The sequence below is a fragment of the Sphingomonas yunnanensis genome, assembly GCF_019898765.1.
Lineage (GTDB): Bacteria > Pseudomonadota > Alphaproteobacteria > Sphingomonadales > Sphingomonadaceae > Sphingomonas > Sphingomonas yunnanensis.
In genome coordinates, this window is record NZ_JAIOKB010000012.1 from 1 (window position 1) to 46,775 (window position 46,775).

The 46,775-nt window shown below is 67.3% G+C and carries 39 protein-coding genes, 1 tRNA gene and 1 pseudogene; 20 read left to right on the forward strand and 21 right to left on the reverse strand.

Annotated features, from left to right (window positions below):
• Together K7957_RS19745 and K7957_RS19750 are read left to right on the forward strand one after the other, a co-directional pair.
• Positions 1-686 (forward strand): MFS transporter (locus tag K7957_RS19745; RefSeq protein ID WP_223014575.1); only part of this gene is annotated, 686 nt, incomplete at its 5' end.
• A 135-nt stretch (positions 687-821) separates the two neighbouring features.
• Positions 822-1,052, forward strand: a pseudogene (locus K7957_RS19750) (alpha-glucuronidase); the annotation flags it as partial.
• A 126-nt stretch (positions 1,053-1,178) separates the two neighbouring features.
• On the opposite strand, the gene K7957_RS19755 reads toward K7957_RS19750, so the two are convergent.
• Positions 1,179-2,012 (reverse strand): GDSL-type esterase/lipase family protein, encoded by an 834-nt coding sequence (locus K7957_RS19755; RefSeq protein ID WP_223014577.1) that lies wholly within the window; start codon positions 2,010-2,012, stop codon positions 1,179-1,181.
• A gap of 183 nt (positions 2,013-2,195) precedes the next feature.
• Between K7957_RS19755 and K7957_RS19760 the strand changes: the two genes are divergently transcribed.
• Both K7957_RS19760 and K7957_RS19765 read left to right on the forward strand, forming a co-directional pair.
• Positions 2,196-5,096: a TonB-dependent receptor gene (locus K7957_RS19760; protein WP_223014579.1), complete on the forward strand. Its 2,901-nt coding sequence runs from the start codon at positions 2,196-2,198 to the stop codon at positions 5,094-5,096.
• A 446-nt stretch (positions 5,097-5,542) separates the two neighbouring features.
• On the forward strand, positions 5,543-6,292 hold the full coding sequence (locus tag K7957_RS19765; RefSeq protein ID WP_223014581.1) for a sulfite exporter TauE/SafE family protein: 750 nt from the start codon (positions 5,543-5,545) through the stop codon (positions 6,290-6,292).
• A gap of 147 nt (positions 6,293-6,439) precedes the next feature.
• On the opposite strand, the gene K7957_RS19770 is transcribed toward K7957_RS19765, so the two are convergent.
• Entirely contained in the window at positions 6,440-8,590 is a 2,151-nt protein-coding gene (locus K7957_RS19770) for an outer membrane protein assembly factor BamB family protein (protein WP_223014583.1), read from the reverse strand.
• A 269-nt stretch (positions 8,591-8,859) separates the two neighbouring features.
• Between K7957_RS19770 and K7957_RS19775 the strand changes: the two genes are divergently transcribed.
• Positions 8,860-9,591, forward strand: a complete 732-nt coding sequence (locus K7957_RS19775) for a GntR family transcriptional regulator (RefSeq protein ID WP_223014585.1) — start codon at positions 8,860-8,862, stop codon at positions 9,589-9,591.
• Positions 9,592-9,609: 18 nt separating this feature from the next.
• On the opposite strand, the gene K7957_RS19780 is transcribed toward K7957_RS19775, so the two are convergent.
• From K7957_RS19780 to K7957_RS19815, 8 genes are all read right to left on the reverse strand, one after another.
• Positions 9,610-10,929, reverse strand: a complete 1,320-nt coding sequence (locus tag K7957_RS19780; protein ID WP_223014587.1) for an MFS transporter — start codon at positions 10,927-10,929, stop codon at positions 9,610-9,612.
• On the reverse strand, positions 10,926-12,260 hold the full coding sequence (locus K7957_RS19785; RefSeq protein WP_223014590.1) for an amidohydrolase family protein: 1,335 nt from the start codon (positions 12,258-12,260) through the stop codon (positions 10,926-10,928). Before K7957_RS19785 ends, K7957_RS19780 begins: the two co-directional genes overlap by 4 nt.
• Positions 12,261-12,302: 42 nt before the next feature.
• Positions 12,303-13,448, reverse strand: coding sequence for an L-lactate dehydrogenase (locus K7957_RS19790; RefSeq protein ID WP_223014592.1), 1,146 nt, complete (start codon positions 13,446-13,448; stop codon positions 12,303-12,305).
• Between the two features lie 7 nt (positions 13,449-13,455).
• Positions 13,456-14,232: an enoyl-CoA hydratase gene (locus tag K7957_RS19795; RefSeq protein WP_223014593.1), complete on the reverse strand. Its 777-nt coding sequence runs from the start codon at positions 14,230-14,232 to the stop codon at positions 13,456-13,458.
• Complete coding sequence (locus K7957_RS19800; RefSeq protein ID WP_223014595.1) at positions 14,229-15,413, reverse strand: CaiB/BaiF CoA transferase family protein; 1,185 nt, start codon at positions 15,411-15,413, stop codon at positions 14,229-14,231. The genes K7957_RS19795 and K7957_RS19800 overlap by 4 nt, the downstream gene beginning before the upstream one ends.
• A 91-nt stretch (positions 15,414-15,504) precedes the next feature.
• The gene (locus tag K7957_RS19805; protein ID WP_223014598.1) at positions 15,505-15,942 is read right to left on the reverse strand and encodes a c-type cytochrome; all 438 of its coding nucleotides are present in this window, start codon (positions 15,940-15,942) and stop codon (positions 15,505-15,507) included.
• A gap of 23 nt (positions 15,943-15,965) precedes the next feature.
• Positions 15,966-17,969 carry an outer membrane protein assembly factor BamB family protein gene (locus tag K7957_RS19810; RefSeq protein ID WP_223014600.1) on the reverse strand — a complete coding sequence of 668 codons (2,004 nt, stop codon included), beginning with the start codon at positions 17,967-17,969 and terminating at the stop codon, positions 15,966-15,968.
• 23 nt (positions 17,970-17,992) lie between these two features.
• The gene (locus tag K7957_RS19815) at positions 17,993-18,949 is read right to left on the reverse strand and encodes a cupin domain-containing protein (protein ID WP_223014602.1); all 957 of its coding nucleotides are present in this window, start codon (positions 18,947-18,949) and stop codon (positions 17,993-17,995) included.
• Between the two features lie 140 nt (positions 18,950-19,089).
• Here K7957_RS19815 and K7957_RS19820 point away from each other — a divergent pair, with 140 nt between their 5' ends.
• From K7957_RS19820 to K7957_RS19830, 3 genes are all read left to right on the forward strand, one after another.
• Positions 19,090-19,602, forward strand: coding sequence for a CHRD domain-containing protein (locus K7957_RS19820; RefSeq protein WP_223014604.1), 513 nt, complete (start codon positions 19,090-19,092; stop codon positions 19,600-19,602).
• Positions 19,603-19,604: 2 nt separating this feature from the next.
• A complete protein-coding gene (locus K7957_RS19825; protein WP_223014605.1) occupies positions 19,605-21,893 on the forward strand; it encodes an outer membrane protein assembly factor BamB family protein in 2,289 nt (762 codons plus the stop codon).
• Between the two features lie 430 nt (positions 21,894-22,323).
• Positions 22,324-25,452: a TonB-dependent receptor plug domain-containing protein gene (locus tag K7957_RS19830; RefSeq protein WP_246617322.1), complete on the forward strand. Its 3,129-nt coding sequence runs from the start codon at positions 22,324-22,326 to the stop codon at positions 25,450-25,452.
• A 99-nt stretch (positions 25,453-25,551) separates the two neighbouring features.
• Here the strand turns inward: K7957_RS19830 and K7957_RS19835 are convergent, their stop codons facing one another.
• Entirely contained in the window at positions 25,552-27,057 is a 1,506-nt protein-coding gene (locus tag K7957_RS19835; RefSeq protein ID WP_223014606.1) for a nucleoside hydrolase-like domain-containing protein, read from the reverse strand.
• Positions 27,058-27,104: 47 nt separating this feature from the next.
• On the opposite strand from K7957_RS19835, the gene K7957_RS19840 reads away from it, so the two are divergent.
• Positions 27,105-27,569 (forward strand): anti-sigma factor family protein, encoded by a 465-nt coding sequence (locus K7957_RS19840; RefSeq protein WP_223014607.1) that lies wholly within the window; start codon positions 27,105-27,107, stop codon positions 27,567-27,569.
• Between the two features lie 109 nt (positions 27,570-27,678).
• On the opposite strand, the gene K7957_RS19845 is transcribed toward K7957_RS19840, so the two are convergent.
• Positions 27,679-28,629: a LysR family transcriptional regulator gene (locus tag K7957_RS19845; protein ID WP_223014608.1), complete on the reverse strand. Its 951-nt coding sequence runs from the start codon at positions 28,627-28,629 to the stop codon at positions 27,679-27,681.
• 92 nt (positions 28,630-28,721) lie between these two features.
• Here K7957_RS19845 and K7957_RS19850 point away from each other — a divergent pair, with 92 nt between their 5' ends.
• On the forward strand, positions 28,722-29,900 hold the full coding sequence (locus tag K7957_RS19850) for an epoxide hydrolase family protein (RefSeq protein WP_223014609.1): 1,179 nt from the start codon (positions 28,722-28,724) through the stop codon (positions 29,898-29,900).
• A 30-nt stretch (positions 29,901-29,930) separates the two neighbouring features.
• Positions 29,931-30,140, forward strand: coding sequence for a hypothetical protein (locus K7957_RS20830; protein ID WP_425517223.1), 210 nt, complete (start codon positions 29,931-29,933; stop codon positions 30,138-30,140).
• Here K7957_RS20830 and K7957_RS19860 read toward each other — a convergent pair.
• The 4 genes from K7957_RS19860 to K7957_RS19875 all read right to left on the reverse strand — a co-directional run bounded on the left by K7957_RS19860 (position 30,116) and on the right by K7957_RS19875 (position 33,489).
• Positions 30,116-30,832, reverse strand: a complete 717-nt coding sequence (locus K7957_RS19860; RefSeq protein ID WP_223014611.1) for an IS6 family transposase — start codon at positions 30,830-30,832, stop codon at positions 30,116-30,118. The two genes, K7957_RS20830 and K7957_RS19860, sit on opposite strands and share 25 nt — an antisense overlap.
• A gap of 239 nt (positions 30,833-31,071) precedes the next feature.
• The gene (locus tag K7957_RS19865; protein WP_246617323.1) at positions 31,072-31,605 is read right to left on the reverse strand and encodes a VOC family protein; all 534 of its coding nucleotides are present in this window, start codon (positions 31,603-31,605) and stop codon (positions 31,072-31,074) included.
• A gap of 502 nt (positions 31,606-32,107) precedes the next feature.
• On the reverse strand, positions 32,108-33,034 hold the full coding sequence (locus tag K7957_RS19870) for an NADP-dependent oxidoreductase (protein WP_223014612.1): 927 nt from the start codon (positions 33,032-33,034) through the stop codon (positions 32,108-32,110).
• Positions 33,031-33,489 carry an ester cyclase gene (locus K7957_RS19875; protein WP_223014613.1) on the reverse strand — a complete coding sequence of 153 codons (459 nt, stop codon included), beginning with the start codon at positions 33,487-33,489 and terminating at the stop codon, positions 33,031-33,033. Before K7957_RS19875 ends, K7957_RS19870 begins: the two co-directional genes overlap by 4 nt.
• Before the next feature lie 86 nt (positions 33,490-33,575).
• Here K7957_RS19875 and K7957_RS19880 point away from each other — a divergent pair, with 86 nt between their 5' ends.
• From K7957_RS19880 to K7957_RS19890, 3 genes are all read left to right on the forward strand, one after another.
• Positions 33,576-34,499 (forward strand): LysR family transcriptional regulator, encoded by a 924-nt coding sequence (locus K7957_RS19880; protein ID WP_223014615.1) that lies wholly within the window; start codon positions 33,576-33,578, stop codon positions 34,497-34,499.
• Positions 34,500-34,582: 83 nt separating this feature from the next.
• Complete coding sequence (locus tag K7957_RS19885; protein WP_223014617.1) at positions 34,583-35,308, forward strand: SDR family oxidoreductase; 726 nt, start codon at positions 34,583-34,585, stop codon at positions 35,306-35,308.
• On the forward strand, positions 35,305-36,219 hold the full coding sequence (locus tag K7957_RS19890; RefSeq protein ID WP_223014619.1) for an SDR family NAD(P)-dependent oxidoreductase: 915 nt from the start codon (positions 35,305-35,307) through the stop codon (positions 36,217-36,219). Before K7957_RS19885 ends, K7957_RS19890 begins: the two co-directional genes overlap by 4 nt.
• A 102-nt stretch (positions 36,220-36,321) precedes the next feature.
• Here K7957_RS19890 and K7957_RS19895 read toward each other — a convergent pair whose 3' ends face one another.
• Entirely contained in the window at positions 36,322-37,302 is a 981-nt protein-coding gene (locus K7957_RS19895) for an SDR family oxidoreductase (protein ID WP_223014621.1), read from the reverse strand.
• A gap of 23 nt (positions 37,303-37,325) precedes the next feature.
• Positions 37,326-37,880 carry a DUF2306 domain-containing protein gene (locus K7957_RS19900; protein ID WP_223014623.1) on the reverse strand — a complete coding sequence of 185 codons (555 nt, stop codon included), beginning with the start codon at positions 37,878-37,880 and terminating at the stop codon, positions 37,326-37,328.
• A gap of 187 nt (positions 37,881-38,067) precedes the next feature.
• Here K7957_RS19900 and K7957_RS19905 point away from each other — a divergent pair, with 187 nt between their 5' ends.
• Both K7957_RS19905 and K7957_RS20835 read left to right on the forward strand, forming a co-directional pair.
• On the forward strand, positions 38,068-39,057 hold the full coding sequence (locus K7957_RS19905) for an AraC family transcriptional regulator (RefSeq protein WP_223014625.1): 990 nt from the start codon (positions 38,068-38,070) through the stop codon (positions 39,055-39,057).
• Positions 39,058-40,467: 1,410 nt separating this feature from the next.
• The gene (locus tag K7957_RS20835) at positions 40,468-40,731 is read left to right on the forward strand and encodes a helix-turn-helix domain-containing protein (RefSeq protein ID WP_425517224.1); all 264 of its coding nucleotides are present in this window, start codon (positions 40,468-40,470) and stop codon (positions 40,729-40,731) included.
• Between the two features lie 257 nt (positions 40,732-40,988).
• Here K7957_RS20835 and K7957_RS19915 read toward each other — a convergent pair whose 3' ends face one another.
• Both K7957_RS19915 and K7957_RS19920 read right to left on the reverse strand, forming a co-directional pair.
• Positions 40,989-41,996, reverse strand: coding sequence for an alpha/beta hydrolase (locus K7957_RS19915; protein ID WP_343228481.1), 1,008 nt, complete (start codon positions 41,994-41,996; stop codon positions 40,989-40,991).
• Positions 41,997-42,040: 44 nt separating this feature from the next.
• Positions 42,041-43,240, reverse strand: coding sequence for an ABC transporter permease (locus K7957_RS19920; RefSeq protein ID WP_223014629.1), 1,200 nt, complete (start codon positions 43,238-43,240; stop codon positions 42,041-42,043).
• A gap of 146 nt (positions 43,241-43,386) precedes the next feature.
• Here K7957_RS19920 and K7957_RS19925 point away from each other — a divergent pair, with 146 nt between their 5' ends.
• The 4 genes from K7957_RS19925 to K7957_RS19940 all read left to right on the forward strand — a co-directional run bounded on the left by K7957_RS19925 (position 43,387) and on the right by K7957_RS19940 (position 46,382).
• Positions 43,387-43,737: an EF-hand domain-containing protein gene (locus K7957_RS19925; RefSeq protein ID WP_223014631.1), complete on the forward strand. Its 351-nt coding sequence runs from the start codon at positions 43,387-43,389 to the stop codon at positions 43,735-43,737.
• Positions 43,738-44,041: 304 nt separating this feature from the next.
• Positions 44,042-44,290 (forward strand): hypothetical protein, encoded by a 249-nt coding sequence (locus K7957_RS19930; protein ID WP_223014633.1) that lies wholly within the window; start codon positions 44,042-44,044, stop codon positions 44,288-44,290.
• Between the two features lie 378 nt (positions 44,291-44,668).
• Entirely contained in the window at positions 44,669-45,157 is a 489-nt protein-coding gene (locus K7957_RS19935; RefSeq protein WP_223014635.1) for a hypothetical protein, read from the forward strand.
• 1 nt (position 45,158) lies between these two features.
• Positions 45,159-46,382: a DUF7665 family protein gene (locus K7957_RS19940; RefSeq protein ID WP_223014637.1), complete on the forward strand. Its 1,224-nt coding sequence runs from the start codon at positions 45,159-45,161 to the stop codon at positions 46,380-46,382.
• 268 nt (positions 46,383-46,650) lie between these two features.
• Here the strand turns inward: K7957_RS19940 and K7957_RS19945 are convergent.
• Positions 46,651-46,727 (reverse strand) — tRNA-Met (locus K7957_RS19945).
• Between the last annotated feature and the right edge of the window lie 48 nt (positions 46,728-46,775).

Here is a 46,775-nt window from a genome sequence, read left to right on the forward strand (position 1 = left end):
CCGGCGACCACCCGCGCCTCTCCGCCGAGGAGCGCGGCTGGATCGAGGCCGAGCCCGCGGTCGACAGCGGGCGCGCCGGTTTCCGCACGGTGCTGCGCCGCCGTGAGGCCTGGGCCTATATGGCGGGGCGGTTCCTGATCGATCCCGTATGGTGGACCTTCCTGTTCTGGCTGCCCGACTTCTTCAACAAGCAATATGGCTACGACCTGAAGAGCTTCGGGCCGCCGCTGGTGGCGATCTACGTTCTGGCCGACGTCGGCGCGATCGCGGGCGGGTGGTATTCGTCGCACCTGCTGCGCCGCGGCGTCGAGACCGGGCGCGCCCGCAAGCGCGCGATGTTCGCCTGCGCGCTGTTCGCCTTGCCGGTCATGTTCGCCGCGGACGCGAGCAGCATCTGGCTCGCGGTGCTCGCGATCGGGCTGGCCTGCGCGGCGCACCAGGGCTTCTCGACCAACTTGTTCGCGCTGCCCGGCGACCTGTTCCCGCGCTACGCCCAGGGTACGCTGATCGGGCTCGGTGGCTTCGCCGGCGCGGTCGGCGGCTTCATCGCGTCCAAGTCGCTCGGCGTGCTGCTCGACACGGTGGGCAGTTACCGGCCGTTCTTCGTCGCGTGCGGGGTGGCGTACCTGGTGGCGCTAATTGTCTTCCATCTTCTCAACCCGGGCTATCGCGAAGTGAAGCGATGACCCGACCGTTTACACCACCAACCTGGTCGACTCTTCTCTGCTGATCCGGGTACCCGCAAGATCGGAATTTCTTTGTACGAGCACGTGCGCGATCTGCTCACCCGAGCATCCTCCGAACGGTCCGCGCTGAGCGGCATGGCCGGCGTCACCAACATCGGGCGCGACCGTGACTGGTTGGGCTCGACCTTCAGCCAGGCCAGTTGGTACGCCTTCGGACGGCTCGCCTGGGACCCGACGCCCGACGCCGCCGCGCTGTCCCGCGACCGGGCGCGGCAGACGTTCGGGGCCGACCCGCGCGTGGTCGAGCCGGTGGTGGACATGATGATGGCGTCGCGCGACGCGGCGGTCGATTACACAGGCCCGCTCGGGCTCGCGCAGGTGATGGCGACGGAGCACCATTATGGTTCCGACCCTGGGTCAGCGAGCGCTCGGGGGTCAGAACGAGATTTTTCCTGTATTGTGAACCAAGCATCCGCGCGCATCTACAGAGCCTCAGCGGTGACCAACCTCACGCTGCTGCTGCGACAACGCTCTGCGGATTGCCCCATCAGCAACGGTCGCCATGAGTGCGTAGCCCGCACGCAAGGGATGGATACCGTCCTGCGTCAGCTCGTGGCGCATTAAGCCGCGCTTGTCTACCATCACGGCGTAATAGTCAGCGTAGACGTAACCGCGCCGCAAGCAGAATGCCTGCAGCCAATCATTGAGCCTTCGCAAGCGCGCCGGATCACGCTCCCGGAGCACGTTACCCGCAGCAGGCGTGTCGCCATTGACGGGTAGGAGTGAGCCGAACACTGCAGCAATGCCGTGGCGGTCCGCGAGGTCCCCAAGTGTCTCCCAATTGGCTTGGATCTGCTCATCTCTCTCCTGCTGAAGAAAGCCCTGCACATCGTTGACGCCGGCGAGCACCACCACCACCGCGGCTCGCAGAGAGACGACATCCTGGTGGAAACGTAAGACCAGCTGGCTGGTGACTTGGCTGCCGATACCCCGATTCACGTAGGGCCGTCCGGGAAAGGATCCCGCGAGATCCCACCGATCCGTGATGGAGTCGCCAAGGAAGACGACGCGACGCTCGCTTACGCGCGGCGCGTGGAGCTTACGATTGCGCTCGGCGTAGATATATCGCTCGCCGAAGTCCTGCATCAGGCTGGGCACAAGCCGGGCACGAAACGGCCCCAGCCACGGCCCCCAGTCCCGCTCCGGGACGGTGCGCCGCTCGGGGGAGCTCTGATATATAGGCTCCGCCGCTTTCGGCTCCGATCGAGCGTGAAGCACGGTGAGCACTCCAGCCACACCGAGCAGCAAACGATTGAGATGCCTCATCTTCCCCTCCCTTTCGCTGGCACGGCTTAAAGCGTGTTAGGCGCTGGTACGCCCAAAATTCATATGTGAATATTATTAATCCTTCTGTAGTGAACGTTCTCGGGCGCCGCCACAGCAACGAGACGCCCGGCGGTAACAGGTCATCGGCGCGCTGAGTGCGCCGGCGCAGGGAGGACGAGGATGATGACGGGTAACGGGTTCATCGCGCGCGGCGCGCGTGCGCGGCTGGCACTGACGGTTTCCGCGACGGCGCTGCTGCTGGCAGGAGCGTCTGCACGCGCTCAGACGCCGGAAGGATCAATTCCCGCGACCCAGCAGCCGGGCACGGGCAGCGGCGTCACTGCGCCGAGCGGCGATCAGGGCACCGCCGATCCCGGCAGCGGCAACAGCGATGCCAGTGGCGGCGACGTCGTCGTCACCGGTGTCCGCGCGAGCCTCAGCAGCGCGCAGGGGATCAAGCGCAACGCCGATCAGATCGTCGACTCGATCGTCGCAGAGGACATCGGCAAGCTGCCCGACCGCAATGTCGCCGAGGCGTTGCAGCGGATCACCGGCATCCAGATCCAGCGCAGCTACGGCGAGGGCAGCTCGATCGCGATCCGCGGGCTCAGCCAGGTGCGCACCGAGATCAACGGGCGCGACGTGTTCACCGCCAACAATGGCCGCACGCTGAGCCTGGAGGACGTACCCTCCGAGCTGCTCGCCGGCGTCGACGTCTACAAGAACCCGTCGGCCAATCTCATCGAGGGCGGCATTGGCGGCCTGGTCAACCTGCGCACGCGCAAGCCGTTCGACTTCGACGGCTTCAAGCTATCGGCCAGCGCCACTGCCAATTACTACGACCTGTACGACGGCACCAAGCCGCAGGCGAACCTGCTCGTGTCGGATCGCTGGCAGACCGGCATCGGCGAGATCGGCGTGCTACTCGACGTCGCCTATCAGGAGACCGCGTTCCGTCAGGACCAGATCTCGAGTCAGCCCTTCTACCTGCTCAACGACCAGCTGAGCACGAGCGGCGCGCCCGTCAACGCGACCGACTATGCCACCGCCCAGGGGCTCGGTCGGCTTGGCCAGCCGACGTACCTCTCGCACGGAGTTGGCATCGGTCAGTATCTCGGCGACCGCCGCCGCCTCGGCATCGACGCCGCGGTACAATGGCGCCCGACCGACACGATCGACGTGACGGCCGAATATGTCCGCTCGGACTATAAATTTCGCTACGGCGACTACAGCTTCTTCGCCTACACCGGCGACAATCCGATCACGCCCGACTTCACCCGGCCGTTTACCTACGACAGCGAGGGCAATTTCCGCAGCGGCACGTTCGTCAACGTGCCGATCAACGCCAACACCAGCCTCGAGCAGCGCCACTCGGTCACCAACGACTATTCGCTCACCGCAAAATGGCGCCCGAGCGACCGGCTGACAATCAATGGCGACTTCCAGTATATCCGCGGCGTCACCGACGGGCAGCGCTCGATCGTGATCCTCGCCTCCACCGCCGAGCGACTGACCACCTCGGTCGGCAGCGGCGTGCCGTCAATGATCATCTCGCCCGACAGCGATCCCGCCAACGGCAACGGGCTGGTCAGCGATCCGGCCAACTACGCGTCGGGCGCGGGCTATCTCGACCACATCGAGCATTCGGTCGGGACCGAATATGCCGGGCGCTTCGACGCCGAGTATAAGATCGACGGCGGTTTCCTAAAATCGCTCGCGGGCGGGCTGCGCTACACCGACCGCTCGGCGGTGACCGACAGCTCGACCTATCAATATTACGGCCTCACCCGCGCGCTCTCGCCCGACCTCTACGAGCAACGGCTGTTCCGCGGCGACCTCTACCGCGGATTCCAGAACGTGCCCAGCAGCGCGGTGTTCTTCGACCGCGATACCGTTCTCGACTACGGCGCGACGCGGCAGGCGCTGGCCCCGTTTGTCGATTCCTCGCAGCAGGCCGCGCTGCTTGCCGGCGTCGGCTACGCGCCGTCCGACCGCAACACGCAAGGCGAGAAGACCTATACCGCCTACGGCGTGGCGCGCTTCGGCAGCGGCGGCGCGGTGCCTATCGACGGCAACATCGGCGTGCGGCTGATCAAGACCAAGGTAAGCACCGCGGGCTTCGTCGGCTCGTCGCCGCGCGTGCAGACTGGCACCGACGCGGTGAGCGGCGCACCGATCTACGGCAACGGCCCGATCACCTACAATCCGGTGAACGTCGACTCGGACTACACCAAGGCGCTGCCGAGCTTGAACCTGACGTTCCACTTCACCGACAAGCTGCAGCTGCGCCTCGCCGCGTCCAAGGCGCTGACGCGGCCGGGCTTCGACCAGCTCAACCCGAACATCACAATCTTCGAGAACAATCCGACTAACGGCCAGCGCACCGCCAGCTCCGGCAACGCCGACCTCCGCCCGCTCACCGCGGACCAGTTGGATGCGAGCCTGGAATATTACTTCTCGCGCACCGGGTCGATCTACGCCGCCGGCTTCTACAAGAAGGTGGACGGCTTTATCGCCACGATCACCGCGCCCGAGACCTATTCCTTCAACGGCGTCGACTATGTCTATCAGGTCACCCGCCCGGTCAACGGCGACGACGGCAAGATCAAGGGCTTCGAGGTCGGCGGCAACACCTTCCTCGATTTTCTGCCGGGCTGGCTGTCGGGCTTCGGGGCACAAGCCAACTTCACTTACGTCGACAGCAAGGCGCCCTCGCCCGACGCGCAGGACACCAGCGGGGCGCAGCTCAACGTGCCGCTCGAGCAATTGTCCAAGTACAGCTACAATCTGATCGGCTTCTACGATCGCGGTCCGCTGTCGGCGCGGGTCGCGTACAATTGGCGCTCGAAATATGTCGTGACCACGCGCGGCAATGGATCGGGCAACCTGCCGATCTTCAACGACGCGCGCGGCCAGCTCGATGCCTCGGTGACGCTCACCGCGACACCGAATTTCGGCCTTACCATCGACGGCACCAACCTGACCAACACCGAGAACCGCACCTATTACGGCGTTGCCAGCCGTTCGCAGTCCTCCGTGCTGAACGACCGCCGCGTGAGTATCACCGCGCGGCTGACGTACTAGAAGGCTAGCCCGCTAAGATCTGCAGACACCCAACGATAGAACCTTTGTGTCCTTACGGCACTTTCATCGGCCAGAACACACGAGGGTTCTAATTTTTAACTTGATATAAAACGCCTCATAGAGGACATGCCAAATGTCTGAAGTGGACTGTCCTACTGTCGAAACGCACCCAGTATTCGCCACTCAAGCGATCTCGATCATTTTTGAGCTTATGCTCACGCCCTGAAGACCTTTGGCTGCTTGTTTCCCACCTCGCTCTCGTGGCTAGGATCAAGGGCAGCCATCCAGAGCATCTTGCCTCGCCTGCCGGACCGATCGCTCATTCATATCGAGGCTCCATTTCAGGGAGACCGGCAGGGCACCGTTGTGACCGTCTTGAAGCCCGGGCGCCCACATCATCCTGCTTGCCTGTGGGCGTGATTGGCCGAAATCGGTAATGGCCCACCATGATCGTAGACTGGCACTTCTACGCCCTCGCCCTGCCGGCCATCCTCCTCCTCGGGCTAGCGAAGGGCGGGTTCGCTGGCATGGGCGCCTTGTCGCTCCCGCTGCTCGCGCTGGCGATCGATCCGGTGCGGGCCGCGGCGATCACGCTGCCGCTCCTCATCGCGCAGGATGTCGTCGGTGTGTGGGCGTTTCGGCGCTCCGTCGACTGGCGCCTGATCGGCTGGATGCTGCCCGGCGCGATGGTCGGGATAGCGCTGGGATACGCTTTCGCCGCGAGCGTGTCGCCGAGGGCGGTGATGGCCGCGGTCGGGGCGATCTCGATCCTGTTCGGTCTGTACCGGCTCTGGATGGCGCGCCGCCCGCGTCCCCGCGAGATCGCGCGCTGGCCCGAATGGCTCGGCACCCTCTTCGGCGTGGCCTCGGGCTTCACCAGCCAGATCGCGCACGCGGGGCAGCCGCCCTTCCAGCTCTGGGTTCTGCCACGTGGTCTGCCGCGCGAGCGCCTGGTAGGTACGACCGCGATCTTCTTCGCCGCGGTGAACTGGATCAAGGTGCCGGCGTATCTGGCGCTCGGCCAGTTCACATGGGCCAACCTCCTGACGTCGCTCCTGCTTCTTCCCGTGGCGCTCGCCGCCACGGTGACCGGCGTGGCCCTGGTTCGCCGCGTCGCACCCGAGCGCTTCTACACGGCCATCTACGTGCTGATGATCGCGGTGGGAGTCATTCTGACGTGGGAAGCGCTGGCGTGACGGCGTCTCGGCCGCTTCCCCGCAGCGACGACGAGAGCATCCCGCGTGAGGCGCGGGTACCGCGCGGGTGACCGGATCGACCGACGAGACTCTGTCGGCACCGGGCGGGCGCGTACTGTTGGATCGGCGCCGTGGCTGGTGTCGCCGTCACCGCGGCAACGCGAAGGCGATCACAGAGCCGCCCGGCCGACGCCCGCGATGCTTGCCGCCGCCCGCCGCGATCGCGACATATTGCCGGCCGGCGATCGCGTAGGTGGCGGGCGTCGCGAGCCCCGCGGCGGGCAGCTCCGTCGACCACAGCAACCGGCCGCTGCGCTTGTCATAGGCGCGGAAACGCCGGTCGTAGACGGTCGCGGCGATGAACAGCACGCCGCCGCGCGTGACCACCGCGCCGCCGTAATTCTCGCTCCCCGTCTCGGTCGGGCCGAGCTCGGGATAGCGGCCCAGGGGCACGCGCCATACCCAATGGCCGGTGTTGACGTCGAGCGCGGACAGAGTGCCCCAGGGCGGTGTCAGCGCCGGATAGCCGTCGGGATCGAGCAGGCGATGGTAGCCGTCGAACACATAGGGCTCGTCGAAGACGGGCGCGGCCGGCGGGGTAGCGTCGCTCTCGTTGCCGCGCGGCGTCGCACCCTCCCGGTCACCGCGCAGGTCACGCACCAGCGCCAGCACCTGCGCCGGCGACAGCGTGCCCGCGAAGCCTGGCATACGCCCGCCGCCCTGCGCGATCTGGCGCTCGAGCTGCGCCGCGCTGAGCCGTGCGCCGACATCGCGCAACCCGGGCACCTGCGGCGGATCGCCCGCGCGATCGGCGCCGTGGCAGGCCGCGCAATGGTTGGCGTACAGCGCCGCGCCCGAGCCGCCGGCGGCGAGCGCCGGACGCGGCTTCAGCCGCAGCGTCCAGGCCATTTCGTTGGCGTTGACGTAGAGCAGGCCGCTCTCGGGATCATAGGCCGCCCCGCCCCACTCCGCGCCGCCGTCCATGCCGGGCAGCAGCACCGTGCCCTGACGGCTCGGCGGATCGAACGGGCCGCGGTTGCGGAGTTCGGCGAGCTGCGCCGTCACCGCGGCATAGGCCGCCGGCGTCCGCCGGGTGACGATGTCGGGCGTGAGCCGCTGGCGCGCGAAGGGCGCGATCGCGGTGGGCATCGGCTGGGTTGGCCATGCCTGCTCGCCGGGCATGTCGCTGGCGGGCACCGGCCGCTCCTCGATCGGGTAGAGCGGGCGACCGTCGCGCCGGTCGAAGACATAGACCAGCCCCGACTTGGTGGTCTGCGCGATCGCGGGCACGCCGCGCACCGTCACCAGCGTCGGCTGCGCCGGAAAGTCGCGGTCCCACAGGTCGTGATGGACGCTCTGGAAGTGCCAGCGCCGCCGGCCGGTGCGCGCGTCCAACGCGACCAGGCTGTTGGCGTAGAGATTGGCGCCCGCGCGCGTCGGTCCGTAGAAGTCACGATCGCCCATCCCGCTCGACGCTACGGGCAGGAACACCAGGCCGCGCGCGACGTCGACGGTGAGCCCGGCCCAGACGTTGGCACCGATCTCGGTCTTCCAGGCGTCGCGCGGCCAGGTCTCGGCGCCGGGCTCGCCGCCGTGCGGGATGGTGTGGAAGGTCCAGCGGATCGCGCCGGTGCGCACGTCGAAGGCGCGGACGTCGCCCGGCGTATGGCCGGTCGAGCCCATGATGATCAGGTCCTCGAACACCGCCCCCGGCGTGACGTTGTTGACGGTCAGCTGCGCGAGCGGCCGGCCGAAGCCCGCGCGCAGGTCGACGCGGCCGCCGCGGCCGAACCGCGCGTCGGGGAGGCCGGTCAGCGCGTCGACCGAGATCAGCTCCTGCCCGAACGTGAACAGGATGCGACGCTCTTCGCCGTCGCGCCAATAGGAGACGCCGCGCAGTCGCTGGCGGGTCGCGACCGGTGCGGACGCCGGGTCATAAGCCCAGATCTCACGGCCGGTCGCGGCGTCGAGCGCCACTAGCCGGCCCTTGGGCGTGACGATGTACAGGCGTCCGTCGACGACGAGCGGGTTGGCCTGCATGTCCGATTGCGATCCGCCCTCGCCGAACGCGTCGCCGCTGTCATATTCCCACGCCTTCACCAGCCCCGCGACGTTGCGCACCGTGATCTGGTCCAGCGTGGAATAATGCGTCGCGGCGGGATCGCCGTGGTAATAAGGCCAGTCCGCTCCCGTGCCCGCCGGCGGCACGACCGCGTCGGGCGGGGGCGTCGCCGCGCTCCCCAGCAGCAGCGCGCCCGCGAGCATGACCGCCGCTCTCACCCGCTCGCCCGCGCGCATCGCCTGCTCTCCCACCTTTTCGGCGTCGACCAGCCGCGGACACAGCCTAGGCGGACCCGCGGGGCGATGCCAATCATCCACGTGCGGGTAGGTGCCGAGACGGCGATTTCGTCGATTAGGCCGCTTGGCATTGTCTTCCTCGCCAGTCGCCCGAGCCTGTCTCACCATCGCGTGGCTTGTGGCCAGGGATCGTCGATGCCGCGCCGCCAACCGCGTCCGACGATCGCCCAATGTTTGCCGTTGTCGACACATTCGGCTATGAGCATGCAATGTCCGCCGAGGCTCCTCCCACCGACGTCCGTGCGCCTGCCCGCAAGGGCGACCGACATCAGGAGGCGGTCACGCTGCTGCGCCGGATGATCCTCTCCGGCGAGCTCGCTCCGGGCGAACCGCTGCGCGAGGTCGCGCTCAGCGAGCAGTTCGGCACGTCGCGCACGCCGGTCCGCGAGGCCTTGCGGACGCTGGCGGCGGAAGGGTTGGTGACGCTGCTGCCCAATCGGACGGTGCAGGTCAGCCAGCTCGACGAACAGGCCGCCTCCGACGTGTTCAGCGTTCTCGGCGCGCTCGAGTCGCTCGCGGCGCGGCTCGCGTGCGAGCGGATGCAGCCCGAGGACATGGAAGTGCTGACCGAGCTGCACGGCGATCTGGCGCATTATTTCGAGGTGCGCGACCGGCCGCGCTATCTCGAGGCCAACCGGCTGATCCACGAGCATATCGTCGAGTCCTCCGGCAATTCCTCTTTGGTGTTGGCGTGGCGGCTGCTGCTGCCGCGGGCCGAGCGCGCGCGCCACGTCAGCACGCTCGATCATGCGCGCTGGGCCGAGGCGTTCCAGGAGCATGTCGAGATCGAGCGGGCCTTTCGCGCGCGCGACGCCGGCGCCATCGCGCGACTGATGGAGGCGCATTTCGACAATGGCGCCGCCAGCATCCAGGAGGCGCGCAAGCGCGCCCGGCGCGAGCAGCGGTCGCGCGCGTACAAGAGCGCGCCCGGCGCCGAGTGACGGCGCGGCGGCGGGGGCTCAGCCGGCGTCGCGATAGAGCAGCCGCGACGCGTCGATCCGTAGGAACAGCAGCCCGCCCAGCGCCGACAGCGCGGCGAGCACGTACATCGCCGCATTCCACCCGCTCCAGTGGAGGATATAGCCGGTGATCACCGCCGCGAGCGCGCCGCCGATGTTGCCGAACGTGTTCATCACCGCGGACACCGACCCGGCATAGACCCCGCCGACGTCGAGCGTCAGCGCCCAGGAGACGCCCACCGTCAGCTCCAGCCCGAACACCGCGAGCGCGAACCAGGCCACGCTCACCAGCGGCGAGGGGCTCAATACTCCCGCGGGGATCGCCACCGCGGCGAGCGCGAAGCCCACTACCGCCACCGCGCGCCGCGCCCAGGTGACGCGGCCGGTGCGCCGCAGCAGATGGTCGGACACCCAGCCTCCCGCCACGTCGCCGATCACGCCCGCCATCAGCGGCAGGCTGGCGAACAGCCCCATCCGCGCCAGCTCGAAATCGCGCACCTCGCCGAGATACTTCGGGAACCACGTCAGGAAGATGTTGATCGAATAGGCGTAGCAGAAATACATCGTCGAGATCAGCCAGAGCTGCGGCTGTGCCAGGATGCGCCGCCACGGCACCCGCACCGTCGCCCCGGCCGCGGTCTGCGGCGCCAACGCCGCCGCGATCATCTCGCGCTCGGCCGCGTTGGTGCCGGCGTGATCCTGCGGCCGGTCGCGGTAATAGCCGAACCACACCGCGGCCCAGACCAGCCCCAGCCCGGCGAAGATCAGGAACGGCGCGCGCCAGCCGAAGTGGATCATCAGCCACACCACCAGCAGCGGCGTCAGCGCCGCGCCGAGCCGCGCGCCCGCGTGCGTCACGCCCTGCGCGAAGCCGCGCTCCGACGGCAGCATCCAGCGGCTGAGCGAGCGGGTCGCATTGGGAAAGGCGCCCGCCTCGCCGCAGCCGAACAGGAAGCGACACGCGATCAGCGAGCCCATGCTCCACGTCGCGGTCGTCAGCGCGGTGAAGCTCGACCACCATACCACCACCGCGGTGAGCACGCGGCGCGGGCCGAAGCGATCGCCGAGCCAGCCGCCGGGGATCTGGAACAGCGCGTAGCCGATCTGGAACACGCCCAGCACCCAGCCCCAGGCGCGGTCGCCGATGCCATATTCCTGCTGGATCATCGGCCCGGTCACCGAGATGACCACGCGGTCCATATAGGTGATCATATAGGCCAGCACGGTGAGCCACAGCACGACGTGGCGCACCCGCGTCGGACGCATCGCCGCGGTGGAACTCGCCGGCGCCGACGCCGCGGCGAGCGGCACCCCGCTCATCGGACCGACGGCACCTTGTTTCCGCCGACATAGACCGCGGCGATGCGGCGGCTGTTGCGGACGTCGCGCGTCGGATCGGCGTCGAGCACGACGAAATCGGCGAGGCGGCCGGGGGCGATCACGCCGCGGTCGCCCGTGCCGAGCCACTCCGCCGAGCGGCCGGTCGCGGCGTGGATCGCCTGCGCCGGGGTGAAGCCCGCCTTTACCAGCTGCTCCAGCTCCCAATGTTCCGAATAGCCCGGCAGCCGCCCCGGCGGCCCCGCGTCGGTGCCGAAGCCGTAGCGCACGCCCGCGCGCGCCAGCGCCATCTCATTGTCGCGCGCCTGCTCGTCGATCCGGGGCAGCGCGGGATAGATGCGGCTCGATGCGATCGACTTCTCGCGCTCGGGGCTCTCCAGCCCGGCGATCGTGGCAGGATCGGCGGCCTGACGGAAGAACGGGTCGCGCGTGCGCGGATTGTCCGCGGCAAAGGCATAGACCGCGGCCTCGCGGCTCAACGTCCCGGCACCCTGCCACACGCCGCGCGCCTTCATCGCGCCGATCAGCTTGGCGTCGACGGGCTTGTCGCGCACGCTGTGCATGAAGCCGTCGATCCCCTGCGCCACCAGCATCTTGGCGTCGGCGAGGTAGAAGACGTGGGCGAGCACGCGCTTGCCGCGGCGGTGGCCGGCGTCGATGATCGCCTTGCTGATCGCATAGGGCATCTTCGGCATGGCGCCGAGTTCGTCGTCCATCCACAGCTTGATGTAGTCGACGCCCTTGCGCGCCTGCGCGTCGACCTCGGCGGCGGCCTCCTCCGGCGTGGCGACGGGATGGTTGATCCCCGGCACGCCGCCATAGCCGCCCTTGAACACCAGCCCCTGCCCCGCGGTCAGCAGCCGCGCCATCGTCTGCGGACCGTCGCGGCCGGCGTCGCGGATGGCGAGCACGCTGTCCTTGTCGGTACCCATCGACTGCACCGTCGTCACGCCGAAGGCGGCATAGGTGCGCAGGTCGCGCCGCACCGACTCGGGCGTGAAATAGTCGGCCTTCTGGACGAGGTCGCGCACCGTGCCGATGTGGATGTGGAGATCGATGATCCCCGGCATCAGATACTTGCCGCCGAGGTCGACGGTGCGCACGCCGCGGCGCTTCGGCGCCTTGCCCTGCGCGCCGACCCAGCGGATCCGCGCGCCGTCGACCAGCATCGCCTGCCCCGCGCGCGGCGCCGCGGCGGTGCCGTCGATCAGCGTGAAGCCGCGGTAGAGCACCGGCTCGGCCCGCGCCGCGCCCGTCAGCAGCAGCGCCGCGAGCGGCGCCCATCGCGCCGCACCCGTGATCGTCCGTCGCATCGTCATCCTCCCAGGCTGTTCCAGCATCAAGCGGCGAGTCGCTCAGCGCGGCGGCGCGACCAGCACGTCGCGCCCCACCGCCGTCGCGTCGCGCTGCCCCGCCAGCGCCATCGCGACCGCCAGCTCGTGGCGCAGCAGCGCGAGCATCCGCGTCACCCCCGCCCCGCCCTGCGCGCCGAGCGCATAGGCCCAGGCGCGGCCGAGCAGCACGCCGCGCGCGCCGAGCGCCAGCGCGCGCAGGATATCGGTGCCCGAGCGGATGCCGCCGTCCATCAGCACCTCGGCGCGGCCGTCGACCGCCGCCATCACGCGCGGCAGCGCCGCAATCGCGGAGGGCGCGCCGTCGAGCTGGCGACCGCCATGGTTGGAAACGATGATCGACTCCGCCCCGGCGGCGACCGCGTCGCGCGCGTCTTCGGCGTCGAGCACGCCCTTGATGACGAGCCGCCCGCGCCAATGCCGGCGCAGCCAGTCGAGGTCGGCCCAGGTGACCGAAGCGTCGAAGTTGCGGCTGACCCAGGCGGTGAACTCGGCCAGCCCCGCGCCGCCCGGCATCTTGGCGGCGTAATTGCCGAGCGTATGCGGCCGGCCGCGCACGCCGACGTCCCACGCCCACGCCGGATGGCGCGCGATCTCCACCGCGCGCCGCAGCCGCGCCGCCGCGCCCTGGTCGCCGGTCAGGCCGGTGCGCACGTCGCGACGGCGCGGGCTGTGCACGATCAGGTCGACCGTCAGCACCAGCGTCTCGACCCCCAGCGCGGCGGTGCGCGCCAGCAGCTCCTCCATGAAGCCGCGGTCCTTGATGATGTAGAGCTGGAGCATCAGCGGCGCCGCCGCGGCCACCTCCTCGATCCCGCAGCAGGACGAGGAGGAGAGGATGAACGGCACGCCCGCCGCCGCCGCCGCGCGCGCCGCCTGGACCTCGCCGCGGCGCGCGTACAGCCCGGCGAGCCCGATCGGCGCGAGCGCCACCGGGAAGTCCGCCGCCTGCCCCATCAGCGTCGTGCCCAGGCTGAGCCCGTCGACGTCGCACATCACGCGCTGGCGCAGCTTGAGCGCGGCGAGATCGGCGGTGTTGGCGCGCAGCGTCTCCTCGGCATAGGAGCCGCCGTCGATATATTCGAACAGGAAGTCGGGCAGGCGCCGCCGCGCCATCGCGCGGAAATCGTCGATCGAGGCGGCGATCATCGCAGGGTCACGCGCCGCGCCACTGCGGCGTGTCCTTGGCGAGGAAAGCGCGCACACCCTCGGCGAAATCGACGCTGCCGTAGACGCGCGCGATCAGGTCGCTGATGTCGGGCTGCGCGGCGACGGCGGCGCGGCGGATCGCCTCCTTGCTCACCGCCATCGTCAGCGGCGCATGCGCGAGCAGCCGCTCGACCAGCGCGGCAACGGTGGCGTCGATCTCACCCGGCGCGACCACCGCGTTGACCAGCCCGAGCGCGTGCAGCTCCGCCGCATCGACGATCTCGGCACCGAGCAGCAGCCGCTTCGCCATCGCCACCCCGGCATGCTGGACCAGCCGGCCGTAGCCGCGCGCGGACAGGCAGTTGCCGATCGTCCGCGCGAGCGGCGAACCGAAGCGCGCGCCCGCGGCGGCGACGCGAAAGTCGCTCGCGAAGGCCAGCGCCAGCCCGCCGCCGACCGCCCAGCCGTCGACGATCGCGATCACCGGCTGCGGCAGCGCCTCGACCGCGCCGACATAGCCGTCCATCTCCGCCTCATAGGCGACACCCTGTTCGCCCCCGGTGAAATCGCGGAAGCCGGCGATGTCGGTGCCCGAGACGAACGCCTTGCCGCCCGCGCCGCGCAGCGTGACCACGCGCACCTCGCGGTCGGCGGCGATCGCGGCGCAGGCGTCGCCGAGGCCGCGCCACATGTCCCAGGTCAGCGCGTTATAGGCGGCGGGGCGGTCGAAGGTGATGCGTGCGACCGCGCCCTGCTTCTCGTAGCGGGTGACGCCCGCGCTCACGCCGTCGCGCCCTGCGCCAGCCGGCCCGCTGCGCGCAGCTCGCCGCGGATCTCGTCGCCGTGCTGGTCCAGCAGCGGCGGGGGATAGCGGACCTGCTGCGGCGTCGCCGACAGCTTCACCGGGAAGCCGAGCGCCTTGATGCTGCCCTCCACCGGATGCGGAATGTCCTGCACCATCGCGCGCGCCTGCGCGTGCTCGCTGGTGGTCGACTGCGCGTAATCGAGGATCGGCCCGGCCGGCACGCCCGCGGCGAGCAGCGCGTCGACCCAGTCGGCGACGGTGCGCGCGCGGAAGCTGGGACGCAGCAGCTCGATCAGCTCGCGCGCCTTGCCGACGCGCGCGCTATTGTCGAGGAAGCGCGGGTCGTCCGCCAGCTCGGCGCGATCGATCACGCCGAGCAGCGCGAGCCAGAGCTTCTGGTTGGCGGCGGCGAAGACGAACCAGCCGTCCGCCGCCTCCACTGCCTGATAGGGCGCGGACATGCGGTTGGCGCTGCCGAGCGGGCGCGGGCTCTTGCCGGTGCCCCACAGCTCCGCGGTCTCCCACACCGACAGGCCGAGCGCGGCCTCGAACAGCGAGGCGGTGACGAGCTGCCCCTCGCCGGTGCGCTCGCGCACGAACAGCGCGGACAGGATGCCATAAGCCGCGAACAGCGCCGAGCCGAGATCGCCCACCGGCGTGGTGTTCTTGACCGGCTCGGCGTCGGGAAGGCCCACGGCGCTGATCAGCCCCGACATCGCCTGCGCGATCAGGTCGTAGCCGGGCCGCGTCGCCCAGGGTCCGCTCGCGCCGAAGCCCGAAATGCTCGCGTAGATCAGCCGCGGGTTGCGCGCGCGCAGCGTCTCATAGCCCATGCCCAGCCGCGCCGCGACGCCGGGACGCCCGTTCTCGACCAGCACGTCGGCGGTGTCGACCAGCGCGTAGAAGGTGTCGCGGTCGGCCGCGTCCTTGAGGTCGAGCACGATGCTGCGCTTGTTGCGGTTGAGCGCCAGGAAGCCGGGGCTGTCCTCGCCCTTGAGCCGGAATCCCATCGAGCGGCGCGAGCTGTCGCCGACGTGCGGCGGCTCCACCTTGATGACGTCGGCGCCCATGTCGCCCAGCAGCATGCAGCAGAACGGCCCCGCCATCACCTGCGACACGTCGAGCACCCGGATCCCCGCCAGTGGCTGATCGCCCGTCATCATCCCCGCCCCGCTCCCCGGCGCCAGTGTGTACTCATCTTATGCACCTTGCATACAATGTCCGCGAACGGCGGCAAGGGTCGGTGGGCGCTCACGCCCCCGGCTTGTCCTGCGTGATCGCGATCGCGCCGAGCGCCCCCGCATCGCTCGGCAGCTCCGCCGCGCCGGCGGGGAAGCCGTTCTTCGACAGGATCATCGCCTCGACGTCGGCCACCTTGGCGGCGCCGAGCGAGTTGGGATTGTCGAACGGCATGGTCGTCTTGATGCGGGTGAACAGCGCCGCCGCGGTCTGGCCGTTCCAATTGGCGAGGAAGCCGCTGCCCGCCAGCGCCGGCGCCTGGTCGTTGCCGCCGAGCGCGTCGCCGTGGCAGCTCGCGCAGCTGGCGGCATAGACCGCGGCGCCGCGCTGCACCTGCGCCGCGCTGTAGACGCCGCCCCAGACGCTTCGGGGCGCGGCCTGCGACAGCGCGACGGCCGGCAGCGCGACCAGCGCGACAGCGAGCAACGGGCGGAGCGACGGATGGGTCATGCGCACCTCTGGGGACGGGCCGCTCATGCGGCGGGGAGACGGAAGGCGACCAGCTCGCTGCTGTACGCGCCGCCGCCGATCGCGATGACGAGGTACTGGCGCTGGTCGAGCATGTAGGTCATCGGCGCGCCGGTCTGACCCGCGGGCATGTAGACCGCGCCCTTCTGCTCGCCGCTGGCCTTGTCATAGGCGCACAGCATCGCGCCGCGGCGCCCGTCGGGCAGCGTGAAGACGCCGGGCTCGCCGCAGATCACCAGCGTCTTCGTCACCAGCGGCCCGACATTGCCCGCGCGCCCTGTCTTCGGGATCGTCAAGCCCTTGAGCTTGGGATGATTGCGCACCGTGTCGGGGGTCTCGCCGTGCGCCACCTGCCAGAGATGCGCACCGCGCTTGAGGTCGATCGCGGTGAGGCGACCATAGGGCGGCTTGAGCAGCGGCAGCCCCTCCACCGTCAGCGTGCCATAGGTGTGGTCGCCGCGGCGCGGCGCGTCGGGCATGCCGCGCACGTTGATGACCGCGAAGTCGGAGCGCTTCGGGTCGTCGTTGGGCAGCTCGCTCATCACGTCGGCCACGGTCTTAGAATAGACGTAGACCACGCCCGTCTCGGGATCGGCGCCGCCGCCGGGCCAGTTGGTGCCGCCGGTCAGGTTGGGCGCGGTGAGCGTGCCCCAGGTGCCCTCGCGGTCGAACATCGAGGCCGGGGTGAAGAGCGGGCCGCGGCGATAGTTCTTCGCCAGCGCCAGCGCCTTGGCGCGCAGCTCCGGAGTAAAGTCGATCAGGTCGTCGTCGCCGACGCCCTGGACGTCGTACGCGGCCGGGCGCGACGGGATCGGCTGGGTCGGCGCGTACCACTCGCCGGGGACGTCGCCCTTGGCGACCTTGCGCTCGGGGATCGGCCAGATCGGCTTCCCCGTGGCGCGGTCGAGCACGTAGAGGAAGCCCTGCTTGGTGGGCTGCGCCAGCAGCTGCCGCACGCGCCCGCCGACCGGCACGTCGAGCAGCATCGCGGCGCAGGGAATGTCATAGTCCCACAGCCCGTGGTGGACGAGCTGATAGTGCCACTTGCGCTCGCCGCTATCGAGATCGACCGCGACGATGCTCTCGCCGAACAGCCCCGGCCCGCGGCGATACTGGCCGCCGACGTCGCCGGTCGGCAGCTCGATGCCGAGATAGGCGAGGTTGAGCGCGGGATCGGCCGAGATCTGGCACCACATGCCGGCGTTGCCGATCGTCGCGGTGCCGTCGAGCCAGGTGTCATAGCCGAACTCGCCGGGACGCGGGATGGTGTGGAAGATCCACTTCCGTCGCCCGGTGCGCGCGTCGTAGCCGCGCACATAGCCGCGGACGTTGGCGCGCGTCCTGGGCACGTTGCCCGCGGTATGCGCGGCGCCGACCACGACCGTGTCCTTGGCGACGAGCGGGGTCGAGTTGAGCCCGACGTCGCCCTCGATCAGGTCGATCTCCTGGTCGAACCCGGTCTTGAGATCGACCACGCCGTCGCTGCCGAAGTCGGGGACGCGCTGGCCGGTGCGCGGGTCGAGCGCGATCAGCCGATAGCCGATCGTCACGTAGAGCAGCCGCTCCTCCTTGCCGTCGGTCCAGTAGGACACGCCGCGCCCGGAGAGCTGGCGCGGCGCCTTGCGCGCGCGCTCGCCCTCGTCCTCGCGGTGGATCCAAAGCAGCTCGCCGGTCGCGGCATCGAGCGCGACCACGTCGCGGCGCGACCCCGCGGTGGAGTAGATCACGCCGTTGACCACCAGCGGCGTCGCCTCGAGCTGATAGTCTGGGCGTGCGCCGAGCGAGTCGGTGCGGAAGCGCCACGCCACCTCAAGGCTGTCGAAGTTCGCCGCGTTGATCTGGTCGAGCGCGGCGTAGCGCGTGCTCGCCAGATCGTTGGCATAGTGCCGCCAGTCGGTGTCGCCGGGAACGCGCCGCCGCGCGCTGACCTGCGCCGCCGCGAACGGCGCGCGCAGCGCCAGCAGCGTGAGCGGCGGCAGCGCCAGCAGCGCGCGTCGGGTGAAGCGCATCGCGCGATCCCCTGCCGGCCGCCTCAGTGCGCCGGCTCGAAATTGTGGAGGATGACGGGGCGCGGGTTGATCGGGATGCGCGTCGACATCGGCGCGCTGGGATCGTTGCCGGCGCGGTGCCAGCGCCCGCGCACCGCGGTCACGACGTCGCCCGGCTCGGAAGTGAAATAGGGAAAGCCCTCGATCTTATAGCCGATCTTGCCTTCCATGATGAACCAGAACTCGGTCCATTCGGTGTGGAAATGGCCCTTGTTGGTGTCGGGCGGCACCGCGTCCGCGGCCTTGCCGCGCAGGATGTTCGAGGTCCAGTGATCGTCCCACACGAACTTGCCGTTGTACGGCTTGTCGCCGACCGCGATCGTTTTGAAGAAATCGACGTAGATCGGGTTGGTATCGCGATCCTTCGCCGGGCCGGGGTTGCCCGTTACCTTGACATAGGTGCGGCCCTTGACCGGATCGGGGGTCTCGCTGGCGGGGTAGAGCGGCGCGGTGCCGGCCTGGCGCACCTCGAACCAGACGGCCGGCTGCTGCCCGATATTCTCCACCGAATAGACGTGGCGGAACGGCACGCTGACCATGAAGCCCTTGGTCGCGGTGAAGGGCTCGGTGCCGTCGATCGTCACGCGCAGGCTGCCGTCCCACACGATGAACATGATGCGGTCGTCGGCGAAGAAGCGCGGCTTGGTCTTCTTGCCCGCACCGAGCGAGACATAATCGGCGTCCTGCTCGGGATTGCGCACTACGGGATGGACCCAGTCGCTCTGGCCGCGATGCGTCGCACGGATGTCGGCGAGCTTCCAATGGACCTTGTTGGGGGCGGCGTAGGCGGTCGGCTGCGTGGGCTTGGGCGCCCAATACTCGCCCGGCATCTTGGGCTGGGTTACCGGCATCGGATCCTCGCGGCCGGAGAATTGGGCGGAGGCGGCGACGCCGCCGGCGAGCGCCACGACCGCGCCGCCCAGGTACAGCAACCCTTTCATCCCACTCTCCTTTTTGCGACGCTGCCCGTAGGCGCGCCGTTTGTATGGACAGGCGCAATCTTGTATGCGATCTGAAACCACGTCAAGCACACTGACGATGATCATCGTCAGGGCGAGGCAGGGCGGCGGGGAGGATCGGAATGCGCTGGACGCTGGCGGGGCTGTTACTGACCGCGATCCTCGCCGCCCCGCTGCCGGCCGCCGACTATCAGGCCGATCTCGGCCCGATGCCGCTCGACGACGAAACCAAGGCGGTGATCGCCGGCCGCGGCGAGGCGGAGGCACGGCTCGACGGCGCGCGGCTGACGGTCAGCGGGCGCTTCCGCGGACTGCCCTCGCGCGCCACCGCGGCGCACCTGCTGATCGGGCCCGCGATCGGCGTGCCGGGCAGGAAGGCGCTGGCGCTCACCGTGAGCGGCGACACCGACGGGACGATCGCGGGCCGCTACCGGCTGAGCAAGGCGCAGGCCGCGGCGCTGCGCACCGGGCGGCTGTACGTCCAGGTCGACAGCGAGAAGGCGCCGCCGGGCTATAGCTGGGGGCCGAAGGGGACCTTGTGGGGCTGGCTGCTCCCCGCGCATGCGCGCGCCACCCCCGGCGAGCCGCAACGCGGCGCCTGGTTCCTGCCCCAGCTCGACACGCCGCGGCGCTGACCATGCGACGCTTGGCCCCTTATGCCCGCGCCCGCACCGCGCTCCTGCTCGCCGTCGCCGGCGCCGCGCTCGCGGGCACGATCGCGGTCGCGCAGCAGCCCGGCGGGCTCTTCACCCGCGCGCAGGTCGCCGCGGGACGCAGCGCCTATGCCGAGCAATGCGCCGCCTGCCACCAGCCCGACCTCGCCGGCGCCACCGACGCGCCCGCGCTGACCGGCGCCTCGTTCAACGCCGTCTGGGGCAAGCGCGCGGTCGCGGCGCTGTACAGCAAGATCCACGCCTCGATGCCGTACGGCCGCGGCGCCAGCCTCGACGACGCGACCTATGACGCGATCGTCGCCTATATCCTCTACGCCAATGGTGCGCCCGCGGGCGCCACGCCGCTCGACCGGCAGGCGACAACCCTGCTCGGCGCGGTGGCGAGCGGGAAGCCGCCCGCGGACGCCTTCGCCGCCGCCCCCGACGCTACCACCGCCACCGGCGCGCCTGCGGGCAGCACCGCCTCGCAGGAGGCACAGATCGGCGGCGCCAAGGAAGCCGCCCCCGCCAACGGCCCCGGCGGCGCCGCCGCGCCGGCCACCTCGGCTGGCTTCGCCGCGCCGGGGCAGAAGGTGAAATATGCCGACCCCGGCCGCTTCGTGCTGCCGAGCAGGCCGGGGCTGAGCCTCAAGGGCGCGATCGCCGACTATCGCCCCGTCACCGACGCGATGCTGCGCGACCCGCCGCCGGGCGACTGGCTGATGTTCCGCCGCAACTACCAGGGGTGGAGCTACAGCCCGCTGGCGCAGATCGACACGGGCAACGTCGCGCGGCTCCAGCTCAAGTGGATGTGGTCCATGCCCGAGAACGGCACGATGGAGGACACGCCCATCGTCCACGACGGGATCATGTACATGTGGGGTGTCGGCAACGTCATCCAGGCGCTCGACGCGCGCGACGGCGAGCTGCTGTGGGAGAACCGCCTCGGCCCCTTCCCCGCCAGCGCCGGGCCTGGCCCGTCCTCGGTGGAGACGCGCGCGATGGGGCTGTGGGGCACCAACCTCTACGTCAACACGCCCGAGGGCTGGGTCTATGCGCTCGACGCGCGGAGCGGCGAGGAGGTGTGGAAGACGCACATCACCGACGAGAAGCCCGGCGTCGGCCGCTCCACCGGCGGGCTGATCATCATCAAGGGCAAGGTGATCGTCGGCATGACCAATTGCGGGCGCAAGGGCACGCCCGACCATTGCTACATCAGCGCCTACGACGCCGCGACGGGGAAGCGCGACTGGACCTTCACCACCGTCGCGCTGACCGGCCAGCCCGGCGGCCACAGCTGGGGCGCGCTGCCCGACGACGAGCGCAAGGGATCGGAGACCTGGATCGCGGGCACCTACGATCCCGAGCTCGACACCACCTACTGGGGCACCGCGCAGGGCAAGCCGTGGCGCCGCGACGAGCGCGGCTCCGCCACGGGGGCGACCGATTACGCCAACTCGACGCTCGCGCTCGATCCCGCCACGGGCAAGCTGCGCTGGTGGTTCAACCATGCCCCGGGCGAGACCTTCGACCTCGACGAGGTGTTCGAGCGCGTGCTGGTCGATCACGGCGCGCGCAAGTCGCTCTACACGATCGGCAAGGCCGGCATCCTGTGGCAGCTCGACCGCGCCAGCGGCAAGTTCCTGGGCGCGACCGAGACCGTGTTCCAGAACGTCTTCACGCGGATCGACCCGGTGACCGGCCGGCCGAGCTACCGCGACGACGTGGTCAAGCAGCAGTCCGACCAGTGGCTCGCCTCCTGCCCCGGCCCGGAGGGCGGGCACAATTGGCAGGCGATGAGCTATCACCAGCCGAGCGACGCGCTGGTGATCCCGCTCAGCCAGAGCTGCGTGCTGATGCTCGGCAACGGCAGCCAGGTCTATTACGAGATGCCCGGCACCGGCGGCAATCTGGGTCGGCTCTCGGCCTATCGCGCGCGCGACCGCGCGCCGCTGTGGACCGTCCAGCAGCGCGCGCCCTTCCTCACCTCGGTGGTGTCGACCGCGGGCAATCTCGCCTTCGTCGGTGATTTCGACCGCGTCTTCCGCGCGGTCGACGTCCGCACCGGCGAGACATTGTGGAAGACGCGGCTGGGCACCACGGTGCAGGGCTTTCCCGTCTCCTTCGCGGTCGACGGCCAGCAATATGTCGCGGTCACCACCGCGCTGGGCGGCGGCAGCCCGCAGCTCAAGCCGGGCACGATGCTGACCGAGGTGCATCGCCCGATCACCGGCTATGCCGTCTATGTCTTCGGGCTGCCGCAGGCGAGATGACCGTCACCGCCTGGGTCGTCCGCGCGGCTCGGCGCCATCGCTGCGCCGGCATCGGGCGCGGCCGGTGATGAGGCACTCCCGAGCAGCTTGAGCTGCTCCGCTATTGACGAGGCGGTCAGACCAATCCCTTTGTCTTCGGGCGCGATCGCTAACGCCGCTACATGCAGGTGCAGGAGCAAGGCACGCGGCGGTGGATCGCCCGCTCCGGCGAGCCGCACCGCATTGTAAGAAACGACGGTGCACACACTGCAACTTTTCTGTCGACAATGATGCAAATCTGTCAGACAACTCGGTTGACGGAGAGGATCAGGTCGGCGACGCTCGGCCGGCGGCATCTGTTCGAGCGGAACGACCGCCGGACACATCGGGTCACCGATACGCCGCGAGAGCGTCGACCTGCTTCGCCCATGAACGGGAGAGGGGTCTGGACATGATGGCGTTCGAGATGAAGCTGCGGCGTGGCACCATTGCGTGTCGCCGCGGCACACTGATGGCGGCGAGCGGTGTGGCACTCGCGATGGCGCTGGCGATGCCGGCACAGGCACAGACCGAGCCCGCGACTCAGACGCCCCCCTCGCCGACGACCCAGCCCGGCTCGGCGGCGGCGACGCCGTCGGGCATCGACCCCGCCACCGCCGACAGCGCCGCCACGGTCGACCAGCCCGATCCCGCCGCCGAACCGGGCAGCGACATCATCGTCACGGGCTCGCGCATCACCTCGAGCGGCTTCAACGCGCCGACCCCGACCCAGGTCATCGGCGCGGCCGATCTGCAGCGGCTGGCGCAGCCCAACATCTTCAACGCGGTCACGCAGCTGCCGTCCCTTCAGGGATCGACCGGGCGCGCCACCTCGGTGGGCAGCACGTCGAGCGGCATCCAGGGGCTGAGCTCCTTCTCGCTGCGCGGGCTTGGCGCGATCCGCACGCTGACGCTGCTCGACGGCCAGCGCTTCGTCGGCGCCAATTACTCGGGCGTGCCCGATGTCAGCCAGTTCCCGCAGCTGCTCGTGCAGCGCGTCGACGTCGTCAACGGCGGCGCCTCGGCCTCCTACGGGTCGGACGCGGTCGGCGGCGTGGTCAACTTCATCACCGACAAGCGCTTCAAGGGCTTCAAGGCGAACGTCCAGGGCAGCATCACCACTTATGGTGACGACGCCGGCGTCACCGCGCAGGCGGCCTGGGGCAACAGCTATTACGAGGATCGCCTCCACGTCGTGGTCAGCGCCGAATATGGCCGGCAGGGCGGCGTGCCCAACCCGGGCTTCGGCATCGTCGGCGCCAACGGCCGCGACTGGTACAATTCGCCCGCCTTCGTCCAGACCGGCGTGACCAACACGCCCGCGGGCCAGCCGCGCATCTTCTACATCCAGAACGCGCAGCAATATCAATATTCGAAGTTCGGCCTGATCACCTCCGGCCCGCTCCAGGGCATCGCCTTCGGCGCGAACGGCCAGCCCTATCAGTTCCAGTACGGCTCCAACGGCGTACCCACCGGGACCGGCGCGGTGACCGGCTGCACGCCCTCCTTCTGCTCGGGCGGCGACACCAGCGGCGTGGTCGGCGCGGGCACCAGCCTCGCCTCCAAGCTGGAGCGCTATAACTACTACTCGCGCGTCGGCTTCGACTTCGCGCCCAACAACGAGGTGTACTTCTCGTTCAACGGGTCGCGCGTCAGCTCGGAGAACTCGCCCAACCCGGGCTACGCCCAGCAGGCGAATCTGACGATCCAGTGCGGCCTCAACAACGCGAACGCCAATCCGTTCGTGCCGCAGTCGATCCAGCAGGCCTGCACCAACGCGGGCATCACCCAGTTCCAGTACGGCTCGGCGCTGGCGCAGCTCGGCGACTTCATCGAGGTCAAACCGGTGCGCACCAACCTGCGCTACGTCGTCGGCGCCAACGGCAAGTTCCGCGGTCTCGGCACCGAGTGGAGCTACGACGCTTACTACGAATACGGGCGCAACTACACCGACCTCCACGTCGACAACATGCTCAACATCTCGCGCTTCCGTGCGGCCTACCAGGCGGTGCGGCTGCCCAACGGCACGATCGGCTGCGCCAATGCAGCGGCGCGCGCCGCCGGCTGCGTCCCGCTCAACATCATCGGCGACGGCGGCGTGACCGAGGCCGCGCTCAACTACGTCAAGCCAGCGATCGGCCCCTATCAGCACACCTGGTCGACGCAGAACGCCGGCGCGATCAGCTTCAACGGCCAGCCGGTCTCGACCTGGGCGGGGCCGCTGTCGATTGCCTTCGGCTACGAATATCGGCGCGAATGGTACCGCACCAAGGCCGATCCCTACGGCAACGGCGTCAGCGCGGAGAACCCGAACACCAGCGACTATCCCGCCGACCCGACGCAGAACACGCGCACCGGCGGCAATTGGTACGCCGGCAACTACAAGAACGGCACGGGCCGGTACAACGTGCACGAGGGCTTCCTCGAGCTCGACATCCCCATCTCGAACGAGGACCAGATCGGCCGCGCCAACATCAACGCGGGCATCCGCCAGACGCGCTACAGCACCTCGGGCTGGATCACGAGCTGGAAGGTCGGCGGCACCTGGGACACGCCGCTCACCGGCATCAAGCTGCGCGGCGTGACCTCGCGCGACGTGCGCGCGCCCAATCTCTCCGAGCTGTTCCGCACGCCGACCTTCGCCAACGCCACCTTCCTCGATCCGCGCGCGCCCGGCAGCTCGCCGACCGCGGGGCAGTTCGTCCAGGCGCCGTCGAACACGATCGGCAACACCGCGCTGAAGCCGGAGACCTCGCGCAACACCACCGGCGGCATCGTCTTCGACGGCGCCACCGCCGGGTTCCTGCCGGGCTTCAGCGCCTCGTTCGACTATTACAACATCAAGGTGGAAGGCATCATCACGCCGTTCACCGGCCAGTCGGCGATCAACCAATGCTTCCTGCAGAACATTGCGCAGTTCTGCTCCTCCTTCAATCTCGACACCGCCGCCGGGCCGCTGTTCGTCAACGAGCAGCTGTTCAACTTCGCGCGCGTCCGCACCAACGGCTTCGACATCGAGGCGAGCTATCGCCGGCCGTTGAGCGGGATCGGCATGCCCGGCTCGTTCACCATCCGCGGCCTCGCCACGCGCACGCTGCATTATACCGAGACGTCCGGGCTGCCCGGCACGATCCCGACCGAACAGGCCGGCAACAATCGCGGCAACGTGCCCGACTGGAAGGTGTTCGCGATCCAGAGCTGGGACACGGACGACTTCTCGCTGTCGGTGACCGAGCGCTGGTTCTCGGACGGCGTCTACTCGAACGAATATATCGAGTGCGATCCGGGCAGCTGCCCCGCTCCCGACCCGACCGGCAACATCTCCACGATCAGCGACAACACGATGCCGGGCGCGCTGTACGTCGACTTGGGCGGCTCGTTCAACATCAGCAAGAGCATTTCCGCTTACGCCAAGGTGGACAATCTCTTCAACAAGGCGCCCGAACCCTCGCCGCAGAACGGCGTGACCTACGGGTTCAACCCGGTGTTGTACGACGTGCTCGGCCGCACCTTCCGTCTCGGCCTGCGCCTCACCCTCTAGGCCGCTTCCCCTTGGCCTTGCCCTGGCTCCCGAGGACATTCCTCGGGAGCCAATTTTTGTTCTCGGAGGCACGCGCGGCCGCGGCCGGGCGTCCCGCTCTCAGCGGCTCACCGACAGGATGATCCGGCGGTAGCTGGTCAGGCTCGGCAAGCCGTCATCGGTCACCTCCAGCACGACGTGGATCGTGCCGCGATCGCACTTCGCCGCGCGCGTCGGCCACGGCGCGTCGCAGAGCCGCGTCGGCGTGATCGCAGCAATCGCGCGGTCCGCGCCCGCGATCGTCACCACCGCGGACCGCTGCCCCGCGGGCTGCCCCGCCTCGGGATAGGCGTACCAGCGGTAGCGCAGCCGGCCGCGGTCGGGATCCGCGCTGGCGCTCGCGTCGAGCCGCAGCGTCTGCCCCAGCCGGACGTCGCGCCGCACCGTCGCCGTGCCGGTATCGCCGTCGATGGCGGCGAGCGGAGCGTGATTGGCGCCGCTCCAGGGGCGGTACGTCCAGGCCATCCGTGCCGCGAAATCATGCTGGAAGGCAGTGCGCCAGCGCCAGATCGTCGCCTGATCCGAGACGTGGGACCGGCCGTCGCGGCCGAACACCGTGTCGCGCGAGCTCAGCCGCAGCGTGTCGTCGCTGCCCTGCGTCCAGATCGCGCGGGTCTCGCCGGCGGGACGGCGAAGCACGTAGCGCCCGCCCCAGCCGCCCCAGTCGGGCTGGTCCTGGCGGTTGAGCCCGTTCGGGATCAGTCCGAGAAAGGCCGGCGTGTCGCCTTCCATGATATAGGCAAAGCGCAGATAATGCCGGGCGAGCGGCCCGTCGCCGCGGATGTGACGGTCGAGCCAGCCATTGGTCACCGTGCGCGCGTCGGCCCCCGCGCCGTTGCGGTAGAAGACATCGCCGCTGATCCCGGTCCAGGTCGCCGCCGCATAGTCACCGCTGTCCTGCGACGAGGGCGAGACGATGAAGAACAGGTCGGGGAACTCGCGCCGGATCCACGCGCCCGAGTCGTCCTGGTCGGAGATGGCATAGACGCGCAGCCGCGACACGAACGCGCGCAGCGCGTCGGGCGATCGCGTCCGCCGCACGTCGTAGAGCGCCTGCGCCAGCGCGTTGGTGCCGCCCCAGGCGCTGATCCACAGCGGCCGCGCGTCGGCGCGGTCGGCCGCGGCGATGATCGCGCGGGACGCCGCGGAGGCATGGCCCTCGCCCACCCCCGCCATGCCATAAAGGGCAACCCCCTCGACGACGCGCCCGAGCAGTTCGTCCGCGGTCGGCCATCCCCGGGCGTGGCGCACCAGCTGCGGGCGCACGGCGCCATAGTCCGCGACGATCGCACGCAGCGTGGGCGCGTTCGTCGTGGTGCGCAGCCAGGTCGAGGTGACCGCGGCGAGCCCCTCGATGTCGATCGCCTGCGCGTAGAGCAGCAGCCGGACGAGCGACATCTGGTCGTCCGGCTCGTTGCCGATGTCGGTCAGGACGAAGAGGCGCGCCCGGTCGGTCGGCTGCGGCACCGGCGCGGCCACGATGTTCCGCGGCGCGGAGGCCGCGGCGCCTGGCACTGCCACAACCACGGCAATGCAGGCGTTGAGGAGAAAGCGCGAGGTCGTCATTCGTACGAACGTCGCACCTCGCGGTCGGCTTCGACAGTGGCTGGGGCGTGCGCACGCGAACGATGCCGCCGCAGGCCGGGATCGGTGCACTAGCTCGTGAGGCAGGGTATAGCTACCGCGTCTACGCCTCCGATGAGCAGCGCCCGGCCGAGATGGGTGCCGGTGAGGAGCGGCAGCTCGTCAGCTGGGCGTCGCGCCGGATCGGCAGCAGGGTAGCGGTGCCGGATCTCGCGGCGGCCGGCTACCGCTTCACGGGCGGCCGCCTCGTTGCGACGCCCCATGGGCCTGCACTCCTGCTGCTCTACGATCGCGCCGGTTGTGCCCGCCTCGCCGTGCTCAGCCGCCCGATGGACATCGACAAGGACGCGAGCATGGTCTCGACACGCTACGATGACGTGCAGCAGGTGAGTTGGGCAGACCAAGGGATCGGCTACAGTGTGGTCGCGCCGAGCGCGACGACCGGGCTTCAGCCGATCGCCGCGGCCATTCGAGACCAAGCCGGCTCGACGTAGCTCTTCGGGCTGCTGGCAATCCAATGCGTAGCCGCTCTCTTAATGTGCCGAGGGACCCAAAAGCGGACACTCGCAGCTTCCCGCCTGCTTACCAGGAGACGACATTCGTTCAGGTCGGAGGCAGCCGATGTCGCGAGTATTCCTCGCGGCGCTGCCGCCAACCGAAATCCTCTCCATCTGCGTGGCTCTTCGCAGCTTCGGCCAAGGCGTCGATGAAGACCCGAACCTTCGCCGACAAGGCTCGGTGGCTTGGATAGAGCGCGTGGATTGCGACCTCGTGGATACGTCCGGCAGGCCACAACCTGACAAGTCGCCCCTCCTCGACAGAAGCTTTGACGAGGAAGTCCGGAAGCCGTGCGATGCCGCAGCCGCCAAGGACGGCGGGCAGGATCGCTGCGGCGTCGGAGATGACGGCGTGCGGGCGGAATTCGGCGCTGCCCGCTTGTCCAGCTACGCCGTCGTGATAGGCCACCGCGCGATCCGCATAGTCGAGCAGCGTATGGGCATGAAGATCGATGGCGCGAAGTGGCGTGCCGCGCACTGCGAGGTAATCAGGACTCGCACACAGCCATGTTTGCGATGTCAGCAGGTGCTTCGCGATCAGATCGCTTTCGGCCAACGGGCCGACCCGGACAACCATGTCCACGAGCTCGGCCGGCATGTCGATGATGCGATCCTCGATCTTCAGCACTACGCGCACTTGCGGGAACTCCGCCATGAAGCGGGGCAACATCGGAGCGACCAGCGCGCTTGCGATCGTGAACGGCAGACTGATCCGCAACGTGCCGCTGGGCACGGCGGCAAGACTCTCGAGCGCCGCCCCTGCCTCGTCGACATCGGCGAGGATGCGAAGGGCGTGCGGCCTGAAAAGGGTGCCAGCGTCGGTCAGGCGCATATGCCGGGTCGAGCGATCGAGGAGGACGGCACCGACCTGCTGCTCAAGCCTGGCCAATGCGCGACTGACCCCTGATTTCGGCAACCCAAGCGCCCTCGCCGCGGCCGAAACGCTCATCAGGTCGGTGATGCGCACGAAGGCACGAAGATCAGCCAGATCCATCATTGTTGCATCGTATGCAACACCTGTCGCGGATAGGCCATCTAATCAGGCAGCTATGCAACGACTATCCTTTCCCGACACGAAAGGATGGCACCATGAGCGTCACGATCAATCAGGCCTGGCCCAATGGGGTGACGGCGTTCCCGATCCACATACCCGACGCCGACCTCAGCGACCTCGCCGACCGGCTCGATCGCGTGCGCTGGCCCGACCCCGGCACGACCACAGATGGGCGTCAGGGGCCTGCTTTGCCGACAATTCGGCGATTGGTCGAGCGTTGGCGGGACGGCTACGATTGGCGGTCTACGGAGGCCATGCTCAACGGATGGGGCAGCAGCAAGACCGTCATCGACGGACTGGGCATCCACTTCCTGCACATCCGGTCCCCGCACGCGAATGCCACTCCACTGCTGCTGACGCATGGCTGGCCCGGCTCAATCCTTGAGTTCCGCGACCTGATCGGGCCGCTCACCGATCCGCCATCGCATGGCGGCGATGCCGCGGACGCCTTCCATCTCGTGATCCCGGCGATGCCGGGCTTCGGCTTCTCGGACAAGCCGACCGAGCCCGGCTGGGGCGTGGGCCGTACCTCAGTGGCATGGGGGCAGCTGATGCAACGGCTGGGCTACGGCGACCGCTGGATGGCGCAGGCCGGAGACTGGGGGGCGGCGGTGACGACAGCGCTGGCCCATATGCGCGCGCCCGGTCTCGCTGGCATCCACCTGAACATGGTGATGTTCCAGCCGACGCGCGAGGAGATGGCCGATGCAACGCCCGACGAGCAGCGGATGCTTGACGACGCCCGGCGCTACGACCGCGAGTTCTCAGGTTATATGAAACTGCAATGCACGCGCCCGCAGTCGATCGCATTTTCGCTGGCCGACTCTCCGGTAGGTCTGGCGAGCTGGATCTACGCGCTGTTCCAGGACGTATCCGACAGCGATGGTGAGCCCGAACGCGTGATCTCGCTCGACCATCTCATCGACGATGTGATGCTCTACTGGCTACCAAACTCCGGGCCGAGTTCAGCGCGCTTCTACTGGGAGGCCGCGCAGGAGATGGCGCAGGGAATGCCACGCGGTCCTATCCCGTTACCGGCCGGGGTCAGCATGTTTCCTGGCGAGCAGGTTCGGCTCTCGCGACGCTGGGCTGAAACGCGCTTCGCGAACCTGCGCTTATTTGCCGAGGCGGACAGGGGCGGACACTTCGCAGCGATGGAGAACCCGCAGACGCTGGTCGAGCATATTCGATCGACCTTCCGTCTAATCCGGTAAACAGGGATCATCGCAGTGCACATCCTGGTCGTGATGGCACATCCTGCCGCCCCGTCGCTGACTCGCTCCGTTGCTTCCGCAATCGTCGATGCGTGCGCAGCGCTCGGGCATACCGTCGATCTCGTCGATTTGGTGGCGGAAGGGTTTGATCGGTACTGTCAGTCTAATGCGAACTCGTCTCTACACGATGCACCTCGCCCCCGGCTCGCGTCGGATCAGCTGGCGAGCGCCTGCCACTGAGCAAGCGCCGCGGAGCGGCGCTGCTTGTAGGTCTGGCGGTCGACAAGGTGGCGTTCGTGATTGAAGTGATTGTGGACGTTGGCGTGAACCGAGGCGAACTTCTGTAAGGTTCGCATCTGGCGGAACCGCAGCATCGCCCGCTCGCGTCGTCGGAACGGCAGGTGCGAGTTCTCAACCCGGTTGTTGGTCCAGCGACCCACCTCCTGTTTCTCGCGGTTGCCGAGCTCACCGAGTGCAGCACCATAGGAGCGTAGACCGTCGGTGGTGATCGCCTCAGGCGAGCCGTGGCGCTTGAGCGCTTTCTTCATGAAGGCAAACGCAGCCTTCTTGTCGCGCGTTTTGGTGACGTAGCTCTCGAGGATCTCACCTTCGTGATCGACGGCGCGCCACAGGTAGACCATCTCGCCGTTCAGCTTCACGTACATCTCGTCGAGGTGCCAGCGCCAGTGGCGAAAGCCCCGCATCCGGCTCACCCGCTGGCGCCGCACCTCGCCCGCGAACAGCGGACCGAACCTGTTCCACCACAGCCTCACCGTCTCGTGGTAGATGTCGATCCCGCGCTCGAACAGCAGGTCCTCCACGTTCCGCAGCGACGGAGGGAAGCGCACGTACATCAGCACTACCAACCGGATCACTTCGGGTGACGAGTTGAAGTAGCGAAACTTGCTAGCTGGCTTACGGGGGCGAGGCATGGGCCTCCTCTACCCCGGCGAGCGCCCCAGGTGCACTAGCTTTGACAGAGCTATTGTGGGTGCACGCCAGCCTGATGGCGCAACCGGTTTTTGCGGCCATGGGCGTCACCATCGTTGATGTCGGACTGCCAAGTTTGCGGACCGGCCGCTTTGGGGTGCGTCGGCCTGCGTAGGAACCCATGGTTCGTTCACTGGCTCCCTTCGACAGGATGGTGAAACAGGATTGCTTCCGCAGCCTATTAACGAGCTTGCGGCTGCATAAGCTCTACCGTGATGTGATCGGGACCTGAAACGTAGGTCACCAAAGTTCCCTTGCGCGGACCGCCCGCGATCGGCAGCGGCCCACCCTTGGCCTTCCATCCTGCTGCCTCGACGCGGGCAATGGCGGCATGAATGTCCTTCACGGTCAGCGCCAGATGGGCCGCTCCGATCGATCCGGCGCTGTTGGGCACCGCCCCGTTCTGGCGCCCCTTTGAATATTGCAGCAGTTCGACCACGTAGCCATCCGGTGCCTTGACGATCGCCGTTTTCACACTCGGATCATCGACACCCGTCACCTGATGGAGGAAGTCGCCCCCCATCTCCGATTGCCGCTCGAGCGTGAAGCCGAGCGCCTTCGTCCAAAAGCGAATGGCATCTTCCAGGGACGACACAGCGAAGCCCGTGTGATCAACGGCAATCACATTTGCGGCGTCCGTCATCTCTGTACTCTCACTGGGCCGCGCTTGCGGTGTCAGGGCCTGCGCGCCCGCTGCAACCGAGACCAGCAGCATGCGAACAATCTCGATGGTGACGCTCTAGCGCTCAGGGCTCTCCCTGAGAAGGATCGTAGAAGGGACGCCGTTCAAGCGATCGCGCCTTATGAATGGCCGTTACCGGGCGTCAGGATCACCGGCCTGAATGGCAGAGTGTGGGCAATCGCCGCCCCCTGCCCTATCGCACCGAGACCCAGAAGCGGTCATTCCCGACACACTGCCCGCTTCCGAACTCCGGTCATCTGTTCATGTCGGCGTCCGAGGCATTCGGCCACTCGGCGCAGCTGTCTGACTGGCTCAATCTGGCAGGTTTGCGGATCGGCCGCTTTCGGGTGCGGCAGCGCAAATAGCTGACGTTGGCTAGCGCCGCCCACCGTCCCGATTGGGATCGAGTTTTGAGAATGGGACAGGCTTCCCCAAACCTGTGGGAAGTACGATCTGAGAAGTGTATCGTCTGCCGCAGACACACGAACTAGCCCTGATTGGGTAACCAGGACCAGTCCCGATTTAGCTCTTGCAATCAGCGCGCGATGCGAAGGATGATCTTCCCGCGCGCCCGGCCGGACGCCTGATAGACAAATGCCTCCGAAGCATCGACAAGCGGAGCGGCACGGTCCGTCAGTACGCGGACACCGCCAGCCACCTTATCCACCACGCTCGCGAGCCGGGCCGCATTCGACGAGTGGAAGACGAAGGTGGCACGAACGCTGTGCGCCTTGGCCATAGCCTCGTCAGGCGGTGACACCGTGGAGGCTAGGATGCCGCCCGCGCGCAGCACGCCGAACGAACGAACTTGCGTTTCGCCGCCGACCGTATCGACAACCACGTCTGCGTCGGACACGCGCGCGGCGAAATCCTCGTGGCGGTAGTCGATCACCACGTCCGCGCCGAGCCTTTCGACTACGGCGATGCCGTCCCCCGATGCGGTCGCGATCACGCGCGCGCCGGCGGCACGGGCGAACTGGATGGCGAAGCTGCCGACCCCGCCCGCACCGGCATGGATGAGGACCGTCTGTCCGGCTCTGAGGTTCGCCACATCGAACAGCGCCTGCCATGCCGTGCCTGCCGCCGTCGGAATACCGGCGGCATCCTCGAAGCCGATCGCATCGGGCAGCTTCACGAGTTGGTCCGCCGGCACGCGTGTGAACTCGGCGACGGCACCGCCGCTGGTCGGCGCCGTGCGGGCGACGATACGGTCGCCGATCGTCCAGCCGGTCACGTTGGCGCCGAGCGCCTCGACCGTGCCGCTGAGGTCGGTGCCGACCGTAGCCGGAAAGGTGAGCGGGAAGTAGCCGTGCATCGCCCCGCTCCAGAGCTTCACGTCGAGCGGGTTGAGCGCCGCGCAGGCGACACGCACGAGCACCTCGGTCGCGCCGGGCTGCGGCGTCTCGACCTCGACCAGCGCGGGATCGACTTCGTAGCCGCTAAGCTGAAACGCCTTCATCATGCCTGCTCGCTGGAGGCGCCCATCGCGCCCATCTGGTGCAACCAGCCGAACCAGTCCTCCATGTGCCAGGTGTGCGTCACCAGGCCGTTCTCGATGTGGTGAAACTCATGGATCGGCAGCGTGAAGGGGCGGCCGGTCGGCGCCACACCGAACCACTCGCCCTTGTGCGTGCCCGTGATCTCCGCGCGCACGCCGGCCCGGCCGGGCGCGCCGATGATCTCGTGGATCGTGACCTTTGCGTCGGGGAAGGCGGCGCTGAAGCCCCGGACCAGCGGCTTCATGCCATCACGGCCGGGCTCCTGGCCGGGTGCGAGCGGAATGTCCTGCCAGTCGGCCGTGAGAGCCTGATCGAGCAGATCGGGGTTATGTTCGGAAAAGGCGCGGTACAGCGTTTCGACCGCCACGCGATCCTCCTCACTTAGGGTGCCGCCTACCGCAGCGTCGGGTTGAGCCATGCTCTATCTCCTTGATGACAGCAGAAGGGTAAGAGCCGGCGCCGCATCGTTGAAATAGATAGTCGGTATGTGGCATCATCATCACCATGGATTTGCAGACCGTCGATCTGAATCTGCTCGTCGCGTTCGACGCACTGATGGCGGAGCGCAACGTCACGCGCGCTGGCAGGCGCACCGGTCGCACCCAGCCGGCGATGAGTGCGGCGCTCGCCCGCTTACGCGCCCTGTTCGAGGACGAGCTGTTCGTGCGCGGCCCCTCCGGCCTGCAACCGACCCAGCGTGCGATAGAACTGGCAGAACCGCTCGGCCGCGCGCTTGGCGAAATCCGCCGCACGCTGGATTTTACCCAACGTTTTGATCCCACCACCTCGACGCAGAGCTTCACGCTCGCGCTGTCCGACCACCCCGCCTTCGTGCTGCTGCCGCGTCTGACGAACAGGCTGCGGGCGGTGGCGCCGGGCGTGACCTTGCGGGTCAACGCCTACACTCACCGCGACGATACCGTCTCACTGCTTGATGCCGGCGAGGCAGATCTAACCATCGGGGTGCCAGCCCGTCAGGGAGCGGGTGGCCGTATCCTGATGCGGCCGTTGTTCGAGGATCGCTTCGTCTGCATCCTGCGCCGCGACCATCCGGCCGCATCGCAGCCGCTCGATCTGGCCGCCTTTCTCGGCCTGTCGCACCTGCTCGTATCACCCGAAGGCGACCGCTTCGGCCAGGTCGATGCCGTGCTGGCGGCTCAAGGCCAGCGTCGGCGCGTTGCGCTCAGCCTGCCGCAGATGCACGCCGCGCCCAACGCCGTTGCCTGCTCCGATATGATCGCGACCGTGCTGGAAGGTGTCGTCGCGGCGTCCGGCAGCCGGAATCGCCTCGCCATGTTTCCGCCGCCTGTCGATCTAGCCCCGGTGTCCTTCGTCATGTCGTGGCACCGACGCAACGAGGCGCATCAGGCACAACGATGGCTGCGCGAGACGATCGCGGAACTAGAACCGTTATATCCACCAAGCTGATAGACGGACATACTGCCTATCGATTTGCGCGATAACTGATCGGCTCTTAGCTTGTCCTCATAGTTTCCAGCGGAGTGGGCAGCATGAGAACGGCTATTGTCACGGGAGCATCGCGCGGGATCGGACGTGCCTGCGCCATTACACTCGCTGCACAGAGGTTCGCGGTCGTCGTGAACTATGCCGGGTCGGCCGACGAAGCGGCTCAGGTAGTGCGCGAGATCGAGAGTGCCGGCGGCAAGGCGCTAGCTGTCCAAGCCGATGTGGCGTCCGCCACCGCCGTCGCTCGCCTGTTCGACGGGGCGGAAGCCGCATTCGATGGGATCGATGTGGTGGTGTCCAGCGCAGGCGTGATGACCAACGGTCCCATCGCGGAGGTTGCCGATGATGAGTTTGATCGCGTGATCGGCATCAACCTGCGCGGCACGTTCAACGTCTTTCGGGAAACTGCCCGGCGGGTGCGCGACGACGGCCGCCTGATCGGCCTATCGAGCACGACGCTGGCGCTCAACGCGCCCGGTTACGGGCTCTACAATGCGACAAAGGGCGCGGTCGAGGGCATCGTGCGCGTCGCCGCCAAGGAGCTGGGTGGACGCGGTATCACGGTCAACGCGGTTGCCCCCGGCCCGGTCGAGACAGGCTTGTTCCTCGACGGCAAGTCGGAGGCGGACGTGCAGCGTATGGCCGGCATGGCGCCGCAAAAGCGGCTCGGCCGGCCTGACGACATCGCCGGTGTCGTCGCCTTCCTGGCATCGCCACAGGCCGCCTGGGTCAACGGACAGGTCGTACGGGCGAACGGGGGCATCGCATGAGCGCCCTCACCAACCATCAGGTCGTCCTTGTAACCGGCGCCGGCAGCGGCATCGGCCTTGCCATCGCGACCGTTCTCGCCTGCGCCGGGCATCACGTCCATGCGGGACTACGTCTGTCGCGGGTCGAAGGGAAAGAGCGGGCCTCCGCCATCCGCGATCTTGCCGACAAGGAAAGGCTCGATTTACGGGTCGTCGATCTCGACGTGCTGTCGGAGGTGAGCTGCCGCGCCGCCATTGATCAGGTGATGGGTGAACGCGGCCGGCTCGATGTGGTGGTCAACAACGCCGGCATGTTGATGACGGGCATCACCGAAGCGTTCACGCCCGAGCAAGTGCAGGCTATATTTGACACCAACGCTACCTCGTGGCTTCGCGTCAACCGTGCCGCGTTGCCCGTAATGCGTCGGCAGGGCCACGGCGTCCTTGCCTATACCAGCAGTACCACCGCCCACATCGCAGAACCGTTCCTCGGCCCCTATGCCGCCGCCAAGGCGGCAGGCGAGGCGCTGGCCGAGGTCATGGGCATGGAGGCACGGCCGTTCGGGATCGAGACGATCATCCTCGTGCCGGGCGCGTTTACGAGCGGCACCGACCACTTCGCCCATGCCGGCAGGCCGGCGCAACCGGCCGTCGTGGCGCAATATGGCGATCTGCCGTCGCGTGCCGAAACCCTGGGCGATCGGCTGCGCAAGATCGACGCCGCGCACGGTGGTTCGCTGGACGTGTCCGCAGTTGGGGAGGCGCTGCGCGACGCGCTCGCGCGCCCTCGTGGGAACCGCCCATTCCGACTGTTCGTGGACGGTCAGCACAAGGGGGTGGAGGAGATCACCACCGTGCAGGACGCACGGCAGCGGCTGCTGCTCGATGCGTTCGGCCTGGGCGACCTTTTACCGAGCGCGACAACCTCCTAGAGGCTTGATCGACCTTTCCACAAAGGGTGATTATAAGAGAAAATTCCAAGGGCATCTCGAGAACGCAGCCGGTCAACACGACTTTACCGCGCCGACCAGCAATCAGTCGCCGAAATATGCAGGTCCACAGAGATCGTCGGCCAGCGACATTCCCTTCGGTGCCCAGCCAAGCTGATGTCGCGTCCGCGTGCTGTCCACCGGATTGTCGACCGAAACGAACGGGGCCGTGAAGCCCAGCTGTCGCCTGGCGTCGGCCTGAGTGCCCGATCGTACGGGAAGGCACAGCCGTTGACCCATGAGATCGGCAATTTCCCGGTAGGTCAGCCCGGCGTCGCCGACGCCGTGGTACACCCCCCTGGCAGCGCCTTGCTCTAGCGCGAGCCGGAACAGAGTCACCGCGTCGTCGATTTGTACCCCCGTCCAGCGGTTGGCGCCATCTCCGACATACAGCACCTCGCCGTGCTTGCGCGCGGCAGCCGCGAGCTGCGGGATCAGCCCCTTGTCGCCTATTCCGTGAACGGAAGGTGCCAGCCGGACAATCGAGGCTCGCACGCCGCATGCCGCCCAATGCAATACACGGGCTTCGCTCACCGCGCGCACGTAGCCGGGTGATCCAGGGTTCGGCGCGTCGGCTTCAGTTGCGACGCGTTGTGCGCGTTCCCCCGACGCGCCGGCGATGCCCATTGTGGCAAAGGCGGTGACCAACGGCCGGTTCGAGCCCTGCAGCGCGCCTGCGAGCGCGTCGAGCGCAGCGTCGTTGGTCGTAGTGATCGCCCTCATCATGCGGGCGATCATGTTGCCGGGCCAGCCACCCAGCACCGCGCCGAGCAGGCGTCTACGCGGCATGTCACCCGGTGAGAAGCTGTAGGCCAGGTGGATCACGCCGTCCGCCTCCGCGGCGCCCTGTTGCAGCACGACCAGATCAGTGAGGCTGCCGATAAGGGAACCGGCGCCCACATCGCGCAACGCCTTTGCCGACGCTTCCGACCGGGCAAGGCCTACAACCTCATGCCCGCGTGCGATCAGATCGGTGGCGAGGACGGGACCGATAAAGCCGGTTGCCCCCGTGATGAATATCCTCATTCCCATCTTCTTTCGTAAGTGTGTCAGGCGTCGGCGGCACCGATGAAAAACTCAGCGACAACCAAATTGGGCAGCCAGCAAGCCCAAGCGATAACGCGGTAGGATATCGCGAAATCGAGCCCGATCAGGCTGGTTAGCGGCAGGTAGAGCCGCAGCGTCACCGCCGACAGCGTCAGCGCGAACGAACGGATCATCCAGCGCCGATGCGCCGACATGCGCCCCGCCACTACCTCGCGCGCTGCGATTGTCGTGGCGGTGAGCCAAGCCGTTCCCAATGCAGCGAAGCCGGCACCGGCGATCGGTCCTGCCGATACACCAGTCGCTAGGATTAGCCCCGACACGCTGCCAGCGGCACAGCCGACGACATAGGCCCGCCCAAGCGTTCGGTGCATCACGGGTCGGCGTCGACGCAATGCTGGGACGAACTGCCAAGGTGCGACAAGAAGTGCAGTGGCGGCACCGGCCGCGTGTATAACGATCCACGGACTGACGTGACGGTTGACGGTGATGTTAGGCGGAACCGGACCGACCCCGGCAAGGTAGCGGTAGGATGCGAGTGCGACGACGCTGCTCAGCACAGCCAGGCCGCTCCACACCACACGCCGACCCATCGACGGACGGGAACCTCGATCGGCGGGTATGGAGAGGGTCGCTTCGTTACTCATGGGCTTTCGGCAAAAAGGAGGGGAGCCCCTTAGCTAGACTTCGTCGGCTGGATGATCCATCTTCATACGTCCTGTATTTCATCGCGATCGTCCAATAGACATGGATCCACTTTCAGACGTTCTGATGATGATGCGTCCAACGGGCTACGGTTTTCGTGGCCTCGACGCCGCTGGTGATTGGGCTTTGGCGTACGATTCCGCGCAAGGCATCCGGTGCATCGCCATTGAAACAGGAACCTGTCGTTTATGGCTGGAAGGCTGCAAGGTGCCGACGACGCTTCAAGCAGGCGACGTCGTCCTCATGACGTCGGGGGCAGCACGTCTCGGCGCATCCGATGCCGCCGTGCCGGTCGATGCCGTGGCGCTGTTGTCGAGCGTCTCCGCAGGCGCATTCGCGACGCTAAACGGCGGTGGAGATTGCGTTGGGGTCGGCGGCTTCTTCCAGCTTGGCGACGGACAGGCCGCAGCGCTGCTCTCAACCTTGCCGCCCCTGGTCCATGTCGGAGAGGGTGAAGAAAGGGACGCCTTGCTGGCGGGCATACGGCGCCTGATGCGCGAGCTGCGCGAGCCGCGTCCGGGAGGCGCGCTGATCGCCGGGCATCTCGCCCAGGCGTTGTTGATCGAGGCGCTGCGTGCGCATCTCGAAAGCGGTCAAGCGCATCGTGGTTGGCTCGCCGCGCTCGCACATCCCAACTTGCGGCGGGCGATCGAGGCGATGCACGGAAACGTCGCGCACCGGTGGTCCCTGCGCGAGCTGGCGCGGTGCGCGGGCATGTCGCGGTCGAGCTTCGCCGCGCGTTTCGAGCAGGTCACGGGCGAGACGCCGATCGGCTATCTAACCCGCTGGCGGATGACTGTTGCTTCGGACCGGCTGGCGCGGGGCGGCATGTCCCTGTCCGCCGTTGCTGCATCGGTCGGGTATCAGTCCGAGAGCGCGTTTGGTGCGGCGTTCAAGCGCGTTACAGGCCGTTCACCCCACAGCATGGGAAAAGCGTCCTTCCAAGTGGAAACTGGAAAGCTCGGCATCATCGACAAACAGGCTGACGCCTATCCGCTTCCGGATAAAGCGGCACCCGACATGGCGTTCTGACCGGAATGCCGGCCGGGCCTCACGGCTCTCCCGCAAACGAACTTGTATCGGGAGGGTGGCTGTGCCGATCGCGCTAAAAGGCGTCCGGAGCATCCGCATTCCCGAAATCTGTTCTCCACTACTCTTTCTCGTGATCGGCAGTCGACGATGGAGAAACGGGAATGATCGTGCTGAACGAGTGGCTGCTAGCGGGCAGACCGATTGCCCGCCTAAGCGTCTAAGTTTGGCAGGTTATCGGCTCGGCTGTTATTGGGTCAGATACGGCGGTAATCCGGCGGCGTTCTGAGCCAGGATCATGGGGGCAAGCTCTCTGGCTCGGGAACCGGAAGCGAGTTGAGGATAGCTCGAAGGTCGCTGTTCCTCTTGGCGTTCTGTTCAAAGTCGCATCCGTAGTCCACATCGCAGAATTGATTGATTCCAGGGCCAGCCCAATGGAAGGTTATACCTCCTTGGTCGGCACCGTAGACCTTACAGCGCGGAGCCCGCATGAGAACACGATAGAACTCCTCTTTTTCCATCGCATCATTAGATTCGCGGTAAACCTCTATTCGCCGAATGAGCGTTTCGTACTGGTTCGATGTTAGTGAAAACCGCCCGCTACTGGCGTTCGTTCGGAAGGAGCGCTTAGAGAAGCGGCCGTTACCCTGACGGCCGATCGTGATCTCTAATCCTGGTGCGAAGATTTCAACTGCGCGGAATGTAGGAGGGCTTGGCTCGCCACGTGCGGCAGCTAGAAGTGTGACCATAGAAACGATCTTAGAACGCATGAAATCGTTTTCCGCCGGGGGAGCCCCGCAATAACGCGATCCTCCGCTCAAGGCCGATGATGATGGGCGACGCTGTCACAACGGTGCAAGCTGAACGAACAGCGGGTTACGGGCAAGCCAGTGGAGCTTCGCAACAGCCAGTTTTGGGCGCCAGCGGCCACTGCCCTCCCGTGGCGAGGACCCAAAAACGGTCACTCCAGAGGCCACAAGCGATCCTCAACTCCGGTCACCCGTTCATGTCAACGGTAGTCAGCGTTCAAGCCAGTGCGCACCAACGCGTGAGTACCCTCACAGCCTAGGCGGTGGACGCCGTGCGTATCAGTTGCCCGCACGCTGCGCTGGTCCCGCGAGCTAATCGAACAGCCACGGGCTGATCTAACGTAACAATGTTTTGCTGAGCGGCGAATCGGCTGCAGAGCTGATTAACACAGGTTTGTAAAAGGCATCCGGCGAGCCGGAGTCTCGTACCTCTGCATAGGTGTCTGAGGGGCGCCGCGGATGGAGATCGCAGAGTGCATCAATCTACAATGCTTCGCACTTTGTTTGTTGTAGAGGGATGTTTGCACAAGACGACAGTCGCGGCATTCAGGATTGATATGCTGGACATCATGCCATGAGCATAGACCATCAGGTTGAGGGTACGATGGCATATGCGCAACGCGCTGCCATACAGTCGGCTCTACGTCTTTCGAGCTATAATCTGAGCGCCGCGGCCGAGCGCCTACGAATAGGAAGAACAACACTGTACCGCCTCATCGACCAGTATGATATCAAGTTCGACGAGGAGGCTCGCCGGTCCGGTGCTACTCGCCGAAGGCGTTCGGCCGGAAACTCTCAGCCACGAGTGTCGCTAGTCGATGGCAACTGGTACTTGGAACAGCGAGGAGCTGGAGCGAGACGAGCGTAGCCGACACAAGGCGAGCGTCGCTTTAGAGACCATCCCATTCCCACTCGAATTCGCCAGGAGCCGAAAATGGAGGTGCGCGCCCCCTCCTCTACCGTGTCGAGACCCAACAGCGGACACTCGCGCCCTAAGAAGCGTGCCCGATACTGGCCGTTGGTTCATCTAGTGCGTTACTCGGCCCAGAGGCCTACGAAGAACCCTGAAATAGCTTGGGATGAGAGCAGCGGGCGCCCACGCCGCCTTCGCACCCATCGCGGTTTCTAGAGGATCCCGAGATTGTGTAGCCACTGCTTGACCTGTCCCGGCCACTCTCTTGAGATCGGGTCGGCGGTCGGTCTCATCCCGAAAGCGTGGCCGCCCCTGGCGTAGATCCGCATGTCGACCGGAACGCCTGCGTCGCTGAGTGCCAACGCATAAGCGAGCGGCTGCCTTACCTTGTCCATCGGATCGTTCATGGCGTGCAGGATCAGCGTGGGTGGTGCTTTGGGGCTGATCGTGACCCAGGGTCGGAGCTCGAGGCTGTTCTTCCCCTTGCTGTCATCGAGCACGCGCGCGGTGTAGGCGACGACGGCGTAATCCGGACGTGGTGACTGTCGGTCCGCCGCGTCAGCGACCGGGTAGGTCCTCTCCTCGGTGTTGCTCATGTTCGCAGCAAGGTACGCGCCAGCCGAGAAGCCGATCACACCCACCTTGCGCGGATCAATCCCGTACGAAGTAGCATTCCGCCGAAGCAGCCCCATAGCGCGCTGCGCATCCTCCAGGCCGAGCAACACCTTGGGTCGCTGCTGCCGGCCGTTCTCGCGGGGCCACACCTGGGGCACGCGATATTTGAGAACCGCGCAGACCATGCCTTGTCGCACGACCCAGTCACAGATCTCGGTGCCCTCCAGGTCCATGGCCAGTACCTCGAAGCCGCCGCCCGGCAGGACGAGCATGGCTGCCCGCGTGCCGGTCCCTTTCGGCCGATAGACGGTCATCGTCGGACGCGTCACATAGCTGGCCCAGTGCCACATCTTGCCGGCGACTAGCCCAGTGCCGTTGCCCAGTCCCTCCGGCCGGTCACCGCTGTCAGGCTTGGCCAGGCTGACGTTGGCTGGCCAGAGCGGCACTTGCTCGCCGCCGCTCGGTGCCTGCCACACGCCTTCGTGTTCGTTCTTTGGTAGCGGCGTAGTGGCAGGTGCGCTTGCGACATCCTGAGCCCGCGCGCTCACACTCACCGCGGCGCTGACAACAAGGGACGCGCTGAGGAGACGATATAGGCTTGGCACAGTTACCTCCTAGGACGGGTAACACTCGGCGCGGCTTCGCTGCGCTACTCGTGGCGGAGCGCATCGATCGGGTTCAATCCCGCCGCGCGTCGAGCAGGCACGAAGCCAAAGACGATCCCGATGATGCCTGAGAAGCCGAACGCGAGCGCGTTGATCGCCGGGTTGAACGACCAATCCAGTGACATGAGCCGGGAAAGCCCGGCGATCGCCACCTGCGCGAGCAGCAGGCTAGCGAGCCCGCCGAGACATGAGAGCGTCACCGCCTCGACAAGGAATTGCAGCAGCACTTCGCGGGCAACGGCGCCGATCGCGAGCCGGATGCCGATCTCGCGCGTACGCTCGGTGACGGCGACCAGCATGACGTTCATGATGCCTATGCCGCCCACCACCAAGCTGATCGCCGCGACCGCAGCGACGATGCGGGTGAGGGCTGCGGTGGTGCCGGAGAGCGTCTCGGAGATCTGGCGCGTGTCGATGATGAGGAAGTCGTCGTCCTCTCTCGCCTCCACATGCCGCTGCTCGCGCAGCAGGCCCGTGAGCGACGCCGTGACCTGCTCGGTGTCATAGGCGGGATCCACACCGACCAGCAGCGCCTTGATGTCCCTAGTGCTGAGGAAGCGACGCGCCACGGTCTTGATCGGCATGATCACCAGATCGTCCTGGTCGCCGAACTGCCCCTGCCCCTTGGTGGTGAACAGCCCGATGACCTCGCAGCTGACCGGTCCCGCGCGGAAGCGCCGACCGATCGGATCCAGCTCCTTGAACAGGTTCTTGCTGACGGTGCTGCCGATCACGCACACGGCCTTACCCGCGCTCTCCTCCGCCGGCGTGAACACCCGCCCCGCCTGCAGCGGCCAGGGTTGAATGACGAAGTAGGTCGCGTTCATGCCGAAGATGCTCGTCGACCAATTGTTGCCCTCGTAGAAGACCGCCGAGGTGGCCTGCGGCGCCACGTCGGTGACGCCGCTGACCTGTCGCTCAATGGCGACCACGTCGTCGGGATCGAAGCTGGCTGGAGGTGGCCCACCACCGCCGCGTCGGGTCGCTTGCCCTGGATGGACGTGGAGCAGGTTCGTGCCGAGATTGCCAATTTGCTTCTGCACGGAAGCCGACGTCGCATCGCCGAGCGTGACCATCGTTACGACCGCCGCGACACCGATGACGATGCCAAGCACGGTCAGGAAGGACCGGAGCGCATGTCGCCGGATCGAGCGCGCTGCGAGCAGGACCGTCGTGCCGAGCATCTCGCCGACTCTGCGGCGTTGATGGCGCTGCGGCAAGGCCAAGCGAACCCCGCTGGCACGAACAACGCCAAACGCCCTTCATGGCAGGTTCACTGACCGATTGAGAAGGTGCTGAGCATAGGCCGAGCAAGGCCAGGAGAGTGAGCATGCTGAGCGCTGTGCTGCTACTCGTGTCGCTGCAAGCCGCAGAGACTCAGGCGGCCAATCCCGAGCCGCGCTCCGGCCGAGAGATCAAGATGGACGTTCAGCTTGATGCGGCCTTTCTGGCGGCCGCGGACACAAACCACGACGGAGCGCTCGACCTAAAGGAGTTCACTGCCGAGTTTGACCGCCGCATCGATGCGATGATCGCAGGCGATGCCGAGGCGCAGAGGAAGATCAAACCGGCGGATCGGGCCAAGATGCGCGAGGGTATGATCGCTCCTGGCTTTCGCGGAATGGACAAGAACTCGGACGGCCTTCTCACCAGGGACGAGGTGAAGAGCTTCAGCCGTTAGCTCCTCGCCATCGCCCGACAGCAGGCCGGCGATCACGGCTAAGAACATCCATGACGAAGGCCTTTTTTTTTGGGCGCGAAGCGAAGGCGTTTGCACGGATGGGTTTCTCGCGATCGTGGCCGGACCGCTTCAGTCGGCCCAGCGGCGGCAGATGCCGCCCGGTTCCAACAGCCGGAGGGGGGCTACTGGCCGCACATAGCTTAGCCACTGCATCATCGGCGCCCTGAATTCAGTATGGTTGCAAGTTCGCTTGCCTTCGTCACCCAAGAGGAGCGATGTCATCGAAAAGGCAGAGGGAAATTAGATGACCGTAGGTACGCTGCTCCTTTCCGCTTTGGCGCTTGCGCTGCAAGCCGATCAAGGCGGCGCGCAGGACAAAGCCCCAGATCCTTTGATCAAGGAACGGCCGATCTGCCGAAGCGAGGGACGGAGCGGCTCGCGCATGCAACGCCGTGTCTGCCACACAAAGGCCGAATGGCAGCAGATCGATGCGGCCGCCAGCCCTGTCAAAGGTGGATCACCGGACTGGATCGGGCCAATAGGAGGCAAGTAGGTCGGGTGGCTAGCAGACTGACCGCTTTCGCCCGATTCTGGCTCCCTCACCTCTCGTCCCGAGGACCCAGAAGTCGACACTCACAGCGGCTTGAATGCATTCCGAAACGAGCCGTTGGTTCAGGTGCCGGCAAACGACAGCGAGTGGACCGACAGCGGACATGCAACTTTCCATCGGCTAAAATTTAGAAGCAGACATCGATCCAGCTGGCTTGGGCGTCACCTTGGCGATCACAATCGCCAAGGTGACGCCCACCGGCTCACGCCAGTGAGTAGGCATTTTTTGCCAGACTAAAGATTCCTTCCCGAATCCACTGGGCCAATTTCGCTGGGGTTCTTGAGGGCGGCCGGTTCGCCGCCTGATCAGGAGTAAAGCCCCATGTCCCACACTGTCTTCATCGCCGTCCAGGGTCACGACCGCCTCGTCGAGATCGACCTGCCTGACAACGCCTCGATCGAAATCGTCCACGCTTCCGTCAAGGAGGCCGGCATCGAGATCGACGAGGAGTTCATCCTCTTCCACGACGAGGATGATGACCCGATCGAGTGGCACGGCCACAAGCGCCCGCACCACATCAAGCACGGCGCGAAGCTGCACCTTGCCAAGTGCCGCAAGATCGCGGTCTCCATCAACTATCTGGAGAAGACCGCTAAGCACCGCTTCGCCCCCGGTGCCCGCGTGCGCCGCGTCAAGGCGTGGGCGGTCGAGCACTTCAAGCTGGCCGAGCGCGACGCCGCCGAGCACGTCCTGCAGGTCTGCGGCGGCACCGACCGGCCGCCGACCGACACGCCGCTGCACAAGCTCGCGAAGCACGGTCACTGCGACCTCTGCTTCGACCTCGTCCCCGACATCCGCGTCGAGGGCTGAGGTGAACGCGCCCGTCAGCCCCAGCCAGCTGCTGCTCGAGCGCGACCTGGCCGCACCGGAGTTCCGGTGCGGCCAGTTCGAAGAACGGTGGCGGCTCGTGTCGCAGGCTTGGCCCCACGTGGTCATCGCAGTGTCGGCGGCCCCCCGTATGGACTCGCCAGCCGAATTCGGCCTGCGGTTCGAATGCAGCGGCTATCCGCATCAGGCCGTCACCTATACGACCAGGCGAGGCCTCCGAGGCAAGGCGACACGCGGCGGCACCACAGGCGGTCGCGTGCTCGGCTATCGCCGCGCGGCGACCGGGGAGGATGTGCAGGGACGCGAGCTCGACCAGCTCGCGATCGATGACGAGCAGGCCGAGCTCGTCCGCCGGATCTTCCGCCTGTACGCGGAGGGCTGGAGCCTGAAACGGATCTGCAACGCCCTCAACGCCGACGGCATCCCCTCTCCGCGCGCCCGCGAGCGCGGCAAGTACAATGCCGGGGTCTGGATCCCCTCGACGCTGTCGGGCGACGTGACGCTGGATGAAGGCATCCTCAACAACGCGCTCTACATCGGCCGCCGCATCTTCAACCGCCGCACCTGGGTCGAGGTGCCCAACGAGCGCCGCGGCTTCTCGCGTCGCCCGCGCCTCAACCCTGAAGCGGAGTGGATCATCCGCGACGAACCGCAGCTGCGGATCATCGACCAGCCGCTCTGGGACCGTGTGAAGGCGCGACAAGCCGAGGCCCGCAGCGCGCGAGACGCGAAGTTCAAACTGACCGGCAATCCGCTAAGCGGCGCGAAGCGTCCTGCCCACCTCCTGTCCGGACTGGTGACCTGCGGCGCGTGCGGCGCCCCGTTCCTGGCCACCGGCGCCGGCCGGTGGCGCTGCAAGGGACACCGCACGGGGACATGCGACAACGGCTCGATCACCACCACCGAACTCGAAATCCGCGCGCTGGCGGGCATCCGCGAGCGGCTGCTGACGCCAGCACTCATCAAGCGCTTCGCCGCTCTGCTCCAGCAGGAACTTGCCGTCGCGGCGCAGGCCGGAAACGCCGAGCGCGCGCAGGCCGAGCATGACCTGGCGGAAACTCGCGCCAGGATCGCCAACCTCGTCACCCGCATCGAGGAGGACGCGGACGCCCCTCGCGCACTGACGACGCGGGTAAAGGATCTGGAAGCCGAGGAACGGCGACTGGAGGAGATCATCGCTGCAACGCCAGCGTCGCCGGTCGTGTGACTGCCGGCCAACTATGAGAGCCTGTACACGCGCGCGATCGCCGAACTCGACGCGCACCTCTGCTCGGACGAGGGCGCGGCCGTCCGGAACATCGTCCGCCCGCTCATCGAGAAGATCGTGGTGCAGCCGGGCAGCGCGCGTGGTGGCAAACGCCGTCCCATCCAGCTGTACGGCGACCTGTATCGGATGCTGGCGTTTGCGGAGGAAACGTGTGCGCCGAACGCACAACAGGCCCGTCTCTTACGAGACGGGCCTGTTGTGATACCGTTGGTTGCGGGGACAGGATTTGAACCTGTGACCTTCAGGTTATGAGCCTGACGAGCTACCGGGCTGCTCCACCCCGCGTCACGCTCTCCTGGTGGAGAGCGGTGTTTGTGAATGGGTTCCGATGAT

Coding starts and splice junctions, on each gene's coding strand:
- K7957_RS19755 (WP_223014577.1), bottom strand. CDS start 2,012: ATGAGGCATCTCAATCGTTTGCTGCTCGGTGTGGCTGGAGTGCTCACC.
- K7957_RS19760 (WP_223014579.1), top strand. CDS start 2,196: ATGACGGGTAACGGGTTCATCGCGCGCGGCGCGCGTGCGCGGCTGGCA.
- K7957_RS19765 (WP_223014581.1), top strand. CDS start 5,543: ATGATCGTAGACTGGCACTTCTACGCCCTCGCCCTGCCGGCCATCCTC.
- K7957_RS19770 (WP_223014583.1), bottom strand. CDS start 8,590: ATGCGCGCGGGCGAGCGGGTGAGAGCGGCGGTCATGCTCGCGGGCGCG.
- K7957_RS19775 (WP_223014585.1), top strand. CDS start 8,860: ATGTCCGCCGAGGCTCCTCCCACCGACGTCCGTGCGCCTGCCCGCAAG.
- K7957_RS19780 (WP_223014587.1), bottom strand. CDS start 10,929: ATGAGCGGGGTGCCGCTCGCCGCGGCGTCGGCGCCGGCGAGTTCCACC.
- K7957_RS19785 (WP_223014590.1), bottom strand. CDS start 12,260: ATGCGACGGACGATCACGGGTGCGGCGCGATGGGCGCCGCTCGCGGCG.
- K7957_RS19790 (WP_223014592.1), bottom strand. CDS start 13,448: ATGATCGCCGCCTCGATCGACGATTTCCGCGCGATGGCGCGGCGGCGC.
- K7957_RS19800 (WP_223014595.1), bottom strand. CDS start 15,413: ATGACGGGCGATCAGCCACTGGCGGGGATCCGGGTGCTCGACGTGTCG.
- K7957_RS19805 (WP_223014598.1), bottom strand. CDS start 15,942: ATGACCCATCCGTCGCTCCGCCCGTTGCTCGCTGTCGCGCTGGTCGCG.
- K7957_RS19810 (WP_223014600.1), bottom strand. CDS start 17,969: ATGCGCTTCACCCGACGCGCGCTGCTGGCGCTGCCGCCGCTCACGCTG.
- K7957_RS19815 (WP_223014602.1), bottom strand. CDS start 18,949: ATGAAAGGGTTGCTGTACCTGGGCGGCGCGGTCGTGGCGCTCGCCGGC.
- K7957_RS19820 (WP_223014604.1), top strand. CDS start 19,090: ATGCGCTGGACGCTGGCGGGGCTGTTACTGACCGCGATCCTCGCCGCC.
- K7957_RS19825 (WP_223014605.1), top strand. CDS start 19,605: ATGCGACGCTTGGCCCCTTATGCCCGCGCCCGCACCGCGCTCCTGCTC.
- K7957_RS19830 (WP_246617322.1), top strand. CDS start 22,324: ATGATGGCGTTCGAGATGAAGCTGCGGCGTGGCACCATTGCGTGTCGC.
- K7957_RS19835 (WP_223014606.1), bottom strand. CDS start 27,057: ATGACGACCTCGCGCTTTCTCCTCAACGCCTGCATTGCCGTGGTTGTG.
- K7957_RS19845 (WP_223014608.1), bottom strand. CDS start 28,629: ATGATGGATCTGGCTGATCTTCGTGCCTTCGTGCGCATCACCGACCTG.
- K7957_RS19850 (WP_223014609.1), top strand. CDS start 28,722: ATGAGCGTCACGATCAATCAGGCCTGGCCCAATGGGGTGACGGCGTTC.
- K7957_RS19860 (WP_223014611.1), bottom strand. CDS start 30,832: ATGCCTCGCCCCCGTAAGCCAGCTAGCAAGTTTCGCTACTTCAACTCG.
- K7957_RS19865 (WP_246617323.1), bottom strand. CDS start 31,605: ATGCTGCTGGTCTCGGTTGCAGCGGGCGCGCAGGCCCTGACACCGCAA.
- K7957_RS19870 (WP_223014612.1), bottom strand. CDS start 33,034: ATGATGAAGGCGTTTCAGCTTAGCGGCTACGAAGTCGATCCCGCGCTG.
- K7957_RS19875 (WP_223014613.1), bottom strand. CDS start 33,489: ATGGCTCAACCCGACGCTGCGGTAGGCGGCACCCTAAGTGAGGAGGAT.
- K7957_RS19880 (WP_223014615.1), top strand. CDS start 33,576: ATGGATTTGCAGACCGTCGATCTGAATCTGCTCGTCGCGTTCGACGCA.
- K7957_RS19885 (WP_223014617.1), top strand. CDS start 34,583: ATGAGAACGGCTATTGTCACGGGAGCATCGCGCGGGATCGGACGTGCC.
- K7957_RS19890 (WP_223014619.1), top strand. CDS start 35,305: ATGAGCGCCCTCACCAACCATCAGGTCGTCCTTGTAACCGGCGCCGGC.
- K7957_RS19895 (WP_223014621.1), bottom strand. CDS start 37,302: ATGAGGATATTCATCACGGGGGCAACCGGCTTTATCGGTCCCGTCCTC.
- K7957_RS19905 (WP_223014625.1), top strand. CDS start 38,068: ATGGATCCACTTTCAGACGTTCTGATGATGATGCGTCCAACGGGCTAC.
- K7957_RS20835 (WP_425517224.1), top strand. CDS start 40,468: ATGGCATATGCGCAACGCGCTGCCATACAGTCGGCTCTACGTCTTTCG.
- K7957_RS19920 (WP_223014629.1), bottom strand. CDS start 43,240: ATGCTCGGCACGACGGTCCTGCTCGCAGCGCGCTCGATCCGGCGACAT.
- K7957_RS19925 (WP_223014631.1), top strand. CDS start 43,387: ATGCTGAGCGCTGTGCTGCTACTCGTGTCGCTGCAAGCCGCAGAGACT.
- K7957_RS19930 (WP_223014633.1), top strand. CDS start 44,042: ATGACCGTAGGTACGCTGCTCCTTTCCGCTTTGGCGCTTGCGCTGCAA.
- K7957_RS19935 (WP_223014635.1), top strand. CDS start 44,669: ATGTCCCACACTGTCTTCATCGCCGTCCAGGGTCACGACCGCCTCGTC.